Source organism: Plesiomonas sp. ISS29 (assembly GCF_056522795.1).
The window spans coordinates 1-57,671 of the sequence record NZ_JAWRZQ010000001.1; the positions used below are offsets into that span (position 1 = coordinate 1).

At 48.2% G+C, this 57,671-nt stretch carries 40 protein-coding genes, 4 tRNA genes, 3 rRNA genes and 2 pseudogenes (1 of these 49 running past the window's edge); 8 read left to right on the top strand and 41 right to left on the bottom strand.

All coding sequences use genetic code 11. The annotated features are described in order from the left end of the window. Positions 1 to 47: 47 nt before the first annotated feature. The 5 genes from rrf to AC1HDJ_RS00025 all read right to left on the bottom strand — a co-directional run bounded on the left by rrf (position 48) and on the right by AC1HDJ_RS00025 (position 6,091). Positions 48 to 163, bottom strand: a 5S ribosomal RNA gene (gene rrf / locus AC1HDJ_RS00005). A gap of 134 nt (positions 164 to 297) precedes the next feature. Further along, positions 298 to 3,204: ribosomal RNA gene (locus AC1HDJ_RS00010) — 23S ribosomal RNA — on the bottom strand. Positions 3,205 to 3,331: 127 nt separating this feature from the next. After that, positions 3,332 to 3,407, bottom strand: a tRNA-Glu gene (locus AC1HDJ_RS00015). A gap of 51 nt (positions 3,408 to 3,458) precedes the next feature. Next, positions 3,459 to 5,001 (bottom strand): 16S ribosomal RNA (locus tag AC1HDJ_RS00020). The 16S, 23S and 5S rRNA genes sit together here with 1 tRNA gene alongside, the layout of an rRNA operon. A gap of 1,005 nt (positions 5,002 to 6,006) precedes the next feature. After that, positions 6,007 to 6,091, bottom strand: a tRNA-Leu gene (locus tag AC1HDJ_RS00025). Positions 6,092 to 6,240: 149 nt separating this feature from the next. Here AC1HDJ_RS00025 and AC1HDJ_RS00030 point away from each other — a divergent pair. Beyond that, the gene (locus AC1HDJ_RS00030) at positions 6,241 to 6,747 is read left to right on the top strand and encodes an RDD family protein (protein WP_479536218.1); all 507 of its coding nucleotides are present in this window, start codon (positions 6,241 to 6,243) and stop codon (positions 6,745 to 6,747) included. Positions 6,748 to 6,815: 68 nt separating this feature from the next. Here AC1HDJ_RS00030 and lptG read toward each other — a convergent pair whose 3' ends face one another. Both lptG and lptF read right to left on the bottom strand, forming a co-directional pair. After that, positions 6,816 to 7,883 (bottom strand): LPS export ABC transporter permease LptG, encoded by a 1,068-nt coding sequence (gene lptG, locus AC1HDJ_RS00035; protein WP_479536220.1) that lies wholly within the window; start codon positions 7,881 to 7,883, stop codon positions 6,816 to 6,818. After that, positions 7,880 to 8,980: an LPS export ABC transporter permease LptF gene (lptF, locus tag AC1HDJ_RS00040; protein ID WP_479536222.1), complete on the bottom strand. Its 1,101-nt coding sequence runs from the start codon at positions 8,978 to 8,980 to the stop codon at positions 7,880 to 7,882. Before lptF ends, lptG begins: the two co-directional genes overlap by 4 nt. A gap of 216 nt (positions 8,981 to 9,196) precedes the next feature. Here lptF and pepA point away from each other — a divergent pair, with 216 nt between their 5' ends. The 3 genes from pepA (at position 9,197) to AC1HDJ_RS00055 (ending at position 14,150) form a co-directional block, all read left to right on the top strand. Beyond that, a complete protein-coding gene (gene pepA, locus AC1HDJ_RS00045) occupies positions 9,197 to 10,705 on the top strand; it encodes a leucyl aminopeptidase (RefSeq protein WP_438623572.1) in 1,509 nt (502 codons plus the stop codon). 105 nt (positions 10,706 to 10,810) lie between these two features. Further along, entirely contained in the window at positions 10,811 to 11,281 is a 471-nt protein-coding gene (locus tag AC1HDJ_RS00050) for a DNA polymerase III subunit chi (protein WP_479537158.1), read from the top strand. Positions 11,282 to 11,294: 13 nt separating this feature from the next. Further along, on the top strand, positions 11,295 to 14,150 hold the full coding sequence (locus AC1HDJ_RS00055) for a valine--tRNA ligase (protein ID WP_479536225.1): 2,856 nt from the start codon (positions 11,295 to 11,297) through the stop codon (positions 14,148 to 14,150). 487 nt (positions 14,151 to 14,637) lie between these two features. Here the strand turns inward: AC1HDJ_RS00055 and AC1HDJ_RS00060 are convergent, their stop codons facing one another. The 17 genes and pseudogenes from AC1HDJ_RS00060 to rlmE all read right to left on the bottom strand — a co-directional run bounded on the left by AC1HDJ_RS00060 (position 14,638) and on the right by rlmE (position 32,971). Then, positions 14,638 to 16,542 (bottom strand): DEAD/DEAH family ATP-dependent RNA helicase, encoded by a 1,905-nt coding sequence (locus AC1HDJ_RS00060; RefSeq protein ID WP_479536227.1) that lies wholly within the window; start codon positions 16,540 to 16,542, stop codon positions 14,638 to 14,640. A 156-nt stretch (positions 16,543 to 16,698) separates the two neighbouring features. Beyond that, positions 16,699 to 17,577, bottom strand: a complete 879-nt coding sequence (gene nlpI, locus AC1HDJ_RS00065; protein WP_479536229.1) for a lipoprotein NlpI — start codon at positions 17,575 to 17,577, stop codon at positions 16,699 to 16,701. 101 nt (positions 17,578 to 17,678) lie between these two features. Beyond that, positions 17,679 to 19,796, bottom strand: coding sequence for a polyribonucleotide nucleotidyltransferase (gene pnp, locus AC1HDJ_RS00070; protein ID WP_479536231.1), 2,118 nt, complete (start codon positions 19,794 to 19,796; stop codon positions 17,679 to 17,681). Positions 19,797 to 20,162: 366 nt separating this feature from the next. Continuing rightward, complete coding sequence (rpsO, locus tag AC1HDJ_RS00075; RefSeq protein ID WP_438623567.1) at positions 20,163 to 20,432, bottom strand: 30S ribosomal protein S15; 270 nt, start codon at positions 20,430 to 20,432, stop codon at positions 20,163 to 20,165. A gap of 163 nt (positions 20,433 to 20,595) precedes the next feature. After that, positions 20,596 to 21,531, bottom strand: coding sequence for a tRNA pseudouridine(55) synthase TruB (gene truB / locus AC1HDJ_RS00080; RefSeq protein ID WP_479536234.1), 936 nt, complete (start codon positions 21,529 to 21,531; stop codon positions 20,596 to 20,598). Continuing rightward, positions 21,531 to 21,962, bottom strand: a complete 432-nt coding sequence (gene rbfA, locus AC1HDJ_RS00085) for a 30S ribosome-binding factor RbfA (RefSeq protein WP_479536236.1) — start codon at positions 21,960 to 21,962, stop codon at positions 21,531 to 21,533. Before rbfA ends, truB begins: the two co-directional genes overlap by 1 nt. Positions 21,963 to 22,079: 117 nt before the next feature. After that, positions 22,080 to 24,071: pseudogene (gene infB, locus AC1HDJ_RS00090) on the bottom strand (translation initiation factor IF-2); the annotation flags it as partial. A 71-nt stretch (positions 24,072 to 24,142) separates the two neighbouring features. Further along, positions 24,143 to 24,824, bottom strand: a pseudogene (locus AC1HDJ_RS00095) (translation initiation factor IF-2 associated domain-containing protein); the annotation flags it as partial. Positions 24,825 to 24,849: 25 nt separating this feature from the next. Continuing rightward, the gene (gene nusA, locus AC1HDJ_RS00100) at positions 24,850 to 26,343 is read right to left on the bottom strand and encodes a transcription termination factor NusA (protein WP_438623563.1); all 1,494 of its coding nucleotides are present in this window, start codon (positions 26,341 to 26,343) and stop codon (positions 24,850 to 24,852) included. A 21-nt stretch (positions 26,344 to 26,364) separates the two neighbouring features. After that, positions 26,365 to 26,820, bottom strand: coding sequence for a ribosome maturation factor RimP (gene rimP / locus AC1HDJ_RS00105; RefSeq protein ID WP_438623562.1), 456 nt, complete (start codon positions 26,818 to 26,820; stop codon positions 26,365 to 26,367). 194 nt (positions 26,821 to 27,014) lie between these two features. Then, positions 27,015 to 27,090, bottom strand: a tRNA-Met gene (locus AC1HDJ_RS00110). 65 nt (positions 27,091 to 27,155) lie between these two features. Beyond that, positions 27,156 to 27,244, bottom strand: a tRNA-Leu gene (locus AC1HDJ_RS00115). Between the two features lie 21 nt (positions 27,245 to 27,265). Beyond that, the gene (gene secG / locus AC1HDJ_RS00120; protein WP_438623561.1) at positions 27,266 to 27,604 is read right to left on the bottom strand and encodes a preprotein translocase subunit SecG; all 339 of its coding nucleotides are present in this window, start codon (positions 27,602 to 27,604) and stop codon (positions 27,266 to 27,268) included. A 312-nt stretch (positions 27,605 to 27,916) separates the two neighbouring features. After that, positions 27,917 to 29,254, bottom strand: coding sequence for a phosphoglucosamine mutase (glmM, locus tag AC1HDJ_RS00125; protein ID WP_479536239.1), 1,338 nt, complete (start codon positions 29,252 to 29,254; stop codon positions 27,917 to 27,919). Positions 29,255 to 29,266: 12 nt separating this feature from the next. Beyond that, a complete protein-coding gene (gene folP / locus AC1HDJ_RS00130) occupies positions 29,267 to 30,097 on the bottom strand; it encodes a dihydropteroate synthase (RefSeq protein WP_479536241.1) in 831 nt (276 codons plus the stop codon). Between the two features lie 191 nt (positions 30,098 to 30,288). Continuing rightward, complete coding sequence (ftsH, locus tag AC1HDJ_RS00135) at positions 30,289 to 32,286, bottom strand: ATP-dependent zinc metalloprotease FtsH (protein ID WP_479536243.1); 1,998 nt, start codon at positions 32,284 to 32,286, stop codon at positions 30,289 to 30,291. A 55-nt stretch (positions 32,287 to 32,341) separates the two neighbouring features. Next, on the bottom strand, positions 32,342 to 32,971 hold the full coding sequence (rlmE, locus tag AC1HDJ_RS00140; RefSeq protein WP_438623557.1) for a 23S rRNA (uridine(2552)-2'-O)-methyltransferase RlmE: 630 nt from the start codon (positions 32,969 to 32,971) through the stop codon (positions 32,342 to 32,344). 111 nt (positions 32,972 to 33,082) lie between these two features. On the opposite strand from rlmE, the gene yhbY reads away from it, so the two are divergent. Then, a complete protein-coding gene (gene yhbY / locus AC1HDJ_RS00145; protein ID WP_479536245.1) occupies positions 33,083 to 33,376 on the top strand; it encodes a ribosome assembly RNA-binding protein YhbY in 294 nt (97 codons plus the stop codon). An 88-nt stretch (positions 33,377 to 33,464) separates the two neighbouring features. Here yhbY and greA read toward each other — a convergent pair whose 3' ends face one another. Further along, on the bottom strand, positions 33,465 to 33,941 hold the full coding sequence (gene greA, locus AC1HDJ_RS00150) for a transcription elongation factor GreA (protein WP_438623555.1): 477 nt from the start codon (positions 33,939 to 33,941) through the stop codon (positions 33,465 to 33,467). Positions 33,942 to 34,143: 202 nt separating this feature from the next. On the opposite strand from greA, the gene dacB reads away from it, so the two are divergent. Continuing rightward, positions 34,144 to 35,574: a serine-type D-Ala-D-Ala carboxypeptidase gene (gene dacB, locus AC1HDJ_RS00155; protein WP_479536247.1), complete on the top strand. Its 1,431-nt coding sequence runs from the start codon at positions 34,144 to 34,146 to the stop codon at positions 35,572 to 35,574. 202 nt (positions 35,575 to 35,776) lie between these two features. On the opposite strand, the gene carB is transcribed toward dacB, so the two are convergent. From carB to murJ, 9 genes are all read right to left on the bottom strand, one after another. Further along, a complete protein-coding gene (gene carB / locus AC1HDJ_RS00160) occupies positions 35,777 to 38,998 on the bottom strand; it encodes a carbamoyl-phosphate synthase large subunit (RefSeq protein WP_479536249.1) in 3,222 nt (1,073 codons plus the stop codon). Between the two features lie 30 nt (positions 38,999 to 39,028). Then, entirely contained in the window at positions 39,029 to 40,189 is a 1,161-nt protein-coding gene (gene carA, locus AC1HDJ_RS00165; RefSeq protein WP_479536251.1) for a glutamine-hydrolyzing carbamoyl-phosphate synthase small subunit, read from the bottom strand. A gap of 434 nt (positions 40,190 to 40,623) precedes the next feature. Continuing rightward, a complete protein-coding gene (dapB, locus tag AC1HDJ_RS00170; RefSeq protein ID WP_479536253.1) occupies positions 40,624 to 41,433 on the bottom strand; it encodes a 4-hydroxy-tetrahydrodipicolinate reductase in 810 nt (269 codons plus the stop codon). Between the two features lie 151 nt (positions 41,434 to 41,584). Further along, positions 41,585 to 42,529: a 4-hydroxy-3-methylbut-2-enyl diphosphate reductase gene (gene ispH, locus AC1HDJ_RS00175; RefSeq protein ID WP_479536255.1), complete on the bottom strand. Its 945-nt coding sequence runs from the start codon at positions 42,527 to 42,529 to the stop codon at positions 41,585 to 41,587. A gap of 11 nt (positions 42,530 to 42,540) precedes the next feature. Beyond that, complete coding sequence (fkpB, locus tag AC1HDJ_RS00180) at positions 42,541 to 42,987, bottom strand: FKBP-type peptidyl-prolyl cis-trans isomerase (protein ID WP_479537160.1); 447 nt, start codon at positions 42,985 to 42,987, stop codon at positions 42,541 to 42,543. Positions 42,988 to 43,182: 195 nt separating this feature from the next. After that, positions 43,183 to 43,689 (bottom strand): signal peptidase II, encoded by a 507-nt coding sequence (gene lspA / locus AC1HDJ_RS00185; protein ID WP_479536257.1) that lies wholly within the window; start codon positions 43,687 to 43,689, stop codon positions 43,183 to 43,185. After that, positions 43,689 to 46,499, bottom strand: coding sequence for an isoleucine--tRNA ligase (ileS, locus tag AC1HDJ_RS00190; RefSeq protein WP_479536259.1), 2,811 nt, complete (start codon positions 46,497 to 46,499; stop codon positions 43,689 to 43,691). Before ileS ends, lspA begins: the two co-directional genes overlap by 1 nt. Before the next feature lie 35 nt (positions 46,500 to 46,534). Continuing rightward, positions 46,535 to 47,473, bottom strand: coding sequence for a bifunctional riboflavin kinase/FAD synthetase (gene ribF, locus AC1HDJ_RS00195; RefSeq protein ID WP_479536261.1), 939 nt, complete (start codon positions 47,471 to 47,473; stop codon positions 46,535 to 46,537). A gap of 76 nt (positions 47,474 to 47,549) precedes the next feature. After that, positions 47,550 to 49,118, bottom strand: a complete 1,569-nt coding sequence (gene murJ / locus AC1HDJ_RS00200; RefSeq protein ID WP_479536263.1) for a murein biosynthesis integral membrane protein MurJ — start codon at positions 49,116 to 49,118, stop codon at positions 47,550 to 47,552. 212 nt (positions 49,119 to 49,330) lie between these two features. Here murJ and rpsT point away from each other — a divergent pair, with 212 nt between their 5' ends. After that, the gene (rpsT, locus tag AC1HDJ_RS00205) at positions 49,331 to 49,591 is read left to right on the top strand and encodes a 30S ribosomal protein S20 (RefSeq protein ID WP_438623545.1); all 261 of its coding nucleotides are present in this window, start codon (positions 49,331 to 49,333) and stop codon (positions 49,589 to 49,591) included. 183 nt (positions 49,592 to 49,774) lie between these two features. Here the strand turns inward: rpsT and AC1HDJ_RS00210 are convergent, their stop codons facing one another. The 3 genes from AC1HDJ_RS00210 to nhaA all read right to left on the bottom strand — a co-directional run bounded on the left by AC1HDJ_RS00210 (position 49,775) and on the right by nhaA (position 52,359). After that, entirely contained in the window at positions 49,775 to 50,128 is a 354-nt protein-coding gene (locus AC1HDJ_RS00210) for an ArsR/SmtB family transcription factor (protein WP_479536266.1), read from the bottom strand. Between the two features lie 66 nt (positions 50,129 to 50,194). After that, positions 50,195 to 51,103 (bottom strand): transcriptional activator NhaR, encoded by a 909-nt coding sequence (gene nhaR / locus AC1HDJ_RS00215; protein ID WP_479536268.1) that lies wholly within the window; start codon positions 51,101 to 51,103, stop codon positions 50,195 to 50,197. A gap of 89 nt (positions 51,104 to 51,192) precedes the next feature. Continuing rightward, positions 51,193 to 52,359, bottom strand: coding sequence for a Na+/H+ antiporter NhaA (nhaA, locus tag AC1HDJ_RS00220; RefSeq protein ID WP_479536270.1), 1,167 nt, complete (start codon positions 52,357 to 52,359; stop codon positions 51,193 to 51,195). A gap of 327 nt (positions 52,360 to 52,686) precedes the next feature. Here nhaA and AC1HDJ_RS00225 point away from each other — a divergent pair, with 327 nt between their 5' ends. Beyond that, the gene (locus AC1HDJ_RS00225) at positions 52,687 to 53,838 is read left to right on the top strand and encodes a Na/Pi symporter (protein WP_479536272.1); all 1,152 of its coding nucleotides are present in this window, start codon (positions 52,687 to 52,689) and stop codon (positions 53,836 to 53,838) included. A gap of 149 nt (positions 53,839 to 53,987) precedes the next feature. On the opposite strand, the gene thyA is transcribed toward AC1HDJ_RS00225, so the two are convergent. The 4 genes from thyA to ptsP all read right to left on the bottom strand — a co-directional run. Further along, positions 53,988 to 54,782, bottom strand: a complete 795-nt coding sequence (gene thyA / locus AC1HDJ_RS00230) for a thymidylate synthase (RefSeq protein ID WP_479536274.1) — start codon at positions 54,780 to 54,782, stop codon at positions 53,988 to 53,990. A gap of 1 nt (position 54,783) precedes the next feature. Continuing rightward, positions 54,784 to 55,593: a prolipoprotein diacylglyceryl transferase gene (gene lgt, locus AC1HDJ_RS00235; RefSeq protein WP_479537162.1), complete on the bottom strand. Its 810-nt coding sequence runs from the start codon at positions 55,591 to 55,593 to the stop codon at positions 54,784 to 54,786. Positions 55,594 to 55,603: 10 nt separating this feature from the next. Then, entirely contained in the window at positions 55,604 to 56,392 is a 789-nt protein-coding gene (locus AC1HDJ_RS00240; RefSeq protein WP_479536276.1) for a sulfite exporter TauE/SafE family protein, read from the bottom strand. Positions 56,393 to 56,649: 257 nt separating this feature from the next. Next, on the bottom strand, positions 56,650 to 57,671 hold the final stretch of the coding sequence (ptsP, locus tag AC1HDJ_RS00245; RefSeq protein WP_479536278.1) for a phosphoenolpyruvate--protein phosphotransferase. Its footprint extends 1,243 nt past the window's final position; 1,022 of the gene's 2,265 nt are visible here — the last part of the coding sequence; its start codon lies beyond the right edge, outside the window — the gene reads right to left on this strand; it ends in the stop codon at positions 56,650 to 56,652.

A 57,671-nucleotide genomic window follows, 5' to 3' on the forward strand; every position in this document is an offset into this window, starting at 1 on the left:
TATGCCAAAAAGCCCATCCTTTCGGATGGGCTTTTTACTTATTTGATGCCTGGCAGTTCCCTACTCTCGCATGGGGAGACCCCACACTACCATCGGCGCTACGGCGTTTCACTGCTGAGTTCGGCATGGGGTCAGGTGGGACCACCGCGCTATCGCCGCCAGGCAAATTCTTGTATTCTATTTACATAACCGCCATCTCATGGCCATTACGCTAAATCTGAAAACGCACTGATAAATTCTGTTTTGCTCTCAAAAACATCGTCTGAACTTCATCGTCCAACATAACTTTGGCGTTGTATGGTTAAGCCTCACGGGCAATTAGTACAGGTTAGCTCAACGTATCGCTACGCTTACACACCCTGCCTATCTACGTCGTAGTCTCCAACAACCCTTTAGGAGGCTCTAGGCCTCAGGGATGACTCATCTCGGGGCAAGTTTCGCGCTTAGATGCTTTCAGCGCTTATCTCTTCCGTATTTAGCTACCCGGCAATGCCACTGGCGTGACAACCGGAACACCAGAGATACGTCCACTCCGGTCCTCTCGTACTAGGAGCAGCCCCCCTCAATCATCCAACGCCCACGACAGATAGGGACCGAACTGTCTCACGACGTTCTAAACCCAGCTCGCGTACCACTTTAAATGGCGAACAGCCATACCCTTGGGACCAACTTCAGCCCCAGGATGTGATGAGCCGACATCGAGGTGCCAAACACCGCCGTCGATATGAACTCTTGGGCGGTATCAGCCTGTTATCCCCGGAGTACCTTTTATCCGTTGAGCGATGGCCCTTCCATGCAGAACCACCGGATCACTATGACCTACTTTCGTATCTGCTCGACCTGTCCGTCTCGCAGTTAAGCTGGCTTATGCCATTGCACTAACCTCCTGATGTCCGACCAGGATTAGCCAACCTTCGTGCTCCTCCGTTACTCTTTAGGAGGAGACCGCCCCAGTCAAACTACCCACCAGACACTGTCCGCATCCCGGATTACGGGACCACGTTAGAACATCAAACATTAAAGGGTGGTATTTCAAGGTCGGCTCCACGCAAACTGGCGTTCACGTTTCAATGCCTCCCACCTATCCTACACATCAAGGCTCAATATTCAGTGTCAAGCTATAGTAAAGGTTCACGGGGTCTTTCCGTCTTGCCGCGGGTACACTGCATCTTCACAGCGATTTCAATTTCACTGAGTCTCGGGTGGAGACAGCCTGGCCATCATTACGCCATTCGTGCAGGTCGGAACTTACCCGACAAGGAATTTCGCTACCTTAGGACCGTTATAGTTACGGCCGCCGTTTACCGGGGCTTCGATCAAGAGCTTCGCTTGCGCTAACCCCATCAATTAACCTTCCGGCACCGGGCAGGCGTCACACCGTATACGTCCACTTTCGTGTTTGCACAGTGCTGTGTTTTTAATAAACAGTTGCAGCCAGCTGGTATCTTCGACTAACTTCAGCTCCATCCGCAAGGGACTTCACCTACCGTCAGCGTGCCTTCTCCCGAAGTTACGGCACCATTTTGCCTAGTTCCTTCACCCGAGTTCTCTCAAGCGCCTGAGTATTCTCTACCTGACCACCTGTGTCGGTTTGGGGTACGATTTCTGGTGACCTGATGCTTAGAGGCTTTTCCTGGAAGCGTAGTATCAGCTACTTCAGCACCGTAGTGCTTCGTCATCACGCCTCAGTGTTATGCAGAAAACCGGATTTACCTAGTCTTCCCACCTTCACGCTTAAACCGGGACAACCGTCGCCCGGATAGCCTAACTTTCTCCGTCCCCCCTTCGCAGTCACCACAAGTACGGGAATATTAACCCGTTTCCCATCGACTACGCTTTTCAGCCTCGCCTTAGGGGTCGACTCACCCTGCTCCGATTAACGTTGAACAGGAACCCTTGGTCTTCCGGCGGGGGAGTTTTTCACTCCCCTTATCGTTACTTATGTCAGCATTCGCACTTCTGATACGTCCAGCATGCCTCACAGCACACCTTCTACCGCTTACAGAACGCTCCCCTACCCAATAACGCCTAAACGTCATTGCCGCAGCTTCGGTGCATGGTTTAGCCCCGTTAAATCTTCCGCGCAGGCCGACTCGACTAGTGAGCTATTACGCTTTCTTTAAATGATGGCTGCTTCTAAGCCAACATCCTAGCTGTCTGAGCCTTCCCACATCGTTTCCCACTTAACCATGACTTTGGGACCTTAGCTGGCGGTCTGGGTTGTTTCCCTCTTCACGACGGACGTTAGCACCCGCCGTGTGTCTCCCGGATAGTACTCTACGGTATTCGGAGTTTGCATGGGGTTGGTAAGTCGGGATGACCCCCTAGCCCAAACAGTGCTCTACCCCCGTAGGTATTCGTCCGAGGCGCTACCTAAATAGCTTTCGGGGAGAACCAGCTATCTCCCGGTTTGATTGGCCTTTCACCCCCAGCCACAAGTCATCCGCTAATTTTTCAACATTAGTCGGTTCGGTCCTCCAGTTAGTGTTACCCAACCTTCAACCTGCCCATGGCTAGATCACCGGGTTTCGGGTCTATACCCTGCAACTAAAGCGCCCTATTAAGACTCGGTTTCCCTACGGCTCCCCTATTCGGTTAACCTTGCTACAGAATATAAGTCGCTGACCCATTATACAAAAGGTACGCAGTCACACCACGAAGGTGCTCCTACTGCTTGTACGTACACGGTTTCAGGTTCTATTTCACTCCCCTCACAGGGGTTCTTTTCGCCTTTCCCTCACGGTACTGGTTCGCTATCGGTCAGTCAGGAGTATTTAGCCTTGGAGGATGGTCCCCCCATCTTCAAACAGGATACCACGTGTCCCGTCTTACTCATCGAGCTCACAACCAGTGCACTTTCATGTACGGGGCTATCACCCTGTATCGCCGGCCTTTCCAGGCCGTTCCATTAACACACTGGCTGATGTTGACTCTGGGCTGCTCCGCGTTCGCTCGCCGCTACTAACGGAATCTCGGTTGATTTCTTTTCCTCGGGGTACTTAGATGTTTCAGTTCTCCCGGTTCGCCTCGTTAAGCTATGTATTCACTTAACGATACCTAAGTTATCTTAGGTGGGTTTCCCCATTCGGACATGGTTGGTTAATAGCGCTTCATCCCAGCTCACCAACCCTTTTCGCAGGGTAGCACGTCCTTCATCGCCTCTGACTGCCAAGGCATCCACCGTGTACGCTTAGTCACTTAACCATACAACCCAAAATTATTTCAGATTGATGAAAGTACTAAACTGGTCATATGCCAGTTTCTCAAGACGCTTGTTCTTAAGAACTTCAGTTATTTATCAGCTTGTTTCCAAATTTTTAAAGAGCAATTGTGGCGTCCCCTAGGGGGTTCGAACCCCTGTTACCGCCGTGAAAGGGCGGTGTCCTAGGCCTCTAGACGAAGGGGACGCAACTTCAAACAATCTGTGTGAGCACTCAGCCAAAGGCTGGTATCGCAGGTAAGGAGGTGATCCAACCGCAGGTTCCCCTACGGTTACCTTGTTACGACTTCACCCCAGTCATGAATCACAAAGTGGTAAGCGCCCCCCCGAAGGTTAAGCTACCTACTTCTTTTGCAACCCACTCCCATGGTGTGACGGGCGGTGTGTACAAGGCCCGGGAACGTATTCACCGTAGCATTCTGATCTACGATTACTAGCGATTCCGACTTCATGGAGTCGAGTTGCAGACTCCAATCCGGACTACGACATACTTTATGGGATTCGCTCACTATCGCTAGCTTGCCGCCCTTTGTATATGCCATTGTAGCACGTGTGTAGCCCTACTCGTAAGGGCCATGATGACTTGACGTCATCCCCACCTTCCTCCGGTTTATCACCGGCAGTCTCCTTTGAGTTCCCGCCATTACGCGCTGGCAACAAAGGATAAGGGTTGCGCTCGTTGCGGGACTTAACCCAACATTTCACAACACGAGCTGACGACAGCCATGCAGCACCTGTCTCAGAGCTCCCGAAGGCACTCCCGTATCTCTACAGGATTCTCTGGATGTCAAGAGTAGGTAAGGTTCTTCGCGTTGCATCGAATTAAACCACATGCTCCACCGCTTGTGCGGGCCCCCGTCAATTCATTTGAGTTTTAACCTTGCGGCCGTACTCCCCAGGCGGTCGATTTAACGCGTTAGCTCCGGAAGCCACGCCTCAAGGGCACAACCTCCAAATCGACATCGTTTACAGCGTGGACTACCAGGGTATCTAATCCTGTTTGCTCCCCACGCTTTCGCACCTGAGCGTCAGTCTTTGTCCAGGGGGCCGCCTTCGCCACCGGTATTCCTCCAGATCTCTACGCATTTCACCGCTACACCTGGAATTCTACCCCCCTCTACAAGACTCTAGCTTGCCAGTTTCAAATGCAGTTCCCACGTTGAGCGCGGGGATTTCACATCTGACTTAACAAACCGCCTGCGTGCGCTTTACGCCCAGTAATTCCGATTAACGCTTGCACCCTCCGTATTACCGCGGCTGCTGGCACGGAGTTAGCCGGTGCTTCTTCTGCGAGTAACGTCATAGCAACAGCGTATTAAGCTGCTCCCTTTCCTCCTCGCTGAAAGTGCTTTACAACCCGAAGGCCTTCTTCACACACGCGGCATGGCTGCATCAGGGTTTCCCCCATTGTGCAATATTCCCCACTGCTGCCTCCCGTAGGAGTCTGGACCGTGTCTCAGTTCCAGTGTGACTGGTCATTCTCTCAAACCAGTTAGAGATCGTCGCCTTGGTGAGCCATTACCCCACCAACTAGCTAATCCCACCTGGGTTCATCCGATAGCATGAGGTCCGAAGAGCCCCCACTTTGGTCCGTAGACATTATGCGGTATTAGCTACAGTTTCCCGTAGTTATCCCCCTCTATCGGGCAGATCCCCAGGCATTACTCACCCGTCCGCCGCTCGTCACCCAAGAAGCAAGCTTCTTTGTGCTACCGCTCGACTTGCATGTGTTAGGCCTGCCGCCAGCGTTCAATCTGAGCCATGATCAAACTCTTCAATTTAAAGTTTGTCGCTCGAAATAACTAGCAAATAAATTGTCAGTCACTCGTTTAACTAAGTATCTTTTGGATAGTCAGCGTCTTCAACGAGTGCCCACACAGATTGTCTGATTAATTTTTTAAAGAGCAGTGTCAGCGCTTTCACGTTGACAGGGTGCGCATTATTCCGCATTTCCCTTTGGCTGTCAAGGTTTGTTTTTCACATTCCTTAAAAGCGTTTTATTCTTTACTGCTTAGCTTTCAGTGATTTGCATCACAGCTGCCGTGTCAGTGGGGTCGCATTATAGGGAGTTTTGAGTTTGGTGCAAGAGGAAATAACGAAATAAATACCTAAAAACGTAAAAAGATTCAGGCCATTTATTTACACCCAGATTATCAACAAGTAACTCACAACAAGGCTGTTATTTCTGTGCATAAGTTGATTGTGGGCCTCTCCAATATATAGAAGGTTTTGCTTTTATCCCCCATTGAGGTTCTGATTTTCTTTGCCTGTACACGCTAGACTTGCATTATGTTGGGATTTGTATGAAAGGCGCGGCGGATTAGCGGTATATAAAGGAGAGAGCTATATAGAAGAAGGGTTATATACAGTGAAACATAAAAGAACCGGGAACCGGGAAACGGGACCGATAGACTCTGCATAAAACACATATAGTAGGGGTTGCTGCTATTTAGTGTGATGAAGGTGAACGTAAATAGTGTGTGAGTACGCAAATAAAGAGGGTAAATGATCAGAATGATGAAGCAAGTGTGAATGTCAGTGGTATAAGCGTCAATGTAGATAGGTACATAATAAGGATGCACTGCTAAGAGAGCTGCTCACAAAAGAGATGCATGTAGTAAATACCGAAAGGGCTGTCATCCCCCCAGTTGATTTGTTTTGTCTGAAAGGCAGATCGTGTAAAAGAGTTGGCTTGCTATTTCACCTAGCGTAGTGCTCTACATAAGCAATATTTATAGCGCAAAAACAAAAAACCTTCTTAAACATTGCTGCTTAAGAAGGTTTTTTGGTGCCAGTGGACGGACTCGAACCGTCACACCCGAAGGCGGTTGATTTTGAATCAACTGTGTCTACCGATTTCACCACACTGGCTTGTTGGTTGGCATTATACATAGCGGTTTGTGCTCTGCAATCAATTTATGTGTTTTTGTGATTTAATCGATTGAAAAAAATACAATTCCTTTTGCGACACGGTAATTATCGCTACACTTTGGCTTTATTTGATTATCTACAGGATGTATATGGCTGTTATGTCTGCCTCTGGCCACGCGCGTGCGGGCTTTTTTCGACGTGTAGGTGCGTTTATCTATGATTTGTTGCTTTCTCTTGCTGTTGTGATGGTTGCAGGGGCAATTGCAGTGGGTTGTACTGCACTGTTGGCTAAAACAGGCGCAATTCAGATCCCGGTGAATATGGATGTGGCGGCGTATTTAGATTCACAGCCGGTGTATTCATTCTATTTATTGGGTTGTTTCTGCTGGTTCTATGTGGGTTTTTGGCAGCGCAGCGGGCAAACGTTAGGTATGCGAGCCTGGCGTTTAAGGGTTCAACAATTAGATGGTCGTAATCTGACATTTACGCAAGCGACTGTGCGCCTGGTAACAGCAACGGTAGGATTGGGTAATTTGGTGGTGTTGTTTGATCGGGGTAATTTGCGGGCGTTTCAAGATTACATGGCTGATTGCGAGGTTGTTGTGCTGGGTAAAGATGAGAATTTATCGCTGCTCGGGAAGCGTAAAGCACAGTAATCGCTTTGAGTTGTGATAGTGACCGTAAGCCGGAAATAAACAGCTTACGGTCATTTTTTTATTTACTGTCAGCGGCGACGCGTTAATAAGTACCAGCTGAGTGCCAAGAACATGAGGCTTGGGAACGCAGCACCAATAATGGCGGGAACATGGTATACCAAGCTCAATGGGCCAAAAATCTGATCGGCTACATAGAAGACAAAGCCAAAGCAAATACCGGTAAGTACGCGAGCACCCATGGTCACGCTGCGCAGCGGGCCAAAGATGAATGAAAGGGCTAGCAGCATCATGACACCAACAGTGACCGGTTGCAGAACTTTCCGCCATAGGGCCAGTTCATAACGCCCTGTCTCTTGTCCGGTCTGTTTTAAGTAATGTAGGTATTGCCATAAGCCGGTGATAGAGAGCGATTCAGGTTTGATGGTGACTACACTGAGTTTGTCGGGGCTTAAACTGGTTTTCCAGCTCGACGAGAACTGTTGCACGCCTTCTACTGATTTTTCACCAATGACGGATTTATCGATTTGATATAGTGTCCAGCTTCCATCACTGTAATTAGCGCTGTTAGCGTAGGTGACTGACTGCAATTGTTGCTGCGGGTTGAATTGGTAAATGTTGATACCATTGAGCTCTTGCTGGTTAACAATACGCTCGATGTAGATAAAATCATTACCCTCTTTTGCCCACAAGCCGCCAGAATTTGAGAGCAGTGATCCACCATAAATGGCTTTTGCACGTAAATTACGGGCCAGTTGGTCTCCCCACGGCGCACCCCACTCGCCCAACACCATTGTCAGTATGACGAGCGGGATAGCTGTTTTCATTACTGCCATGGCAATTTGCAGGCGGGTAAAGCCAGCAGCTTCCATAACTACCAATTCACTACGGCTGGCCAAAATACCCAACCCTAGCAGTGCGCCCAGCAAGGCGGCCATAGGGAAGAAAATATTAATATCAGACGGTATGGTCAGCAGGGTAAATGTGCCTGCGCTCCAGACGCTATAAGCGCCCTCACCCACTTTTTTTAGCTGCTCGACAAATTTGATGATGCCAGATAGCCCGACCAATGTGGCCAGTGTCATCATGATGGTACTAAAGATGGTGCGGCCAATGTACCAGTCAAAGATTCGCATCATGCTGACGCTCCTTGCCATTTGGCACGTAAACGGCGTATTGGCACGCTATCCCAGATATTCAGTATCACCCCGAGAGCTAAGAAGCCGGCGTTGGTCAGCCACATCCATGCACTGGTATCAATTCGCCCATTATCGAGGGCCGATTTTAGTGAGCTTTGCAGCAGGAAATAAATGAGGTACAGCAGCAAGGCCGGAACAACATTAGCAAAGCGCCCTTGCCGTGGATTGACCGCAGAAAGAGGGATCACCAGCAGCGCTAAAATAGGAACAGCCATAATTAAGGTCAGCCGCCAGTTAAGTTCAGAGCGTGCTTTGATGTTGTCATTGTTCCACAGATCACGGGTAGACATCTGTTCCCAGTCATTGTTATCAACGGTGACATCTTGGTGACCAATCACGGCATTGTAGGTATCAAAATGGGTAATTCGAAAATCGCGTAAAAATGCGGTGCCTTCATAGCGAATTCCGTCATCCAGTATCAGCATTTGATCGCCATTTTTCGCCTTTTCTACTGCACCGGATTTTGATACGACAATCGAGGGTCGGCTACTCTCTCCGCGCGGACGCAGTTGTGCAACAAACACATTATTAAGTTTGTTGTTATCGATGTTGTTGACAAAAATAACCGAACTGCCATCGGGTGAGCTTTGGAATTGCCCAGCCACCAGCGCAGCAAGCCCTGGATTGGCTTTTGCTTCTGAGATAACACGCTCTTCAGTTTGTGCCGAGAGCGGGCTTAACCACAAGACATTCGCTGCGGCCATAATGGCAGTAAACAGTGCCAACCATGCCGCAGCACGGATCAGCATCCGCTTACCCATACCGCAGGCGAACATCACGGTCATTTCACTTTCGGCGTAAAGCCGGCCATAGGTGAACAACAAACCGACAAACAGGCTCAGTGGCAACATCAATTGTGCCATATAAGGTAAGCCTAGGCCTAAAATAGACAGCACTAAATCTGCCGGTAGATCGCCTTCTACAGCAGAGGATAAAACTCGGACTAACTTCTGGCAGAAGAAGATCAACATCAAGACGAACAAGATGGCGATCTGGCTCTTAAGCACTTCCCGTACCAGATATCTAATAATGATCACGCTATTTATGCCTGCGAAAACTTGTTTTTTTAAGTGAATATCTATAGTTTTTGGGTTAACAAGCCATTTTTCAATTCTTTGGCCCTCTAACGAGCAAGGGATAATACCCCTTACGTTGTTCGCTAGATAGGTTAACGTATTAGTCTGGTGAATGCGATGAACTTAACCCGTTCGTCATTATCCCGAAAAGCACATCCTTTGTCTTTAGGAGACTGCATGGAGTTTAGTGTTAAAAGCGGCAGCCCAGAAAAGCAGCGTAGCGCCTGCATTGTTGTCGGTGTCTTCGAACCTCGCCGTCTATCACCGATTGCTGAGCAATTGGATAAGATCAGTGATGGTTATATTAGTTCATTATTACGCCGCGGTGATCTTGAGGGTAAACCCGGTCAGATGCTGCTTTTACATCAAGTTCCCAACATTCTTTCCGAGCGTGTATTGCTAGTTGGCTGCGGTAAAGAGCGTGAGCTTGATGAACGTCAGTATAAGCAAATAATCCAGAAAACCATCAATACGCTCAACGAAACCGGTTCAATGGAAGCGGTTTGCTTTTTAACTGAACTGCATGTGCGTGGCCGCAATACCTACTGGAAAGTGCGTCAGGCTGTTGAGTCAGCAAAAGAGGCGCTCTATACCTTTGATCAAATGAAGAGCATCAAAGTTGAGCCGCGTCGTCCATTACGAAAAATGGTCTTTAATGTACCAACCCGCCGTGAATTAACAGTCGGGGAAAAAGCCATTCAGCATGCACTGGCAGTGGCTTCTGGACTAAAAATTGCCAAAGATTTAGGTAACATGCCACCTAATATCTGTAATCCGGCTTATTTAGCGTCACATGCTCGCCAGTTGGCTGATGAGTTTGCACCAGTAACCACCCGTGTTATTGGCGAACAGCAGATGAAAGAGCTGGGCATGAATGCCTATCTTGCTGTTGGTCAGGGCTCACAAAATGAGTCGTTAATGTCGATTATCGATTATAAAGGTGCAGCCAACCCTGAAGATAAGCCAATTGTGCTGATCGGCAAAGGGCTGACCTTTGATGCCGGTGGTATCTCAATCAAACCCGCTGAGGGGATGGATGAGATGAAATACGACATGTGTGGTGCAGCAACAGTATTCGGTGTGATGCGCGCAATAGCCGAACTGCAACTTCCACTGAATGTTGTGGGTATTTTGGCTGGCTGTGAAAATATGGCTGATGGTAAAGCCTATCGCCCGGGTGATATTCTTACCACTATGTCGGGCCAAACAGTTGAAGTGTTAAACACAGATGCCGAAGGCCGTTTGGTATTGTGTGATACACTTACCTATGCTGAACGATTTGAGCCAGAACTGGTGATTGATGTTGCTACATTAACCGGTGCATGTGTAATTGCATTGGGTCACCATATCAGCGGGTTGCTTTCTAACCATAATCCGCTAGCAAATGATCTGCTCAATGCCTCAGAGCAAGCCGGAGACAAAGCCTGGCGTTTACCGCTAGGTGATGAATATCACGAACAGTTAGAGTCTAACTTTGCGGATATGGCAAATATTGGCGGCCGCCCAGCAGGTGCAATTACTGCAGGTTGTTTCCTCTCACGCTTTACCAAAAAGTACAACTGGGCACATCTTGATATTGCCGGTACAGCATGGCGATCAGGCAAAGCAAAAGGCGCAACCGGACGACCTGTTCCGATGCTGACGCAGTTTTTGCTAAACCGCGCAGGCGTGAATATCGAAGAGTAATGCTGCGCAGTCATGCCGCAACAGATGACATGTGTGGTAGCTGCTTCGGCTGTTTTCCACTGAATCTGAGTACTCTCGGGGGCATTTGCCCCCGTTTATATTATGATAAAGCAAGCAACCTTCTACCTATTACATGCACCGGCAGCAGCAGATGCGCCGTCTGATATCGCAAGCCATGAGCTTCTAGCTTGTCAGTTGGCAGCGGATGCGTGGCGTAACGGGCTGCGAGTACTGCTGGCCTGTGCCTCACAGCAAGATGCGTTTCGCCTTGATGAGGCGTTGTGGCAATTTGATCCACAGCAGTTTGTACCGCATAACCTTGCTGGCGAAGGCCCGCACTATGGCTCACCCGTAGAAATTGCGTGGCCAGAAAAACGTAACGCATCACGACGCGATTTACTGATATCCTTACTACCTCAGGTTGCTGACTTTGCCTCTGCATTTACCCAAGTGGTAGACTTCGTGCCGTATGACGAAACTCTAAAGCAGCTGGCGCGTGAGCGCTACAAAGCATACCGGCAAGCCGGCTTCCAGCTTGCAACCCACGATCTTGGCGTAACGCCTTCAACGAATTAGCCTTAAGATGACCATGGAAAAGACCTATAACCCGAACGCCATCGAACAAGCCTTATATCAAGCTTGGGAAGAGAACGGCTACTTTAAGCCACACGGTGATACCAGCAAAGACAGTTATTGCATCATGATCCCGCCGCCGAATGTCACCGGCAGCCTGCACATGGGGCACGCTTTCCAGCAAACCATGATGGATGCACTTACCCGCTATCAGCGGATGCAGGGCAAAAATACCTTATGGCAGGTTGGTACCGATCACGCGGGTATTGCAACCCAAATGGTCGTAGAGCGTAAAATTGCCGCGGAAGAGAACAAAACCCGCCAAGATTATGGCCGTGAAGCGTTTATCGACAAGATCTGGGAATGGAAAGCCGAGTCTGGCGGTACAATTTGCAAACAAATGCGCCGCTTAGGCGCATCCGTTGACTGGGAACGTGAACGTTTCACCATGGATGACGGCCTGTCTAATGCCGTTAAAGAAGTCTTTGTACGCCTGTACGAAGACGATCTGATCTACCGTGGCAAGCGTCTGGTAAACTGGGATCCCAAACTGCACACCGCAATTTCTGATCTGGAAGTGGAAAACAAAGAGAGTAAAGGCTCGATGTGGCATTTCCGCTACCCGCTGGCAGACGGTGTTAAAACCGCAGACGGTAAAGACTACATCGTAGTCGCGACTACGCGTCCGGAAACCATGCTGGGTGATACCGGCGTTGCTGTAAACCCTGAAGATCCACGCTATAAAAATCTGATTGGTAAAGAGATCACTCTGCCAATTGTTGGACGCCGCATTCCTATTTTGGGCGATGAACACGCCGATATGGAAAAAGGCACCGGTTGCGTGAAGATCACCCCGGCACACGATTTCAATGACTATGAAGTCGGCAAACGCCATAACTTGCCGATGATCAACATTTTGACCTTCAATGCGGATATCCGCGATGAAGCTGAAGTGTTCAATACCAACGGCGAACCAAGCACCGCTTACAGCACCGAGCTGCCAGCTAAGTATCGTGGCATGGAGCGTTTTGCTGCGCGTAAAGCCGTAGTTGCTGAATTTGAAGCTCTTGGCCTGCTCGAAGAGATCAAACCACACGATCTGACCATTCCTTACGGAGATCGCGGTGGCGTGGTGATAGAGCCGATGCTGACCGACCAGTGGTATGTACGCGTAGCGCCACTGGCCAAAACTGCCGTTGAAGCCGTTGAAAACGGGGATATCCAGTTCGTTCCAAAGCAGTACGAAAACATGTACTTCTCTTGGATGCGTGATATTCAAGACTGGTGTATCTCACGTCAGCTCTGGTGGGGTCACCGCATTCCAGCTTGGTACGATAACAACGGTAACGTCTATGTCGGCCGTACCGAAGAAGAAGTGCGCAGCAAATATAACTTAGACAACGTTATTGTACTGCGCCAAGACGATGATGTACTCGACACCTGGTTCTCCTCCGCTCTGTGGACTTTCTCCACCCTCGGCTGGCCGGAAAATACCGATGCACTGAAAACCTTCCATCCGACTGATGTGTTGATGACCGGTTTTGACATCATCTTCTTCTGGGTTGCCCGCATGATCATGATGACCATGCACTTCATCAAAGATGAAGACGGTAAACCGCAAGTTCCATTTAAAACCGTGTATGTCACCGGCCTTATCCGTGATGAACAGGGTCAGAAAATGTCAAAATCCAAGGGTAACGTTATCGACCCACTGGATATGATTGACGGTATTTCGCTGGAAAATCTGCTGGAAAAACGCACCGGTAATATGATGCAACCACAGCTAGCAGAGAAAATCGGCAAGAGTACACAAAAACAGTTCCCAGAAGGCATTGAAGCACATGGCACTGATGCCTTACGTTTCACCCTAGCAGCACTCGCCTCTACCGGCCGAGATATCAACTGGGATATGAAACGTCTGGAAGGTTACCGTAATTTCTGTAATAAATTATGGAACGCCAGCCGCTTTGTATTAATGAATACCGAAGATCAAGATTGCGGCCAACACGGTGGCGAAATGGTACTGTCGCTGGCCGATCGCTGGATTTTAGGTGAATTCAACAACACCGTAAAAGCCTTCCGTGAAGCACTCGACAACTACCGCTTTGATATCGCAGCTGGTATTTTGTACGAATTCACTTGGAATCAGTTCTGCGACTGGTATCTGGAACTGACCAAACCGGTGATGAACAGCGGCTCAGATTCCGAGCTGCGTGGCACACGCCACACCCTGATCCATGTGCTCGAAGGCCTGCTGCGTCTGGCGCACCCGATTATTCCATTTATTACCGAAGAGATCTGGCAGCGGGTTAAAGTGCTGGCCAATGTTGATGCCGCAACCATCATGTTGCAGCCATTCCCAGAATATCAGCCAGAGGCGACCGACGCCGCAGCAATGGAAGATCTCGAGTGGATCAAACAGCTAATCATTGCCGTACGTAATATCCGTGCAGAGATGAATATCGCACCAAGCAAGCCACTCGATATTCTGCTGCGCAACGCCAGTACCGAAGAACAGCGCCGCGTAAACGCCAACCAAACCTTCATTCAAAGTCTGGCGCGTTTAGAGAGCATAACATTGCTGGCTGAAGGGGAAAAAGGCCCTGTTTCCGTGACAAAACTGGTCGGAAACACCGAGGTACTGATCCCAATGGCAGGCCTTATCGATAAAGATGCAGAGCTTGCTCGCCTGCAAAAAGAGATCGAAAAGGTGAATGGTGAAGTTTCGCGTATTGAAAACAAACTGGCCAACGAAGGTTTTGTTGCCCGAGCGCCGGAAGCGGTCATCGCCAAAGAGCGTGAAAAACTCGTAGGTTACGCACAAGCAAAACAAAAACTTGAAGAGCAACACACAGTGATCGCTTCACTGTAATATACTGATTTTTACTGTTGTATAACAACGATACCGGTTAAACCTTACCGTTATCATGTTAAAAATCACACAGAAAATTACCGAGCTCTTCTGATATACAAAGCCCTGTCATTTGACAGGGCTTTTTTTATACTTTTTGACATATTCCATTCCCCACTATAAAAAAACTCACATTTTTAGGGACACACAGCCTCTCAAAAACAATTTTTTATTTGGGATATTTAGAAATAGATAAAACAGAAAAGAGAAAAGAGAAAAGAGAAAAGAGAAAAGGAAATAAACGCGACAGAGGGAAAGAGGACAAAGCAAACAAAAAATCCCATACAAGGGATAAAAAAATACCGGTTTGCGATAAACAAACCGGCACTATGACTATGAATTATCTAGTCTGAATTGCCATTACCTATATCAATAACCTTGTACAGGTAACAGCACTATCATGATGCGCAATATTCAACACACATCATGATATTTTCGCTAGTAATAATTACTCTTTTGGTGCTGCTGGACGCTCGCGACGCTCGCCATTGTGGCTGCGCTCACCGCTACGACGTTCACCGTTACCAAAACCACCACGACGCTCGCCACCTTCACGACGAGGAGGACGATCACCACGTGGACGATCACCTTCACGGCGAGGAGGACGATCACCGCGTGGACGGTCACCTGCCGGACGTGCAGCTGCTTCACCAACCAGTTGCATACGGATTGGTTTGTTCAGAATGCGAGTACGGGTGAAATGATCCAGCAGATCAGTTGGCATACCACGTGGCAATTCAACTGTTGAATGCGAATCAAACAGCTTGATGTTACCGATATAACGGCTGCTCAAATCACCTTCGTTGGCAATTGCACCGACGATATGACGAACTTCAACACCATCTTCACGACCCACTTCGATGCGATAAACATCCATCGGGCCTGCATCACGACGCTCACGACGCTCTGGGCGATCTCCATCACGGGCACCTTCACGACGTGGACGATCATCACGGCGACCGTCACGGCGGTCATCACGACGACCACGATCATCACGATCACGGAATTCACGACGCGGACGGCGATCCATAGCAGGCTCAGGAGGCAGAATCAGTTTACGATCGCCTTGTGCCATCATCAGCAGTGCTGCTGACAAATCAGCCATATCTTGATCTTCGCCCATCAGACCAGTCAGCAGATCACGGTAAGCTGGCAAGTCATGATGCTCAAGCTGCAGAGCAATCTTCGCTTTAAACTGCTCAATACGGCGTTGAGCCAGCAGAGCGTTGGTTGGAAGATCAACTTCTGGAATGCTGACATTCATGGTGCGTTCAACGTTACGCAGCAGACGACGCTCACGCGGTTCAACGAACAACAGTGCGCGGCCACTACGACCAGCACGACCAGTACGGCCGATACGGTGTACGTAAGACTCTGCATCCAATGGAATATCGTAGTTTACAACCAAACTGATACGCTCAACATCTAGACCACGTGCTGCAACATCCGTTGCAATCAGAATGTCTAAACGGCCATTACGCAGGCGATCAAGTGTCTGCTCACGCAGTGGCTGAGTCATATCACCGTTCAATGCCGCACAGCTATAACCATGACGCTCAAGCGCTTCAGCAACATCTAATGTGGCAGTACGAGTACGTACGAAGATGATGGCCGCATCAAAATCTTCTGATTCTAAGAAGCGAACCAGTGCGTCATTCTTGCTCATGCCATACACAGTCCAGTAATTCTGGGCAATGTTTGGTGTAGTACGAACGGCCGCCTGAATTTTCACTTCTTGCGGGTTTTTCATGAAACGGCGCGTAATGCGACGGATCGGATCTGGCATGGTTGCAGAGAACAGCGCCGTTTGGTGCTCTTCTGGCAGCTCAGCCATAATAGTTTCAACATCTTCGATGAAGCCCATACGCAGCATTTCATCGGCTTCATCCAGAACCAGCCCTTTCAGACCAGATAAGTCGAGCGTTCCGCGCTTGATATGATCAAGCAAACGGCCCGGTGTACCCACAACAACTTGTGGGCCTTGACGCAGCGCACGCAACTGAATGTCGTAACGCTGACCACCGTACAGGGCCAACACACGGACACCGCTCATGTTTTTGGAAAATTCACCAAAAGCCTCAGATACCTGTACAGCCAGCTCACGAGTCGGCGCTAGTACCAGTACCTGAGGACGAGCTACTTCAGGCTGAATACGGGATAATAACGGCAACGCAAACGCTGCTGTTTTACCGCTACCGGTTTGAGCCATGCCCAGAACATCACGCCCTTCTAGCAGGTGAGGAATACACGCCGCTTGAATCGGCGACGGCTTTTCATAGCCCATGCTTTCAATGGCGGTCAAGATCGAGGTTGGCAAACCCAGTTCAGCAAAAGTAGTCTCTAATTCAGCCATGACGTAGTCTCAATATAAAAAACGGGCGCCAGTTTACATTAGTTGGCGAGAAAATGCGCGGAGCATTTCAAGCAAAACTGTGAACTGACGCGATCACAATGACAAGACGAGCGCAGTCATCACCGTAAAGTAATGACTGATACTCATAAAATTCAATTAGTTGGCTTCTGACGTATCGCCCTGTCCTAATAAAGACAGTTCAAGCATAGCATAACGATGTTCCACAAAATTATGGACATTGTTAGCCATTGTCAGTTTAAAAAGGGATACCGCACCATTGACATCCCCTTTGCTTAGATAGCGTTTGCCTAAGTAGAAATATGCTTCACTTAGGTGCTCTGCCAGAGACGTGTTATCGGTGGAGTTATCCTGTAATCGACGCATAAACTCGGCATCAGAAATGTCGCCCAAATACAGTGCAACAATATTCCAGCCAGGGTTATCTTGGCTTGCAGCTTCATAACGTTGCCGCAGTGCCTTTAGCGCCTCATCCTTGCTCTGCTCTGATTCTACCAGATAAAGCCACAAAACCCTAAAGGGATCGTCAGGATCATCTTGATAAAAAGCGAGCAAGTCTTCCTGAGCGAGCTTATAACGGCCACCGTAATACAACGCAATACCCCGATTGAGTAAAGCGTAACGGTACTCAGGATCCAATTCCAGTACAGAGTCAAATGCTTCATATGCTGCATCAAACTGGCCTGACTGGGTAAAATACACGCCTAAGTAGTTGAAAACCTCAGGCATATCCTGGCGCAATGCCAGTGCCTGGGTAAAATCATTCCGAGCCAATGCCTGTAGCCCGAGGCTGTCATACAACACGCCACGTTCATACAGTAACTGCGCTCGTTCTCCATCACTCAGTGCCCTGCTGGAGAGTATTTGCTCCATGCGAGCCAGCATGACTTCCTGTTGCAGGCTAGGTTGTAATGGTATAGCCAGTACGGCACTTTGACGCCAGTCAAAGCCAGCGCTGCTACATCCGGTCAGCAACACTACCATTACACCGCATACCCAGCGCGAGAATGGGTTCATTTCCAACTCCTGACCGCAAAAATCGGGGAGGCATCCCGCCCCCCGATATTTTTACGAGATTGGCTTGTGCAATATTGGCCGCAACGCGTCGTCAAACCGATTTATTCAGCCGCAGGTTGTTGCTCTTCTGTCTGCTCAGAAGCCATAGCTTCTTTAATGCTCAGACGGATACGACCTTGACGATCAACTTCCAATACTTTAACACGAACTTCCTGACCCATCTCAAGGTAATCAGAGACTTTCTCTACACGCTTATCGGTGATTTGAGAAATATGAACCAGGCCTTCTTTAGCACCAACAACAGAAACAAAGGCACCAAAGTCAACAATACGTGTCACTTTACCGGTATAAATACGGTTAACTTCCACATCAGCAGTGATCTGCTCAATACGAGCAATTGCACGCTTCGCAGCTTCACCGTCAGCAGAAGCAATCTTCACTGTGCCATCATCTTCAATTTCGATGGTTGTGCCGGTCTCTTCGGTCAGCGCACGGATCACCGCACCACCTTTACCGATAACATCTTTGATCTTCTCAGGACTGATCTTGATGGTATGGATACGTGGTGCAAATTCAGAGATATCATTACGTGGAGTCAGAATCGCTTCTTCCATCACGTTCAGGATGTGCATACGTGCACCCTTCGCCTGATTCAATGCAATTTGCATGATCTCGCGGGTGATACCTTCGATTTTGATATCCATCTGCAGTGCAGTTACACCACCACGGGTACCGGCTACTTTAAAGTCCATGTCACCTAGATGATCTTCATCACCTAGGATGTCAGAAAGAACCACAAAGCGCTCATCTTCTTTCACCAGACCCATTGCAATACCGGCAACAGATGCCTTAACCGGTACGCCTGCATCCATCAGCGCCAAAGAAGCACCGCAGACTGACGCCATAGAAGAAGAGCCGTTAGATTCGGTGATTTCAGAAACCACACGAACGGTATACGGGAATTCAGCCGGTGACGGCATTACAGCGGCAACACCGCGTTTTGCCAAACGACCATGACCGATTTCACGGCGCTTTGGTGAGCCCATCATACCGGTTTCGCCCACAGAGTACGGTGGGAAGTTGTAGTGCAGCATGAAACGATCGGTGCGCTCACCGGTCAACTCATCAATGGTTTGTGCATCACGCTCAGTACCCAGTGTTGCAGTAACCAGAGCCTGCGTTTCACCACGGGTAAACAGTGCAGAACCATGGGTACGTGGCAATACGCCAGTACGAACATCAAGAGCACGAACCATATCTGGCTCACGGCCATCGATGCGTGGTTCACCGTTCAGGATGCTATCACGTACAACACGGTACTCAAGATCGCTCAGCAGGTCACTGATTTCACCGGCATCAAGTGCTTCATCTTCTGCAACTAGCACGGCAGTTACGTCAGCTTTAATTGCTGCAACGTGCTCATAGCGTACTTGTTTTTCTTTGATGCGATAAGCGTCATTGATACGAGCAGTTGCCAGCTCAGCAATACGTGCTTTCAGTGGCGCATTAACTGCCGGCGCATGCCATTCCCACGGAGTGACATTTGCTTCAGCAACGAATGCTTTAATATTTTCAATAACAGTTTGCTGCTGGTCATGACCAAACACAACCGCACCCAGCATCTGATCTTCGCTCAGAATATCGGCTTCTGATTCAACCATCAGCACTGCGTTGTCTGTACCTGCAACAACCAGATCCAAGCGGCTCACAGCCAGCTCATCCATTGTTGGGTTCAGTACATACTGATCATTGATATAACCTACACGAGCTGCACCAATTGGGCCGCTAAACGGAATACCAGACAAGGTCAGTGCAGCTGATGCACCGATCATTGCAACAATATCTGGGCAGATTTGCGGGTTCACTGATACTACAGTTGCTACAACCTGAACTTCGTTCAAGAAACCTTCTGGGAACAGAGGGCGGATTGGGCGGTCAATCAGGCGAGAGGTTAATGTTTCGCCTTCTGATGGGCGGCCTTCACGCTTAAAGAAGCCACCTGGAATACGGCCAGCTGCGTAAGTACGCTCTTGATAATTGACTGTCAGCGGGAAAAAGCTCTGGCCTGGCTTGGCTTCTTTTTTACCGACAACGGTCACGAAAACGCAGGTATCATCCATGCTGACCATAACGGCAGCTGTTGCTTGACGACCCATAACACCGGTTTCCAGTGTAACGGTATGCTGACCATACTTAAATTTACGTACGATAGGATTCACGTGTTTATCCTTAAATAGATGTCAACTGTCTAATGCGCTGTTCAGTATATCGAATATCCTCTGATTGCGCTTAGCCCTATCACCGTCATTGTCGAAAATAACTGCATTCTCGCGACTAACGAGACACGTTTTTGCTGAGTAAAAACGTGTCTCGTTAGTCGCGCGAACTCATGCAGAAGAATTTATTTTTCGATTTGATTGCGGTGTATTAGATGTTCAATGACTCTTTACGGGTAATCGATGCAGTTCACGGCATGTTTGCAAATAACAATACAAATACCGACGGCATTAAATCCCAACTGCGATATGCAGCGAGTTTAATAGAAGAAAGGGGCCGTAAGGCCCCTTTCCCGAATCTTTTCGCAATTAGCGACGCAGACCCAGACGTGCGATCAGCGCAGTGTAACGCTCAACGTCTTTACGCTTCAGGTAATCAAGCAGTTTACGACGCTGAGAAACCATACGCAGCAGACCACGACGACCGTGGTGATCTTTTTTGTGTGCTGCAAAGTGGCCTTGCAGGTGGTTAATCTGTGCAGTCAGCAGAGCAACTTGAACATCGCTAGAACCGGTATCTTTTTCATCGCGACCAAATTCAGCAACAATCTTTGCAACAGCTTCAGTACTTAGAGACATTGTACGCTCCTAAAAGCTTAATAAAGTTTCAATAACATGGCGCCGATCTCTAATTCAGCACCACAATAAGACTCGATATTCTAGCCTGACCACTGGCACAACGCAAGGTGCAAGCTAGGGCTAAGTGGTCAAATTATTATCAAATCACTCAATCAGCAGGCAGTTAACTAACAATCAAACGGCGAGGCGCTACACGGCCTTGATCGTCAATATCTGCCATACCAAAGAACAGGTGTTCATCACCTTCGGTCATCCGCACGAGGCCAGATGTCGGCGCTCCGGCAACTTGTACCGGCTGCCCTTGTTTAGCATATGCTGCAACAATGGTTGGCATATTCACTTCAGGGAAGTCTTGCACTGCGGTATCCATCGGTAACAGCAGCGGATCCAGCGTGATGCTTGGTGATGTTTCGTTTTCTTGGGCTTGCAGCAACAGCGCTTCAAGTTGCTCAAGTGTCACCATGCGATCTTGCGGATATTTAGAGACAGCAAGACGGCGCAGATAAATCACATGTGCGCCACAGCCTAACATTTCACCTAAATCATCCACGATGGTGCGGATATACGTGCCTTTTGAGCAGTGTACTTCTAGCTCAACCTCATCACCTTCAAAACGCACTAATGTGCATTCATAGATAGTGATCGGGCGAGACTCTCGCGGAATATCAATGCCTTGACGCGCATACTCGTACAGCGGTTTACCCTGATACTTGAGCGCCGAGAACATCGATGGCACTTGCTGGATCTCTCCATCAAAGTGCGTCAGTGCCTGTTGCAGTTGAGTAAGCTCAACATTGACTGGACGTTCACAAATCACTTCGCCATCAGCATCAGAGGTATTGGTGCGCTGTCCGAGCTTGGCTATCACACGGTATCGCTTATCGGAATCAAGCAGATACTGAGAGAATTTTGTCGCCTCACCAAAGCAAAGTGGCAACATCCCCGTCGCTAATGGATCGAGCGCACCGGTATGACCTGCTTTATTGGCATTATAAAGACGCTTCACTTTTTGCAGGGCATCGTTCGAGCTGATCCCTTGCGGCTTATCAAGCAACAGGATACCGTTAATATCGCGGCCGCGACGACGTGGACGAGACATCAGATCTGCTCCCCATCCTGTGCAGCGGAGGCATCAGTATCACCGCTTACTTCCGGCTCATCTTGACGGCGACGATCATCTTCTTTGACTACACTGGTAACCAAATTAGACATCCGCATGCCTTCAGTCAGTGATTGATCGTACTCAAAACGCAGGTCTGGCACGATACGCAGACGCATCGCTTTGCCGACTAAGGTACGAATATAACCGGTTGAATCACGAAGTGATTTTAAACCGCTCGCAATCGCTTCGCTATCATCAAACAAGAAGGTTACAAAAACTTTGGCGTATGCCAGATCGCGTGAGACTTCAACGCTAGAGACAGTGACCATACCAATTTGCGGATTTTTAACTTCACGCTGCAAAATGATAGCCACTTCTTTTTGCAATTCTTGAGCGACACGCTTACTACGACCGAACTCTTTTGCCATGGTGTTTTCCCCAGACAGATTGGGGGGCGTAAGCCCCCCAATGGTGTGTATCAATATGACCTGTTAGTGGCCACGCCGTGCAGGATATATCCGCAATATGCGACTCCTGCTCGGGGATTAATCGATAGTACGTTTAACTTCAATAATTTCGTACACTTCGATCATATCGCCAACACGCACGTCGTTATAGTTTTTAACGCCGATACCACATTCCATGCCGTTACGCACTTCTGCCAGGTCATCTTTAAAGCGACGCAGAGATTCCAGCTCGCCTTCATAGATCACCACGTTGTCACGCAGTACACGGATAGGGTTATGACGCTTAACGATACCTTCAGTAACCATACAACCAGCAATAGAGCCGATTTTCGGTGATTTAAAGACATCACGTACTTCTGCCAGACCGATGATCTCTTGCTTGAACTCAGGCGCTAGCATACCGCTCATCGCCTGCTTCACTTCATCAATCAGATGATAGATAACAGAGTAGTAACGTAGATCCAGATTTTCAACTTCAACAACACGGCGTGCAGTTGCATCAGCACGAACGTTAAAGCCAACCAGAATTGCGTTAGATGCTGCAGCCAAGGTTGCATCAGTTTCAGTGATACCACCTACGCCTGAACCGACAATCTTCACTTTTACTTCATCAGTAGACAGTTTAGTCAGTGAATCGCAGATTGCTTCCACAGAACCTTGTACGTCTGCTTTCAGTACGATATTCAGTTCAGAAACATCACCTTCAGCCATGTTCGCAAACATGTTTTCCAGTTTTGCTTTTTGCTGACGAGCAAGTTTCACATCACGGAATTTACCCTGACGGTACAGTGCTACTTCACGGGCCTTTTTCTCATCACGAACAACGGTAACTTCATCACCCGCTGCTGGAACACCTGACAAGCCTAAGATTTCAACCGGAATAGACGGGCCTGCTTCAACAGAGTCACGGCCTAGCTCATCACGCATAGCACGTACACGGCCATACTCGAAACCACACAGAACGATATCGCCTTTGTTCAGTGTACCTTCTTGTACCAGTACCGTTGCTACCGGGCCACGACCCTTATCCAGATAGGATTCGATCACAACACCGCTTGCCATGCCATCACGTACAGCTTTCAGCTCAAGGACTTCAGATTGAAGCAAAATGGCTTCTAGCAGCTCATCGATGCCCTGACCGCTTTTTGCGGAAACATGCACGAACTGGCTCTCACCACCCCAATCTTCAGACATGACGTTGTATTGCGCCAACTCTTGCTTAACACGATCAGGATTTGCTGCATCTTTATCAATTTTGTTTACCGCAACAACAATCGGTACACCGGCAGCTTTCGCATGCTGGATAGCTTCGATAGTTTGTGGCATCACGCCATCATCTGCTGCAACAACCAGTACAACGATATCAGTCGCTTTTGCACCACGAGCACGCATAGAGGTAAATGCGGCGTGACCTGGAGTATCTAAGAAGGTAATCATACCGTTCTCAGTTTCCACATGGTACGCACCAATGTGCTGGGTAATACCACCGGCTTCGCCTGCGGCAACTTTCGCCGAGCGAATGTAGTCAAGCAGTGATGTTTTACCGTGGTCAACGTGGCCCATGATGGTCACAACCGGTGCACGCGGCATGCTCGCAGCATCAGTATCACGATCGCTCATGACGGACTCTTCCAGCTCGTTTTCACGACGCAGGATAACTTTATGGCCCATCTCTTCCGCAACCATTTGTGCGGTTTCTTGATCGATCACTTGGTTAATGGTTGCCATAGCGCCCATTTTCATCATCGCTTTGATGACTTCAGAACCTTTAACAGCCATTTTTGCCGCTAACTCAGCCACAGTGATGGTTTCACCAATGATAACGTCACGGTTTACCGGCTGTGCTGGCTTATTAAAGCCATGCTGCTGCAGTGCGCTCTTACGCTTAAGTTTTCCGCCCTTACCGCGACGTGCTTCTTCACGCTCAGCTTTAGACTCGGAAACTTTTCCTTTTTTAGCCGTTTTCGCTTTAGTGCTGCGAGTGCTACGACCGCGTGATTCCTCACGGCGATCATCTTCATCTTCTGCTTCACGAGCGTAACGAGAGGTGGTGACATGATAATCAGCGCTAGTCTCATCTGGGGTAGCAGGAGCAGCTGGATTTACTGGGGTCTCAGGGGTCACTGGAGTAGTGCTAATTTCTTCGTGTTGTTCTGCCATCTTACGAGCCTCTTCTGCCATACGCTTCGCGTTTTCTTCGGCTTTGCGTCGTGCAGCCTCTTCCGCTTTACATTTCAGTTCTGCGGTATCGGCTTCGCGCTTCGCCTTCTCTTCGGCAGCACGCTTAGCTTTCTCTTCCGCTTCACGTTGGGACGCAATCGTCGCCTCACGTTTCGCCTTTTCCTCTGCGTCTCGTTTAGCTTTTTCTTCCGCTTCGCGTTTAGCTTGTTCTTGTGCCGCACATTTCGCTGATTCTTCAGCTTCCTGGCGAGCTAATTGTTCTGCCTCACGTTTAGCCAATTCCTCTTGTGCTAAACGGGCAGCCTCTTCGGCCGCCATTGCTTCATCGGTCTGAAGCGCTGACGGATCGCGTTTCACGTAAGTACGTGTTTTACGGACTTCAACTTGCACAGATTTACTTTTACCACCTGTGCTCGGTACGCTAAGCGTACTTCGGGTTTTGCGTTGCAATGTCAGTTTGCTTGGCGTAGCACCACTACCACCGTGTTCACGGTTTAAGTGAAGCAGCAGGGTCTCTTTTTCCTGCTGGCTTACGCTATCGGTGGCGCTTTTAGCGATACCCGCATTCGCAAACTGTTGCAGCAAACGATCAACCGGGGTCTGAATTTCTTCGGCCAGAGATTTTACGGTTACTTCAGTCATGCTGCTCCTTCCTGCTGCGGTTTAATTAGGCTTCGTTGCCAAACCAACAAATATTACGTGCGGCCATAATCAGCTCGCCCGCTTTGTTTTCATCAAGACCTTCAATATCGGCTAAATCATCGATACCTTGCTCGGCAAGATCTTCAAGATTGATAATCTTACGCGCTGCCAACTTATAAGCCAGTTGGCGTTCCAGACCTGGTAAATTCAGCAGGTCTTCAGCCGGCTCTACGCCATCTAAAGACTCTTCTTTTGCCAGAGCCAGAGTTGTTAGTGCTGCTTTTGCACGTGAACGCAGTGCATCAACAGTATCTTCATCCAAGCCATCAATGCTTAACAGCTCATTGACTGGGACATAAGCGAGTTGCTCGAGTGAAGAGAAACCTTCTTCAACCAGCACCTGAGCAAAATCTTCATCGATATCAAGATGCTTAGTAAACAAGTCAATCGCTTCAGATGCTTCAGCCTGATGCTTAGCAGCCAAATCAGCTACTGTCATAACGTTCAGTGTCCAGCCGGTAAGCTGGGAAGCTAAACGTACGTTCTGACCATTACGACCAATCGCTTGTGCCAGGTTTGATGCTTCAACGGCGATATCCATGCTGTGAGAATCTTCATCCATCACGATAGATGCAACATCAGCCGGTGCCATTGCATTGATAACAAACTGCGCCGGATTATCATCCCACAGTACGATATCAACACGCTCACCGCCCAATTCGCCGGAAACAGCCTGCACACGTGCGCCACGCATACCCACGCATGCACCAACAGGATCAATACGTTTGTCATTGCTTTTTACAGCAATTTTGGCGCGTGAACCTGGATCGCGGGCTGCCGCTTTAATTTCAATCAGCTCTTCGCCGATTTCAGGCACTTCAATGCGGAACAGTTCAACTAGCATTTCAGACTTGGCACGCGTAACAAATAACTGCGCACCACGTGCTTCAGGTCGCACAGCGTACAGTACACCGCGAATACGGTCACCTGGGCGGAAGTTTTCACGTGGCAACATATCTTCACGAGCCAGCATAGCTTCGGCATTGTTGCCTAAATCTAAGATAATGCTGTCACGGTTTACTTTTTTCGCAACGCCGGTGATGATCTCACCTTCTTGCTCGCGGAATTGATCAACAACCATCGCGCGCTCAGCTTCACGTACTTTTTGTACGATCACTTGTTTTGCGGTTTGGGTAGTGATGCGGTCGAAAGTTACTGACTCAATGTCATCTTCAACGTAATCACCCAGTTGCAGATCCGGGTTCTCTTCCAGCAAGCGAGAGGCTTCAATTTCCATCTCACGGGTCGGTTGAGTCACTTCTTCAACAACCATCCAGCGGCGGAAAGTGTCAAAATCACCAGTACGGCGATCGATACTCACTCGCACTTCAACGTCGTATTCGTATTTTTTCTTGGTTGCCGTGGCAAGCGCAATTTCCAGTGCCTCGAAGATCTTCTCACGTGGAAGAGCTTTCTCGTTGGAAACGGCTTCAACTACCGCCAGAATCTCTTTGTTCATCTCAGGTGCCTCATCCAGACCTTAAAACTTTGGTACCAGGTTCGCTTTCTGGATGTTGCTCAGTGCGAACACTTCATTTTTACCGTCAACTAAAATGGTGATCATTTCGCCTTCGGCGCCAACAATGGAACCTTTCCAGTTACGACGGTTCTGCATTGCCATACGTAACGTCAAAGTTACATCATGGCCAATAAAACGTGCATAGTGTGCAGCGGTAAACAGTGGGCGATCTAATCCAGGCGAAGAAACCTCAAGGTTGTATGCAACAGAGATAGGATCTTCAACATCCAGTACTGCACTTGCCTGATGACTCACTTCAGCGCAGTTTTCAACATAGATACCATTTTCATGGTCAATATAGATACGAAGAGTGGAGTGTTGGCCGGCACGGATAAACTCGACACCTACCAACTCATAGCCCAGAGCCTGTACGGGTGCTTCCAGCATCTGGGTTAATTGCTGTTCTAACGTTGCCAAGATAACCCCCAAGAAATAAAAAAAGGGCCTAAAAGCCCAGTCACATCGTCTAAGACGTCGTATACAGATAACAAAAAACCCCGAAAATCGGGGTTTTTAGCAACTGGACCCTGATTGTCGCAATTGCGACGTGAGAAGAAATGGTGTTCTTCTCTTCTCTGATTAAGTATAGGAGATAACTTAACATCAGAGAATGGTTGCGGGGGCCGGACTTGAACCGACGACCTTCGGGTTATGAGCCCGACGAGCTACCAACTGCTCCACCCCGCGTCCGAAACGTGCAATATACTATCTTGCGACCATCTTTTTTTCAAGATTTATCAGGTCTACAAACTTGGTGCCGAGGGCGGGACTTGAACCCGCACACCACTAAATGGGCACTACCACCTCAAGGTAGCGTGTCTACCAATTCCACCACCACGGCAAATTCTTTACAGCTTACTTATTACTTAGTTGGGATATCGTTATTCTGATCCGCAACTTTAACCGCTGCTGCTTTTTCTTGTGCTGCAGCTGGCTGACTCAGGTTTTCCCACTCGCTGCCTGGTTTAGTTTGATTGTGGGTAATGTTACCCAGCACTAAACTGATCAGGAAAAATAGCGTAGCAAGAATTGCTGTTGTCCGAGTCATGAAGTTACCGGAGCCACCTGATCCGAATACAGTGTTTGAAGCACCTGCACCGAATGAAGCTCCCATGTCCGCGCCTTTGCCCTGCTGGATTAATACCAAGCCGATTAGCCCCAGCGCGATTAACAAATATACTACGAGTAAAATTTCGTACATGGTCTAATCCATTTGTTAACGCTTTGCAGTGTGCTGGACAGTCAAAACCACCAGCGCGACACGATGCTCTCAAACCTAAGAGCGGAGAGAATACTAGCGAAAGTACCCGATACACGCAAGGTAATTTTTTGTTTTCTCTATTAATTGCTGAAAAATCAAGCACACTTGCCGCTAAGCTTTAGTATTCAATAAAAAAGCGGCGCACAGGCCGCTTAATCTTGTTTTTACTGTGACTCAGGCAACGCTTTATCAATCTATTTAAATATATTGATAACTGCTCTGAATCACCTGCTATTACGTGTTGTACTTTGTCTAGCCTTGCGCTTTTACCGCAGCGGCAATATCAAGTGCATACTGACGTACGTTATCCAGATTTTCACCTTCTACCATGACGCGGATTAAAGGCTCAGTACCGGATTTTCGCAGCAAAACGCGACCTCGGCCTTGCATTTTAGCTTCAACAGCCACAACTGCTGCTTTTACCTCATCAGCATCAAGCGGGTTATGCTCACCGGCAAAGCGCACATTTTCAAGTACTTGTGGGAACAGTGTCATACCGCTGCTAAGATCACTGAGGCTCATTTTATTGCCAACCATCGCGGCCAGAACTTGTAAGCCCGCTACAATGCCATCACCTGTTGTTGTCATATCCAATGCGATAACATGGCCTGAGTTTTCAGCGCCTAAACGCCAGCCTTTTTCGAGCATCATTTCAAGCACGTAGCGGTCACCCACTTTTGCACGAGCAAACGGAATGCCCAGTTGCTTAAGAGCAATCTCCAGCCCCATATTGCTCATCAGCGTACCGACTGCACCGCCTTTTAGCTTGCCACTACGCAGCGCTTCACGGGCCATAATGTAGAGGATTTGGTCACCATCAATCAGGTTGCCAAGATGATCGATCATCATGATCCGGTCACCATCACCATCGAGCGCAATACCTACATCAGCCTTTTCAGCCAAAACACGCTTTTTCAGAGCCAGCGTGTCGGTTGCACCGCATTTTTCATTGATGTTCATACCATCAGGCTCACAGCCAATGGTGATCACCTCGGCACCCAGTTCACGCAATACGTTGGGAGCGATATGGTAGGTTGCACCATTAGCACAATCGACCACAATTTTCAGATGACTTAGGCTTAATTCGTTTGGAAAGCAGCTTTTACAGAACTCAATATAGCGGCCAGCAGCATCAGTAATGCGGCTGGCACGCCCTAACTCAGCCGATGTTACACAGGTCAGCGGCTTTTCCATTTCAGCTTCAATGGCTTCTTCTACATCGTCTGGCAGTTTTGTGCCATCAATAGAGAAAAACTTAATTCCATTATCATCATACGGGTTATGAGAAGCGGAGATCACAATACCAGCTTCGGCACGAAAGGTACGTGTGAGGTAGGCAACTGCCGGAGTTGGCATAGGGCCGGTAAAGGCTGCAGAGAGGCCTGCTGCCGCTAAACCGGCTTCAAGCGCAGATTCAAGCATATAACCAGAGATTCGCGTATCTTTACCGATCAGCACCTTACGCGATCCATGACGCGCCAGAACTTTACCTGCAGCCCAGCCGAGTTTGAGTACAAAATCGGGTGTAATAGGCGCTTGCCCAACTGTGCCGCGGATCCCGTCAGTGCCGAAATATTTACGCTTACTCATGGATGACATTCCTTAATTAGTCTTTAGTGCAGCCTGCATAACGTGTAAGACGTCGGCAGTTTCCTGCACGTCGTGTACACGAATGATCTGAGCGCCTTTTTGTGCCGCCAACAGGGCACACGCCAGACTTCCAGCCAAACGTTCTTCTAGTTTATTGTTGAGTAGTTTACCAATCATTGACTTCCTCGACATCCCCACAAGTAACGGATAGTGCAGTACATGCAGTTTTTCGAGCTGATTCAACAATTGATAGTTGTGTTCGAGCGTTTTTCCAAAGCCAAAACCAGGATCGAGCAAAATATTTTCACGCAAAATACCGGCAGCAAGACACTTTTCCGCGCGCTGCTGCAAAAAAGAACTGACTTCACTGATCACATTTTGGTACTGCGGCTGCTGCTGCATAGTATCGGGAGTGCCTTGCATGTGCATCAAGCAAACCGGAACTTGCTCTGCAGCGGCAACGGCCAGTGCACCCTCACTTTGCAGGGCGTTGATATCGTTTATCAAGTGTGCGCCAGCACGGCAAGCTTCACGCATAACCACCGGTTTGTAGGTATCAATCGAGATCCAGATATCAAGCTCACGGCTTAACGCTTCAATAACTGGAATAACACGATCCAGCTCTTGTGCTTCACTGACTATATCAGCACCCGGACGCGTTGATTCGCCCCCGATATCAATAATAGCAGCCCCCGCACGTTGCATAGCGCGTGCATGAGCAATGGCATGAGTTTGCTGGTTAAATTGGCCACCGTCAGAGAACGAGTCGGGCGTGACATTAAGAATACCCATGATTTGTGGCCGAGTCAGATCAAGAGTTCGGTTTTTACTGCGTAAAATCATCTGTGTTTGCACCTTTAAATAACCGCCACACTCATCACCACAGGTTAGGTTTTGGCGTACCCATTGCACTCATCACGTAGCAACCATGTAGCAACAGCCTAGTAACTACTATCAGGTAACGATAGTCACGTAACATAGCGACAGAAATAGAAAAACCCCGAGCAAGCTCGGGGTTTTATTGATAATGCGCGTTAAACCGACGGTTTATCGTCTGATTTATTTTCTGGCTTATCGTTTTCTACAGCAGGTGCAACCTCAGTGGTTGGCTGCGTATGCGTACTTTCTGCTACCGGCACATCAGAAGATGTAGCGGATGACACGCTTGGCTCTGCCACAGCAGGTTCTGCTGCTGGCGCTGTCTGCGGATGATCACTCCAACCAGCTGGCGGGCGAACATCTGTTTTACGCTCCATCAGATCATTAATCTGCGGGGCATCAATGGTTTCATACTTCATCAGCGTGTCTTTCATGCTGTGCAGGATGTCCATATTTTCAGACAGAATTTTGCGTGTACGCTGATAGTTACGGTCAATAATGGCGCGTACTTCAACATCGATAGCACGGGCAGTTTCATCAGACATGTGCTTGGCTTTGGCCATTGAGCGGCCTAAGAACACTTCGCCATCTTCTTCTGCGTACAACAGTGGGCCTAGCTTCTCAGAGAAGCCCCACTGAGTCACCATTTTACGGGCAATGTCGGTAGCGCGTTCAATATCATTAGACGCACCGGTAGAGACTTTATCTGCACCGTAAATCAGCTCTTCAGCAACACGACCACCGTAAAGGCTAGAGATCATGCTTTCAAGATACTGACGGCTGTGGCTCACCCGATCCTGCTCAGGCAGGTACATGGTGACACCCAGTGCACGCCCGCGTGGAATGATGCTGACTTTATAGACAGGATCATGATCCGGCACGGTACGGCCAACAATGGCATGACCGGCTTCGTGGAAGGCGGTGGCTTCTTTCTGGTCTTCAGTCATTACCATAGATCGGCGCTCTGCACCCATCATGATTTTGTCTTTCGCTTTTTCAAACTCGACCATCGAAACTACACGCTGGTTATTACGTGCAGCAAACAGCGCCGCTTCGTTGACTAAGTTAGCCAAGTCAGCACCAGAGAAGCCTGGTGTACCACGAGCAATCAGAGAGGCATTCACATCACTTCCCAAAGGAACGCGACGCATATGAACTTTCAGAATTTGTTCACGGCCACGCACATCTGGCAAGCCAACCACAACCTGACGGTCGAAACGGCCCGGACGCAGTAATGCAGGGTCAAGAACATCAGGGCGGTTAGTTGCGGCGATAACGATAATGCCTTCGTTACCTTCAAAACCATCCATTTCAACCAGCATTTGGTTCAGTGTTTGCTCACGCTCATCGTGACCACCACCTAAACCTGCACCACGCTGACGGCCTACTGCATCAATTTCATCGATAAAGATGATACATGGTGCTGCTTTTTTGGCTTGTTCAAACATATCACGGACACGGGATGCACCCACACCGACAAACATTTCAACAAAGTCAGAACCGGAAATAGTGAAGAACGGAACTTTAGCTTCACCGGCAATGGCTTTTGCCAGCAAGGTTTTACCGGTACCCGGTGGGCCAACCATCAGCACACCTTTTGGGATCTTACCGCCGAGTTTTTGGAAACGGCTTGGATCACGCAGGTACTCAACCAGTTCTGTTACTTCCTCTTTTGCTTCATCGCAACCGGCGACATCAGCAAAGGTTGTTTTTACCTGATCTTCGGTCAGCATACGCGCACGGCTTTTACCAAAGGACATTGCCCCTTTGCCACCGCCGCCTTGCATTTGGCGCATGAAGAAAATCCACACCCCGATCAGCAATAACATTGGGAACCACGAGATGAAGATAGAAGCCAGCAGGCTTGGCTCTTCAGGTGGCTCACCGTAAACTTTAATTTTTTTGTTAATCAGATCATCGAGCAGTTTAGGATCGTTCAGTGGCATATATGTCACTGAACGAACACCATCGCTTTTGGTGAACTGAATTTCACGACCATCAATACGAACTTCGCGGATCTGGTTTTGGCCGACATCATTGACAAACGCGGTGTAATCCACCTGACGGTCATTGGATTTGCTCGGTCCAAAACTCTGAAACACCGACATAAGCACGACGGCAATGACGAGCCAAAGAATTAGATTTTTCGCCATATCACTCAAGGGATTAACCTCGCTTTACAACTGATTGTGAACTTGAGCTAGAGTACTACAGTTTGTACCCTGTAGCCACAATGTAAACTTCGCGCGATCGAGCGCGTGAAGAGTCCGGCTTACGAATTTTTACAGTCGTAAACATTTTCCGTATTTCGTTGAGGTAATCGTCAAACCCATCTCCCTGAAAAACCTTGACTACAAAAGCACCTTTGGCTGCAAGCACCTGACGGCACATATCTAAAGCAAGCTCAACTAAATACATTGCCCGCGGCTGGTCGACTGATGAGTTACCACTCATGTTAGGTGCCATATCTGACATCACAACATCTACCATGTCATTTCCAACACGCTCAAGTAGTGCATTTAGAACGGCTTCTTCGCGAAAATCACCTTGCAAGAAATCAACCCCGACCATCGGGTCCATCGGTAAAATATCACAAGCAATGACGTGCCCTTGATCACCAATTTTATCAACTACATATTGTGACCACCCACCAGGAGCAGCACCAAGGTCAACAATTGTCATGCCTGGTTTAAACAGTTTGTCTGATTGCTGAATCTCTTCCAGTTTAAAATAAGCACGCGAACGTAGTCCCATTTTCTGGGCTTCTTGTACATACTTGTCATGAAAGTGTTCATCTAACCAGCGCGATGAACTGCCTGTGCGTTTTTTCTTAACCATATTTCATCCGATACGCAAACAAACTATGCGGAATTGTCTCTCACGCTTGGTGATAAACACTAGATGGCGGTAGAATGCCGCGTTTTCAACCTTTAGAGTGAAAAAAGCACCATGACTCTCTCCAACAAACAAAAGCAGCACCTAAAAGGTCTTGCTCACCCACTCAAGCCCGTGGTACTGCTTGGCAATAATGGCCTAACCGAAGGTGTGCTTGCTGAAATTGACGGCGCACTCAATCATCATGAGCTGATTAAAGTTAAGGTTGCCGCTGAAGAGCGTGAAACCAAAGCACTGATCGTTGATGCGATTGTACGTGAAACCAAGGCGCACAAAGTTCAGGTGATCGGTAACATTCTTGTACTGTACCGCCCAAGCGAAGATCGTAAAATTTCTCTGCCTCGCTAATTATTAGCAGGGAATTGGCGATTTACATCTTATCAAAGGCCGCTTTTACGGCCTTTTTTTTGCCCTGATATGGATGTTGATGTCTCTTTTAGAGGTATTTTACATCTAAAATTTCAAATTCAACTTCGCCACCCGGTGTACGAATCACTACAACATCATCCTGCTCTTTACCAATCAGGCCACGGGCAATAGGTGAGTTAACCGAAATCAGGTTTTGTTTAAAATCGGCTTCATCATCCCCCACAATGCGGTAGTTTTGCTCTTCATCAGTTTCAATGTTCAGCACTGTCACCGTTGAGCCAAAAATCACCCGGCCATTGTTTGGCATTTTGGTGATATCAATCACCTGTGCATTTGACAGCTTCGCTTCAATTTCTTGAATGCGGCCTTCACAAAAACCCTGCTGCTCACGGGCGGCATGATATTCAGCATTTTCCTTCAGATCGCCGTGCTCACGCGCATCAGCAATGGCATCAATGATCTCTGGGCGACGTACGTTTTTAAGGAAATCAAGCTCTTCGCGCAGTTTCTCAGCACCGCGTACTGTCATTGGGATCTGGTTCATAAAGCGTATTACCCCTTGCAAACGAACTGTTTTTATCAAGTCAGTAAAAACAAAAAAGCAGCGTGGCTTACCAAACAAGGTGAAGCCAATGCCGATAAATTAATATTTCTATTCTAACGTGGAGTTAAGCATGGGTCATCGTTTACTTTTTTCCTACTTTGTTCATAGTATGTGAACACTTCCACTTAATTTGTATTTAGTCATGCGTTTTTTTATCACTACCGCGCTTACCGCCTGCATTCTTTCGGTACAGGCTCATGCCAGCATCATACCTATTAATGATTATGAGCAAGCATTGCCTCCTGGTGCTCAGGCCACGGTATTAGTGCAATCAACGGCCAGCAATCAGCCAATGCTGGCGTATCAACCCGATAAAATGGTGTTACCCGCCAGCACCCAAAAAGTGTTTACTGCGCTAGCAGCGCTGTTAGAGCTTGGGCCAGACTTTCGTTTTAATACCACAGTAGGCACATCAGCGGCGATCCAAGAGGGGGCTGTAAAAGGTGATTTGGTGGTTAAATTCACCGGTGACCCGCGTTTAACTCGTGATCAAGTTCGCAATTTAGCGCTGCAATTATCCAAGCAAAATATTCGCTCTGTCAGCGGGAATTTAGTGATAGATACCTCTGTCTTCGGCAGCCATGATAAAGCACCGGGGTGGTCGTGGAACGATTTAACCCAATGCTTTAATGCCTTGCCAGCCGCCGCCTCTATTGATGGAAACTGTTTTTATGCTGTGCTCAACAGTGCCCCAACGCTGGGCGATTTGGCCACAGCATCAGTTGCTTCACGCTATCCGGTAACGGTTGAAAGTGAAGTCAGAACCGTGAACCGAAAAATGCCTGAAGCCCGCTACTGCGAGCTAGATGTTGAGCCAAAAGATAACAATCGTTATGTATTAACGGGTTGTCTGGTTCAGCAAAAAGAGCCGTTTGGCCTGAGTTTTTCAGTACAAGATCCGGCCAATTACGCAGCCGGTATTGTGCGCCAAGAGTTAACCCGCGCCGGTATTACCATTAACGGTGAAAATAAGATTAGCCGTATTCCGGTTACCATGGACAATATTCTGGCCGAGAATGTTTCAAAGCCAGCCTCTGCGCTGCTTAAAACCATGCTCAAAGAGTCTGATAATCAGATTGCCGATGTCATGTTTCGCACCGTTGGCCAGCACTACTACGGTGTTCCGGGCACATTTCGTTCCGGTTCAAATGCGGTAAGGGCGATTTTATCGAGCAAAGCTGGTGTTCGGTTTGGTAATACGCTGATGGCCGACGGTTCAGGGTTATCACGGCACAATTTAGTATCGGCCCAAACCATGATGGATGCCCTACAGTATATTGCGCGCCATGATGCCGAGCTGGGCATGATTGCTATGCTGCCGGTTTCGGGTACTGACGGTACGCTGCGATACCGTGCCAGTGTGCGTGATACACCGCTTAAAGGGCAGGTTCATGCCAAAACCGGCGCACTGCAAGGGGTCTATAATCTGGCCGGATTTATGCGTAATGCACGGGGTGAACTGGTTGCTTTTGTCCAGTTTGTTTCCGGATATTCAGCCGAAGATCACCGTACCCGCCGCGCAGGTTTAAACAAATTTGAATCTCAACTTTACAAGGCTATTTACAATAATTGATGAGCTGAGTTGCCGATACAGCGGTGTTCTCTGACCCGTTTATGAGCAGAGAGTCGAGCATAAAATTGTAAAGAAAAATTGTCTTGGTTTTTTTACAGACAGGTTTACAGCCTTCGCTGTTTTAAGCATAAAAAAACCGCATCTTTCGATGCGGTTTTATTTTTTCGCAAATAAAAACAATATTTTATGGGGAATTATTCATTTACATGCCGATTTTACGGTGCATCTCCTGAACCGAAATCACATTGGCGGCCGGATCTGCTGCCATTGCCATTGCGGTGGCAAATGCACCATTCAATGTGGTGTCATAATGCACTTTATATTGCAGCGCGCTGCGGCGCAGAAGTTTTGAGTCTTCTATTGCCTGACGGCCTTCGGCGGTATTGATGATATAGGTATATTCACCATTTTTGATACGGTCTTGAATGTGCGGACGGCCTTCGTGCACTTTGTTTACCAAACGCGGGTTTATTCCGGCTTCGCCCAGTACCACTGCCGTACCGTGCGTAGCATCGAGTTCAAAACCGAGCTTGAGCAACTTAGCGGCCAGATCAATCACACGCTGTTTATCACCATGACGCACAGAGAGCAGTGCACGCCCCTGACGAGGCACTTTATAGTTTCCGCCAAGTAGCCCCTTCGAGAAGGCTTCAGCAAAGGTATTACCCACACCCATTACCTCGCCTGTAGAGCGCATTTCCGGCCCTAATAGTGGGTCAACACCTGGGAATTTATTAAACGGCAGCACCACTTCTTTAACAGAGTAGTACGGTGGGATAATTTCTTTCACTGCGCCCTGCTGTGCCAATGTTTTGCCGACCATGACCCGAGCAGCAATTTTTGCCAACGGTACACCAATGGCTTTTGAGACAAACGGTACAGTACGCGCGGCACGCGGGTTAACTTCAATCAGGTAGACATCACTGCCTTTAATCGCAAATTGCGCATTCATCAGACCACGTACGCACAGCTCAAAGGCCAGTTTTTCAATTTGCTGACGAATGACATCCTGAATCTCTTGGCTCAGGGTGTAGGCTGGCAATGAACATGCTGAGTCACCCGAGTGAACACCCGCCTGCTCGATATGTTCCATAATGCCGCCAATCAGTACGCGCTCACCATCACAGATAGCGTCAACATCGACTTCAATAGCGTTATCAAGGAAGCGATCGAGCAGTACTGGGGCATCGTTCGATACACTGACTGCTGTTGTAAAGTAACGGCGCAAATCAATCTCATCCGACACAATTTCCATTGCGCGGCCGCCCAGAACATACGAAGGGCGCACTACCAGCGGATAACCAATCTCTTTGGCTTTTTCGACTGCCTGTTCAAGGGTCGTGACGGTTGCGTTTTCCGGCTGTTTCAGACCTAAACGCTGCACCGCTTGCTGGAAGCGCTCACGATCTTCTGCGCGGTCAATTGCATCAGGGCTAGTACCAATAACAGGAACTCCGGCAGCTTCAAGCGCACGCGCCAGTTTCAATGGTGTCTGACCACCGTACTGCACGATCACTCCTTTAGGCTGCTCAACACGGACAATCTCAAGTACATCTTCGAGTGTTACCGGCTCAAAGTATAGGCGATCTGAGGTGTCATAATCGGTAGATACTGTTTCAGGGTTACAGTTGACCATGATGGTCTCATAACCATCTTCACGCAGTGCAAGTGAAGCATGTACGCAGCAGTAATCAAATTCGATACCCTGACCAATTCGGTTTGGCCCACCGCCCAGCACCATAATTTTGTCATTGCTGCTTGGGTTAGCCTCGCACTCTTCATCATAAGTAGAGAAAAGATACGCGGTATCAGTCGCAAATTCGGCAGCACAGGTATCAACACGCTTATACACTGGGAAGATTTCAAATCGATAACGCAACTTACGTAATTCAGTTTCAGACACACCAATGAGTGTGGCCAAGCGCGCATCAGAGAAACCTTTACGTTTTAGCTTTCTGAGTAAATCGGCATCTAAACCAGCAAAGCCGACTTCGGCTACGTGCTCTTCTAAACGCACCAACTCTTCAATTTGTACCAAGAACCAGCGATCAATATTAGTCAGGTTGTGCACGCCATCAACCGATAAACCGGCACGGAAGGCATCAGCCAGATACCAAATACGGTCAGAGCCAGCCTCTTTCAGCTCGTAGCGAATACGGGTCAATGCATCGGGAGCATCAAGATCTACTTTTGGATCAAAGCCGGTTGCACCGACTTCCAGACCGCGCAGCGCTTTTTGCAGTGACTCTTGCTGATTACGACCAATCGCCATCACCTCGCCCACTGATTTCATCTGAGTGGTCAGGCGATCATTAGCACCGACAAATTTCTCGAAGTTAAAGCGCGGAATTTTGGTGACAACATAATCGATCGAAGGCTCAAAAGAGGCAGGCGTACGGCCACCGGTTATGTCATTCATCAGCTCATCGAGCGTGTAACCTACCGCCAGTTTTGCGGCCACTTTTGCTATCGGAAAACCGGTCGCTTTCGATGCCAGCGCAGAGGAGCGCGACACACGCGGGTTCATTTCAATAACGATCATCCGGCCATCTTTCGGGTTTACCGAGAACTGTACGTTTGAACCACCCGTCTCAACACCGATTTCACGTAATACCGCCATCGAGGCGTTACGCATGATTTGGTACTCTTTATCGGTTAGCGTTTGTGCCGGTGCAACAGTAATTGAGTCTCCGGTGTGGATACCCATTGGGTCAAGGTTTTCAATTGAGCAGACGATGATGCAGTTGTCATTCTTATCACGCACCACTTCCATCTCGTACTCTTTCCAGCCAATCAGAGACTCATCAATCAGCAGCTCATTGGTTGGGGAGAGATCCAGACCACGGGTACAAATCTCATCAAACTCTTCGCGGTTATAAGCGATACCGCCACCGGTTCCGCCCATGGTAAATGAAGGGCGGATAATACACGGAAAGCCCAGATCAGCTTGTACCGCATACGCCTCTTCCATGGTATGTGCGATACCTGAACGCGCGGTATCTAGGCCAATTTTTTTCATTGCCTGATCAAAACGGCGGCGATCTTCGGCTTTATCGATTGCGTCGGCTGTTGCGCCAATCATCTGTACGCCAAATTCAGCCAGCACGCCATGCCGCTCAAGATCCAGCGCACAGTTCAGTGCAGTTTGGCCGCCCATGGTTGGCAATACAGCATCCGGACGCTCTTTTTCGATAATTTTACGCACCACCTGCCACTGTACTGGCTCGATATAGGTTGCATCGGCCATTTCTGGGTCAGTCATGATAGTGGCGGGGTTTGAGTTCACCAGAATAACGCGGTAACCCTCTTCGCGCAGAGCTTTACACGCTTGTGCGCCAGAGTAGTCAAACTCACAGGCTTGACCAATTACAATAGGGCCAGCACCCAGAATAAGAATACTTTGAATATCAGTACGTTTTGGCATGTGTAGCAACTCCTGTCTGTTCTGGCTGCGTTATTTCAGGTTTAGCGTGCGGTTCTGGCGGTACACATTGATGAGATCAATAAAGTGATCAAATAACGGTGCGGCATCATGCGGGCCTGGGCTAGCTTCTGGGTGTCCTTGGAAGCTAAATGCCGGTTTATCCGTACGATGAATGCCTTGTAGTGAGCCATCAAACAGTGATTTATGGGTAGCGCGCAAGGTGGCTGGCAGGCTGCTCTCATCCACAGCAAAACCGTGGTTCTGTGCGGTAATCATCACCACATCACGGTCTAAATCTTTAACTGGATGGTTGCCGCCATGATGGCCAAACTTCATTTTTGTGGTTTTTGCACCCGATGCCAGCGCAAGCAGTTGGTGGCCTAAACAGATCCCGAAAACAGGAACATCCGTGTGTAAAATCTGCTCAATGGCTTCGATAGCGTAATCGCACGGGGCAGGATCGCCTGGGCCGTTGGAAAGAAACACGCCATCAGGGTTTAGTGCCAGCACGTCAGCAGCACTGGTTTTTGCTGGCACAACAGTCAGGCGACAGCCACGATCAACGAGCATCCGTAATATATTGCGCTTTACACCATAATCGTACGCAACCACGTGCAGCGGCAGTTCACTGTCTGATTTTGCGGCCGGCAGACCGCCAGTCAACGTCCAGCTTCCTTGTGTCCAGCTGTAGGTTTCTGCGGTGGTGACCTCTTTGGCCAAATCCAGACCACTTAATCCGGCAAAGGCACGGGCTTTTTCTAGCGCAAACTGGGCATCGGGCTCAATACCGGCAATGATGCAGCCATTTTGAGCGCCTTTTTCACGCAGAATTCGGGTCAGTTTACGGGTATCAATATCGGCGATGCCAACAACATTATGGTGTTTGAGATATTCAGAGAGGGTAGCGGTACTGCGGAAATTACTGGCAACTAACGGTAAATCTCGAATCACTAAACCTTGAGCATGTACATAAGGTGACTCTTCGTCTTCAGGGTTAGTGCCTACATTACCAATATGGGGATAAGTGAGAGTAACAATTTGGCGGGAATAAGAGGGGTCAGTCAGTATTTCTTGATATCCGGTCATCGAGGTATTAAAAACAACTTCCCCAACGGCAGACCCTTCTGCGCCAATGGCGGTACCTTTGAAGACTGTACCGTCTTCGAGAACTAATAGTGCCGTCTTACTCAAAACAACCTCCATGAATATTTAATCTCTTTTGCCGAATTTTCATTCAGATCATACTGAACGATTTGCTACCTAACATCAACTGTTATGGATTTTTGGCAAATTGCGCAAATTTTATAGATAGAGTGATAACCTGTCTATAAAAATGATTGAAAAAACGCACTAAAATAGAGCAAAAAAAGATTAAATGAATCGGGAAATCCAAAATAAGAACAAAAAAGCGAAAAACAACCGTTTGCTAGCAAAGATAATATTTAAGCAATAAAAAAACCGTATGATAAATATCACACAAATAAATAAAGGGGAAATAAGCGAAAAAAACCGCACTAAACTATATAAAATAGCCATCATGCGGAATTATTTGTTCTTTAAGCTTGTTTTTATAAGCTTAATATCAATAAAAATCTGTAATAGCCTAATCGACAACATCAGCACTGTTACAGTGCATGTAGTCCTAAAACATCTTTCATATCATATTGTGCAGGTAACTGATTATTCACCCACTGTGCAGCTTTCACTGCACCGTTAGCAAATGTCATACGGCTGGAGGCTTTGTGTGAAATCTCAACACGCTCACCAATATCGGCAAACATCACGGTATGATCGCCGACAATATCACCTGCCCGCACGGTCGAAAAACCGATAGTGCCCGCTTCACGTTCACCGGTAATACCTTCACGAGCATACACCGCGCACTGGTCAAGCTCACGGCCCAGCGCCTGTGCAATCACTTCACCCATTGAGAGCGCAGTGCCTGACGGTGCATCAATTTTATGCCGATGGTGCGCTTCGATAATTTCAATATCTGTGTAATCACCCATGATAGTGGCGGCTTTTTCCAGCAACTTGAAGACCACATTCACACCTACACTGAAGTTCGAGGCAAACACAATACCGATTTGCTGGGCGGCATCGGTAATCATCTGCTTACCTGCGGCATCAAATCCAGTCGTACCGATGACCATTTTTTTCTGATGCGCCCGGCAAAAGGCCAGATGCGATAAGGTGGCAGCCGGTACAGTAAAATCAATTAAGACATCAAAATCATCAGCTACCGCAGTAAGTGAGTCACTCACTTTCACATCTAACCGCCCGATACCGGCCAATTCACCAGCATCAGCACCAACTAGACTAGAACCTGCCCGCTCAATTGCCGCGCCCAACGTTACGCCTTGTGCTGATTGTATGGCTTGAATCAGCTGACGCCCCATGCGCCCCCCTGCCCCAGCTACTGCAATTTTGATCATGGCTATCCCTTTTAAAATTGAATGTGGTTGCACACGTGAGTGTGTTTTGAATCTGTGATAAAACACTATTACTGATTTGTAAAAAAAGAGGAAGCATTACACTTCCTCTTTTCTATGTTCACGTTTAAGTCTGTATATTTACGTTTGATATTCAATCAATTTGCTGAACACGTAGCTCTTTAGGCACTTCAAAAGTGATATTCTCTTCGCGCCCAGGGCTCTCTATCACGGCAAGGCCACCAAGTTGCTGCAAACGGTCAATCACTGCTTTTACCAAAACTTCCGGTGCTGAAGCGCCTGCGGTTAAGCCCACAGTTTTCACGCCTTGCAACCACTGCTCATTAATATCTTCTGCACCATCAATCAGGTAAGCCGCTTTTCCTGAACGATTAGCCAATTCAGCTAAACGGGTAGAGTTAGAGGAGTTTTTTGAGCCGACCACCAGTACCACATCGGCCTGCTCGGCCAGATCGCGCACCGCCTCTTGGCGGTTAGTGGTGGCATAGCAGATATCATCTTTACGCGGCCCTTCAATTGCTGGAAAGCGCTGGCGTAGTGCGTCAATAACCTCAGAGGTATCATCAATTGAGAGGGTTGTTTGCGTCATAAAACAGAGCTGCTGAGGGTTTTTCACTACCAGTTTTGCCACATCAGCCGGAGACTCCACCAGATACATGCCACCCTGAGCACTATTATACTGCCCCATCGTGCCTTCTACTTCTGGATGACCAGCATGGCCGATTAATATTGCCTCAACGCCTTTCCGGCTTGCCCGTGCTACTTCCATATGCACTTTAGTGACCAGCGGGCAGGTCGCATCAAAGACCGTTAGCTCACGTGATTTTGCCTCGGCACGCACCGCTTGTGATACACCGTGCGCTGAAAAAATCACGATACAGCCATCGGGAACTTCATGCAGCTCTTCGACAAACACCGCACCACGGCTACGTAATTGTTCAACCACGTAACGGTTGTGTACCACTTCATGGCGCACATAAATGGGTGCGCCATACAATTCCAGTGCACGATCAACAATACTGATGGCACGGTCAACACCGGCGCAAAAACCACGGGGGTTGGCTAACAGAATCTGCATGATGTTATCTCTTACTCGTTTTCAGGATCCAGCGCCATGATCTCAATATCAAAGGTCACAGCCTGCCCCGCCAGCGGGTGGTTAAAATCAATGGTGACCGAATCACCGGCAATCGCCCGAACAATACCGGGGATCTCTTGGCCATCAGGCTGAGAAAACAGCATGATCATGCCGTTTTCTAGCTCTGCATCTGCGGCAAAACGGCTTCGGTCAAAGTGGTGCATGTTATCGGGATTTGGTAACCCAAATGCCTGTTCAGGCGCGAGGGTAAAGCGCTTTTTATCACCAACTGATAAACCGAGCAGTTCAGCCTCAAGAGCAGGAGAGAGACTTTGATCGCCAAAGCAAAACAGGGCCGGTTTATTCTCAACGCGTGTTGAATCAGCGGCACTGCCATCACTGAGCAGCAAATCAAAGTGGACCAGAACGCGGCTGTCAGCCTGAATGTGCGGGGTCAGCATACATATCCTTTTTGTAAGCTTAAAAGTCGGTAATCGTGATTTTCATTCAGTATGAATAATATCCTAGTACGTAATGCTAAGTGCGCAATTCAAGATGTACCGTACAATAATCAATGCTGAATGAAAAAACAGGCTGGCAGCTGCCAGCCTGTTGATTGTAACGCAGTAACGCTGTTAAACCGGAGACTATCGTCAGGATTTATGCGCTTGAGTCTTTTCTGACGGCGCTAAAAAACCATCTAAAACCACCAGCCCAGCACCAAGACAAATGGCAATATCGGCAATGTTAAATGCTGGCCAATGTGATGTTCCGATATAAAAATCAAGAAAATCGATCACATAGCCGTGCACTAATCGGTCAAACAGATTCCCCAGTGCACCGCCAATAATCAGCGCGTAAGCGAAATTGGGTAATCGGTGATCGGCCGGCGTTTTGTACATCCACACCATCAATGAAGCTGTCACTAATGAAGCGATGCCGGCAAAAAACCAACGCTGCCAACCACTGTGTTCGGCTAAAAAGCTAAATGCCGCACCCGGATTGTGCACATAAGTCAGGTTGAAAAATGGCAAAACTTTAACGGATTCATACAGTGTAAAACTGTCCATCACCCAAAGTTTGGTGCCGATATCAACTACAAAAATCAGGGCGGCCAGCCATAACCAGCGCAACCCCGTAGACAATAGTGGTTTACTCATTAAGCAAACTTACGTGTTTCACCGTTTCCGGCGATATTGGTTACACAACGGCCACACAGTGTCGGATGCTCAGCAACTGAACCGATGTCGGCAGCATAGTGCCAGCAACGCGGACATTTTGTATTTGCTGAGCGGATCAGTGTAATAGCCAACCCTTTGCTATCAGTTGCCATGGCATCAGCAGGTGCTGAGGTAAAAGGAGCAACAACCGCTTTTGATGTCAGCAGAACAAAACGCAGCTCATCACTTAAAGCAAGCAGCTTGTTGCTCAGCGCATCATCAGCATACAGAGTCACTTCAGCTTCCAGTGCACCACCGACTTTCTTGTCGTTACGTGCCTGCTCAATCACTTTATTCACGTCACCGCGAACTTTCAGTAATTCAGCCCAGTAAGCATCGTTCATCTCTTCGCCTTCGGCTAAACCGAACAGCCCCTGATACCACTCTTCCGTGAACACAAATTCAGAGCGCTCGCCCGGCAAAAAGTTCCAGATCTCATCAGCAGTAAATGACATGATCGGCGCCATCCAGCGGACTAACGCTTCGGCAATGTGATACAGCGCGGTTTGACAGCTGCGGCGGGCGATGCCGTCGGTCTTAGCGGTGTACTGACGATCTTTGATGATGTCCAGATAGAATGAACCCATCTCAACCGAGCAGAACTGCATGAGACGCTGCACTACCATGTGGAAATCATACGCTTCATAAGCTTGCATGATCTCAGTTTGTGCTGCTTGCGCACGGCCAACAGCCCAACGGTCAAGCACCACCATCTCTTCGGGTTGCACGCTGTGCAGCTTAGGATCAAAACCGTTCAGGTTCGCCAGCAAGAAGCGGGCTGTATTGCGGATACGACGGTACGCATCAGCAGAACGCTTGAGGATCTCATCGGACACGGCCATTTCAGCGGTATAATCCGTAGATGCCACCCACAGGCGCAGAATATCGCCACCGAGTTTGTTCATCACATCTTGCGGGCTAACCACGTTGCCGACTGATTTCGACATCTTGCGGCCCTGACCATCCACGGTAAAGCCGTGGGTCAGCACTTCGCGGTATGGCGCTGTGCCTTTCATCGCGGTAGAGATCATCAGTGATGACATGAACCAGCCACGGTGTTGATCCGAACCTTCCAGATACAGATCCGGGGTATGGCCGTTGAACTCAGGGCGCGCATCAACCACAGACGAATGTGTTGAGCCTGAGTCAAACCAGACATCAAGGGTATCTGGCACTTTGACGTAATCAGCAGCATCTGTACCCAGAATTTCACTTGGGTCAAGATCCCACCACGCCTGAATACCTTTCTCAGCGACGCGCTTAGCAACTTCTTCCATCAGTTCAACAGAACGTGGATGCAACACTTCGGTATCTTTGTGTACAAACAGTGCCAAAGGTACGCCCCACGTACGCTGGCGTGAAATACACCAGTCTGGACGGTTGGCAACCATAGTTTCAATACGCGCCTGACCCCAATCCGGGATCCATTTCACGTCTTTAATTTCGCCCAGCGCTTTTTGACGCAGACCCGCTTGTTCCATGCTGATAAACCACTGTGGCGTTGCACGGAAAATGATCGGGGTTTTATGACGCCAGCAGTGCGGGTAGCTGTGCAGGAATTTTTCAAAGTGCAGCAATGCGCCACGCTCACGCAGAACATCAAGCACTGCATCATTGGCTTTAAAGACTGACTGACCAGCAAACAGCGGCGTTTCTGGCAAATACGTACCATCAGGCGCAACCGGATTGGCCACTTCCAGATGGTATTTTTGTCCGACAACGAAGTCTTCCTGACCATGCCCTGGGGCGGTATGTACCGCACCGGTACCGGCATCGGTAGTAACGTGCTCACCCAAAATAATCGGCACATCAAAATCATAGAATGGGTGCTTAACGCGCAGCAGCTCTAAATCTGCACCGACACAGGTGGCCAGAACGGTTGAATCGGTAATGCCGGCACGCTGTAGAACGCTCTCTGCCAGTGCGCTGGCCAGAATCAGGCGTTCATCACCGGCCTGAATCAGTTGGTATTCAAGATCGGCATTAAGTGCAACAGCACGGTTGGCCGGCAGTGTCCACGGGGTGGTTGTCCAGATAACCACGGAGATGGTGCCATTACCAGCCTGCGTGCCGAATTTTGCCAGTACTGCAGCTTCATCAACAGCATGAAAACGCACGTCAATTGACGGTGAAGTTTTGTCGTAATACTCAACTTCCGCTTCTGCCAATGCCGAGCGACATTCGGTACACCAGTGCACCGGTTTTGCACCTTTGTGCAGGTGGCCGTTACCGACAATTTTTGCCATTGAGCGGATGATATTCGCTTCGGTTGCAAAATCCATTGTCAGGTAAGGGTGATCCCAATCGCCCAGTACGCCTAAACGGATAAAATCTTTTTTCTGGCCGGCAACTTGCTCGGCAGCATAATCACGGCACGCCTGACGAAACTCAGCCGCGGTGACTTTCTCACCCGGTTTACCAACCAGTTGTTCTACTTTTAGCTCGATCGGCAAGCCGTGGCAATCCCAGCCCGGAATATACGGCGAGTCAAAACCTGACAGACCTTTAGACTTAATAATAATGTCTTTGAGGATCTTGTTTACTGAGTGACCAATGTGAATGTTACCGTTAGCGTACGGCGGGCCATCATGCAGGATGAAGGATTTTTTGCCCTTCTTCGCCTGACGAATTGCGCCATACAGATTGTTGTCATACCAACGCTGCAACATACCAGGTTCGCGTTTGGCTAAATCGCCACGCATCGGAAACCCTGTATCCGGAAGGTTCAAAGGGTATTTATTGTCACTCATTGATTCTCGATTCCGTATTTTCGGCAAAAAGAAAGTTAGACTCCGATCGGCAGCTGGAAGTAGCGGCGAGCGGTATTCGCATCCTGTGCAATCTGCGCAGTTAGAGCGTCAAATGAAGCAAAACGCATCTCAGGGCGAATTTTTTCCCGCAGCACCACTTCGAGCTGACGACCGTAAAGATTCAGATTAACATCAAATAGATGGACTTCAAGCTGTTGACGCACGCCATCAACCGTTGGACGTGTGCCAATATTTGCAACACCTGGCATAGGTTTCGCACCCAGCCCGAGTACTTCGACTGCATACACACCATTTACTGGTGCTACACGGCGTTTTAACGGGATATTCGCCGTAGGAAAACCGATGGTTCTCCCGAGTTTTTTTCCATGTGAAACACGGCCACTGATGCTGTAAGGGCGGCCAAGCAGACGCTCTGCCAGTGCCAGATCATCATGATACAGGGCCTGACGAATTGCAGTACTGCTGACGCGTTGCTCACCAACGCAATAGCTATGGCTGTTGACAACTTCAAACCCGTACTGGCTACCGGCTGCTTGCAGCATGGTATAGTCACCCTGACGCGCCGCGCCAAAGCGAAAATCATCGCCCACACCCAAAAAAGCCACGCCTAATTTATCCACCAATAAGTGCTGTACAAACGCATGGGCACTCATCTGTGCAAAATGGTGATTAAAGCTAACACAGAGCAGCCTATCAACCCCTGCACGGGCAAGATGCACATACTTATCGCGCAGGCGCATTAAACGAGCCGGGGCAAGCTCCGGTGTAAACAGCTCTTGCGGTTGAGGCTCAAACACCATGACCGTTAACGGTAAATTCAGTGCGCGCGCTTTGGCTTTAACTTGTTGCAAAACCGCCTGATGACCTAGATGTACGCCATCAAAGTTACCAATAGTTAACACACAGCCATGATGCTGAGGTTTAATATTCTGGATACCGCGTATCAGCTCCATGGGTACATCACCCTGTCAGCTCTGCCATTAAAGAGAGAAAATAGCTGCCGATTATACCGCATTCGGGGCATTTGTCTTAGTTGGCAATATCAGTATCTGCACGTAAATGGCGCGGACGCACTCCCAGCAGCAGCAGTAAAACCACATATACCACCGCTGCCAGACCAATCAGGCCCGCTAACCACATCATACGTAACATATTGTGTTGCACTTGCCAAACTGCAATATCCGGCATGACCCAGAACAAAATTCCGGCCATACCTAGACCGGCAATCACCACTTTGCTTATCAGCAACCAGCTTTGGCGGCTAAATTTATAGACATTGGCTGAAGATAAACCGCGATACAACAACCACGCATTTAACGTGCCCGACATCGCTGAGGCAATGGCCAACCCAACATAACTAAAGGGAATCGCCAACAGGTTAAAGCCCATATTGCTGACCATCGAAATTATGCCGTAGCGTACCGGTGTCTTGGTATCCTGACGGGCATAATAACCCGGTGCCAAGACTTTAATCAGCATGAAGCTGACCAAACCGCAGTTAAATGCCAGCAATGAAAGGGAAGCGGCATTGACATCGGCAAAGGTAAACTCTCCACGCATAAAGAGCACCATCATCATCGGCTTGGCCAGCACCGCAATACCGCACATGGCCGGAACGCCGAGCAAAAAGATCATGCGTACGCCCCAATCCATGGTTTTTGCAAAGTGCTCACCCGAGCTTTCGTTATGCCGGCGCGACAAGGCCGGTAAAATGACCGTAGCAATCGCAATACCGAATAACCCGAGCGGAAACTCAAGCAGACGATCAGAATAGTAGAGATAACTGATAGAGCCAGTCATCAGGAAACTGGCAATAAAGGTATCTAGCAGCAGATTAATCTGGCTGACCGATACCCCAAACAGTGCCGGGATCATCAGGGTGCGGATTTTTTTCACTCCCGGATCATTCCATGCCCACTTTGGTTTCACCAGTAAACCGGCTTTTTTCATATACGGAATTTGAAATAAGAACTGGAATAAACCACCCAGAAAAATACCAATCGCCAGACCAATTTCAGGATATTGGGTATGCGGAGCAATCCAGATTGCCGCGCCAATCATGGCAACATTCAGTAAAACCGGTGAAAAAGCCGCCACCCCGAACTGGCCAAGGGTATTTAAGATAGCGCCAGAGAGCGCAACCAGCGTAATAAACCATAGATAAGGAAAGGTGATTTTCAGCAATAATGAGGCTAACTCGTATTTACCGGCATCAGGCCCGCCCTGTAGCCAGTCAATAAACCACCCTGTACCAAACAGGGCAGCAACAACCGGCGAGCCAACCATTGCCAGTACGGTGACTAGGGTGATTAATCCACCCAGCGTACCAGAGACTTTGGCCACAAACTCTTGTGTCTTGGAGAGATCACCCTCTTTTTGGTACTCGGTTAACACTGGCACGAAAGCTTGCGAGAATGCACCCTCGGCAAATAAGCGGCGTAAAAAGTTCGGAATGCGGTTAGCAAACAGGAAAACATCGGCAGCGGCACCGGCACCAATCAGGTTAGCAATGACCACATCACGCACTAACCCCAAGACCCGAGATAAGAGTGTCATCGAGCTGACAATCAGCCCTGATTTCAATAAACGTTTACTCAAGATGGATTCACTCGTTTAAATACGTCTCTGACGCTGTATTCCAGCATTAAAAGCTGTTAAAATTGCTCACCATAATAACCGTCATGCGCTGCTTGTACCAGCCTCGGGAAACCGGCGTTTATTTGCACAAATCCATTGACAAAAGAAGGCGAAAAAGGCATAGTCCTCGGCCTTTGAAATGTCCAAAAAAAGTTATATTTGGGAGTTGGACCTTGGCTAATATCAAGTCTGCTAAGAAGCGCGCTGTCCAAGCTGAGAAGCGTCGTCAGCATAACGCTAGCCGTCGCTCCATGATGCGTACTTTCGTTAAGAAAGTATACGCTGCGATCGCGACTGGCAACAAAGAAACTGCAATGACCGCATTTGCGACCATGCAACCTATTCTGGATCGTATGGCAAGCAAAGGCCTGATCCACAAGAACAAGGCTGCTCGTCATAAAGCGAACCTGGTAGCTCAAATCAAAGCAATGTAATTATTGCCTGATTTAAGATATCGAAAAAAACCGGCATTTATGCCGGTTTTTTTTATCTCAATAATTTTTATTTCGATAATCAGAGAATCTCGTTTATCTAATAGCTCCTCTGTGATTTATTTGCGTTCATGCGTAAACCTACTCACCGTAACCTCATCGCTAAGATTTACTGCTTTAAGCGGCTTACGCATCCACGTATTCAATAACAGTCTCTGTATATTCTGGTTGTTCAGCACAATATAAACGGTGAAGAGTGCTAATAACCTCTTTTACCGCATGGCTACTGAGTGAATAGAATACGGTCTGTGCTTCCTTGCGAGTTTTCACTAATCCGTCACGGCGCAGCCATGCCAAATGTTGTGAAAGTGCTGATTGTGAAAGATTTAATCGTTCACTTAGCACACCAACGGATACCTCTTTATCTTGCAAGTGACAAAGGATGAAAAGCCTTTTTTCATTTGCCATGGCTTTTAACAGCATGACGGCTCTCCCTACGTTTTGTTCCATGCTCTCTATCTCTACTGTATTTTTCATCATTTTCTGATTTCTATTATTTTGTTGATTACATGTTGCATGTATTACTGCAAGCGTACATTAAGCAACTCAGAGCATACAATTGCTACGCGATGAAAACAAATCAGAAAAATCTTCGCTACATACTTGCTGCACTGCCGGATGCTTTATCATACGATCAGCAAAAATAGCAAAGTACTCTTCTGATAGCCCAGTAAGACGCCCTAACTCGACCATATTGTCATCACACACCAGTTCGTTAACGTACAAAGACGGTACAACAAAAATAGCATTATGTGCGTTGCCAAATGCTTTCATGAGCGCAGCATCATCAAACTCACCCAACACCTGGACGTCTAAACCTTGCTGATCAATCCAGGTCAGTATTTTTCTGCCTAAGGCAGAGCGGCGGCCAGGCATGAGCAATTTACGCTCTTGTAAACAGGCAGGAAACGCGGTGGTAGGGGCAGGTTTACTGCACACGAAACTGATCGCGCACTCCCCTAATTTGACTGAAAATAACCCTTCATTCTGTGATGAATCTACTGGGCAATCAGACAGGATCATATCCAGCTTATGCTGGCTTAACTGCTCTAACAGCAGCTCATGTGTTGATTCGAAACAGCGTAAGTGAATCTGTTCATTGGCAGGAATTGCAGCTTGTAATACACGGCTGACTAGGCGTTTAGATAGCGCATCGGCAACACCAACATCAAATAAGATATTGGCTTCTTTGCGGTAGTTGACAATGTCTAGCATCTCTTGACTCAGAGAGAACATTTTTTCGGCATAACGAAAAACCAACTGACCAAGTTCAGTTGGTTCTAATCCGCGCCCGTTACGTTTAAACAATTTCCCGTTAAAACGCAATTCAAGTGCTCGAATTTGGCCAGTTACCGTTTGAGGAGTAATAAACAGCGTTTCGGCTGCTTTAGCAACTGAGCCGTGTTTGCATACGGCCCAAAAATAGTACAGATGATTAAAATTTAAATGCGACATAGCCCCTCTCTATATTGGCTGATGCCGCATCAGTATGCCGCCAGCTCACAGGAATGGCTACCTGCAAATAGCTGACATTTTATGAGAATTTATCTTTTCACAGTCGGCAGAAATATCCGTAATAAACTGTAGCCAATCACGGCGGCCAGTGTTGAACCGATTAAAATGCCCAAGCGTGAATAGACGCCGTATTCCATACCTGCATGCTCAAATGCTAATGAGGCAATAAACATCGACATGGTAAAGCCGATACCACACAACACCGATACCGCAAAGATCTGCCGGAAATTCACGCCATCGGGTAATTTTGCTAAACCAAACTTCACCGATAGGAAACTAAAAGAGAAAATACCCAACGGTTTACCCAAAAATAGGCCGGCAGCAATACCCAGTGGCAGTGCCGATGTCAGAGCATCAACCGATACGCCTTTCAACGAAACCCCTGCATTGGCAAATGCAAACAGCGGTAATATCAGGTAAGCAACCCATGGGTGCAAGCTGTGCTCGATATGCTCAAGTGGCCGCTGACCTTGTGCTTTAAGCGGGATACAAAAGCCCAGTACCACTCCGGCCAGTGTTGCATGCACGCCTGATTTTAACAGGCTTACCCACAGCACTAAGCCCACCACCATATACCAGCTGATTTTGGCTACACCACGCCGATTCATCACAATCAGTAGTACAGTTGAGGCAATGGCAACCGCTAACGCTGCTAGCGATAAGTTGCTGGTATAAAACAGGGCGATGATGACAATAACACCCAAATCATCAATGATTGCCAGTGCTAACAAAAAGACTTTTAGGCTGATAGGAACGCGCTTTCCCAGCAATGCCATAATACCCAGCGCAAAAGCAATATCCGTTGCTGCTGGGATAGCCCAGCCAGCACGCGCAACTTCATGGTCACCATTAAACAGTAGATAAATCAGGGCCGGTGCAAGCATTCCGCCCAATGCGGCAATCGCCGGAAAAACAGCTTTCTCTTTGCTGTTGAGTGCCCCGACGAGCATTTCACGTTTAACTTCCAAACCGACTAACAGGAAGAATACGGCCATCAGACCATCATTTATCCAGAGTAATAACGGTTTATTAATCAGTAAGCTGCCAAATTGTACGACGACAGGGATAGCCAGAAACTGATCATAAATCCCTTCAAGGCTGGTATTGGCAAGCACTAACGCCAGCGCTGAGGCGATAATCAGTAAGATGCCTCCGGCTGACTCCAGCCGTAAAAACTGACGAATCATATCGGTCATTGAGAACTCCAGTACTTCTATTTTTATGCAGTTACACAGCGCAAAATACGCCAGTTGTCTTATTTTCAGTGTAAAACAGAATGCAAACTCGATAAAATCGTTTCTATTGATGATTTTCATCGAAAAAACCGAGTATTAAATCTATCTATTAACAGTTTTATCTACGAAATAGCTCAATTACCGCTTTATTATCTGCCTGCTATCACAAATATGCGCTTAATCTCCTATTCACCATGCTATTTTGAGGGTTTTTTCTGTTTTGAAATATATCTGTAATATTTCAACGTTAGGATTCTCTGCAATAAATCTGACATCAGAGATTCATTAATGCGCAAGATGCCTACTGAACAAAACACAACGACACCTTCGCCTCTGACTACACTATTATCTTGGTCGGCGCTGTTTATTGCTCTCTATTGCTTGCTGCTCGCGGTTGCGATGGTCAGCGATGGTTTTAAATTAGCGGCCGGCGATCACGCCAAAGCTCTGTTTGAATTTGCCGAGCACCCACTGGCCGGTTTAATGGTTGGCTTATTGGCAACCGCCCTAATTCAATCTTCAAGTACCGTGACATCCATCATTGTTGGCTTAGTTGCCGGTGGTTTGCCGATTGCTACCGCTATTCCAATGATCATGGGTGCCAACATTGGCACTACTCTAACAAACACCTTAGTGAGCTTAGGGCATTTACGTTGTAACAACGAGTTTCGCCGAGCCTTTGCCAGTGCCACTATCCACGACTTTTTTAACCTGCTGGCGGTATTTATCTTCTTACCACTTGAGATGGCTTTTGGCATCCTCGATAAGATCAGCAGCTGGTTAGTCACCCCGTTTTCGGCTTCCGGCAACCTAAATTTTGTAGGCTTTGACTTTATCAAACCACTGACCAAGCCGGTTGTTGCAGCAACCAAATCAATGCTAGCTGATTTATCCCCAACACTGGCCGGTACGATTATGGCACTGATGGGTATTGCACTGATTTTCTGTGCTATCACGGGTATGGGTAAATTGTTAAAAGGCCTGATGGTTGGGCGGGCAAAAGATCTGTTAAAGCACGCAATTGGCCGTGGCCCACTGCATGGTATAGCCTCGGGTGCGACCGTTACCGTACTGGTACAATCCTCTTCTACCACCACCAGCCTGATGGTGCCGTTTGTGGGTAACGGGTTACTGACACTGCGTGAAGTCTATCCGTTTACACTGGGTGCAAATATCGGCACCTGCATCACCGCGCTGCTGGCTGCGACCGCAGTATCGGGCAGCAATGCGCTGTTTGCCCTGCAAATTGCACTGGTGCATTTAACCTTTAATGTGCTGGCAGTGGGCCTAATTTATGGTGTGCCGTGGCTACGTAATTTACCGGTTAAAGCCGCTGAAGGGCTGGCAAATCTAGCTATCAAAAACCGTTTAGCGGTGCTCGGGTATCTAGGTGGTGTGTTCTTTGTTTTACCGGGTATTCTGCTCGTTGCAACCCGCTAAATCACAATCGATACATACTCAGCTACACTGAACAATACTGACTAAAAAGGCGCTCTAATGAGCGCCTTTTTTGATCTCTTTATTTTTGAATAACCGATTTTTGAATAGTCGGTAGTACAGAAGATGATTAAACCACTGTAAAAGGAAAATTAAATCGCGATAGGTGCTTTAATTGCCGGATACGGGTCGTAACCTGTGATCTCAAAATCTTCAAACTGATAGTCGAAAATAGAGGCAGGCTTGCGGGTAAGCGTCAGTGTTGGCAATGCTCGTGGCGTACGCGATAACTGCAGTTCTGCCTGCTCAAGGTGATTCATATACAAGTGTGTGTCACCGCCTGTCCAGACAAAATCACCGACCTCTAGATCGCACTGCTGAGCCAGCATATGGGTTAATAGCGCATAACTGGCAATATTAAATGGCAGGCCTAAAAATACATCACAAGAGCGTTGGTAAAGCTGACACGAGAGCTTACCGTTGGCAACATAGAACTGAAACAGTGCATGGCACGGCATCAGAGCCATTTGATCAAGCTCACCAACATTCCATGCCGACACAATAATCCGACGCGAATTGGGATCTTGTTTTAACTGCTCTACTACTGTACTCAGCTGATCCAAGGTACGGCCATCGGCACTGCCCCATGCCCGCCACTGTTTTCCGTAAATCGGCCCTAAGTTGCCTTGTTCATCGGCCCACTCATCCCAGATTTTGACATTATGCTCATGCAGATACGCAACATTGGTATCCCCCTGCAAAAACCATAACAACTCATGGATAATCGAGCGTAAATGACAACGTTTGGTTGTAACCAACGGAAAGCCTTTTGATAGATCAAAGCGCATCTGATGACCAAAAATTGACTTTGTACCGGTTCCGGTACGATCCCCTTTTTCAGCCCCTTCAGCCAACACTTTGCGCATTAGATCATGATACTGTTGCATGTTATCCCCGTACTGCTTGAATCGGATTACGGCGGTAAGCCCAAATAATTAATCCTGCACCTGCCAGCACCATCGGTACCGACAGTAATTGCCCCATGGTCAGCCAGCCATCAAAGAAGCCAAGTTGAGCATCAGGTTCGCGGAAGAATTCGCAGAAAATACGGAACAACCCGTAAAAAACCAAGAACATACCGGAAACACTGCCGGTTGGGCGCGGCTTATTCACAAATAAATTCAAGATAATAAACAGAACCAGACCTTCAAGTAAGGCTTCATAGATCTGAGAAGGATGACGCGGGAATGGGCCACCTTCAGGAAACACCATAGCCCAAGGCACATCAGTTACCCGGCCCCACAACTCACCGTTGATAAAGTTACCAATACGGCCAACCCCCAAACCAAACGGGATCAGCGGCGCAACAAAATCGGCCACAGCAAACATCGGGCGGTGTGTACGGTAAGCAAAAATGCACATGGCGGTGATCACACCAATCAAACCACCGTGGAAGGACATTCCGCCTTCCCAGACTTTAAACAGATACAGGGGGTTGGCCAAAAACAGATCAAAGTTATAAAACAGCACATAACCGATACGGCCACCTAGAAATACACCAAAAAAGCCGGCATACAGCAGGTTTTCAACATCATCTTTGGTCCAGCCGCTGTTTGGCTTAGCGGCACGGCGTGAACCCAGCCACAAAGCAAATACAAACCCCACCAGATACATCAGACCATACCAGCGCAGCGCCAGCGGCCCTATCTGAAAAATAACAGGGTCAATATTCGGAAAAGTCAGATAGCTACTGTTTATCATCGGTCAGTTACCACAACATGTTTAATGCAACAAATATCAGAAGAACGGCAAACCCTTTTTTCAGAGTCGGCACGGGTAAGCGGCTGACTAAATTAGCGCCAACCTTGGATGTTTGTATTGATGTTAGCGTGATACAGAGCAGTGCCGGCAAGTAGACATAGCCTAAACTATACGCCGGTAAATCGCTCTCATGTAATCCACTAAAGATCAGCGTTAGTGATCCGCCGACTCCGAGCATCATGCCGCATACCGCAGAAACACCAATCGCGGTGCGCATCGGTACAGAATGCCAGTTCAGATAAGGCACGGTCAAACTGCCGCCACCAATCCCCGCAAGGCTGGAAAAAATACCAATCAGCGTACCGGCAGTAAACAGTTTTCCCCCTGACGGCAGCGGATGTACTGATTTTGCCTTGACCGACCACGCCATCTGAAGTGCAAGAATGAGAACCAGCACGCCAAAGATTTTGCCTATCATAGCCGAAGGGATCAAGGTGATGGCATGCGCGCCGATCACCGCGCCGATAATACCGCCGGGGATCATCGCTTTTACAATTTTCCAGTCAACATTACCCAGTTGATGATGCCGCCATGACGATGAGACTCCGGTCAGAACAATCGAGGCCAGTGATGTACCCAGTGCTATCGGCATCAGATGCTGGGGTAAGACTCCGGCTTTAGGTAGCAAAAAAGCCAGAGCAGGAACAATGATCAGCCCACCGCCAATGCCCAATAAACCAGCCAGAATGCCGACAACAGCCCCGAGCAACAGGCAGGCAATAACAAACAGCAACATGGATAGCCTCAACTTACACAAAAGTAGCAATGTGTAACAACTTGAGTGCCAACATCATAGCGAAGGGTTACCACAGCAAGAGATCAACACATTGCACTAGAAACAGGGCATATAGCATACCGAGAGATATCGCACAGGCCTATCAATAATCAGCATAACCTGCGTAATTTAAAGGTAACTACAGTGCTATACGCAGGCCGCGTGTGTATAAATAAATTGTTGTATCAGTAAATTGGTAAACCGGTACAAATATGGTATCAGTAAAATGAGTTCCCACCGCGAATAAAGCCGCCCAGCCCACGCCGCTCCATAAATGCGGCCGTTAAATGCCGCACCTCGGTAGTCACTCGGGCACTAAGGGCGCGCTCGGCCAGTGTTTGCAAATCATCGAGTGTCACTGCGCGCAGTAGATATTTAATCCGCGCCACATTACGCCCGTTCATACTTAAGTGTCGATAACCCATGCCAACCAGTAGCAGTGCCCCTACCGGATCGCCGGCCAGCTCACCACACAAACTGACCGGCAGATTAAACTGCTGCCCTTCTGTGCTGATCTGTTTAAGTGCCCGCAATACTGCCGGATGCAGTGAGTCAAAAATATCGGCAACACGGGCATTATTACGGTCAACCGCCAGCAGATATTGGGTGAGATCATTTGATCCTACCGAGATAAAATCAATTTTTCCGGGCAAAAATTGCAACTGATACAACATTGACGGCACTTCAACCATAATGCCGACTTTGGGCATTTTCAGTATCAGCCCCTGAGCTTGCACCTGCTCGGCCACTTCACGAAAGGCGCGATCAATTAGCAATCTGGCTTCATCAACTTCACCGACCCCTGAGATCATCGGCAGCATAATCGAGAGGTTATCGTGCCCGACACTCGCACGCAGCATCGCCCTGATTTGGGCAATAAAGATATCGGGGTGATCGAGTGTCAGACGGATCCCACGCCAGCCCAAAAACGGGTTATCCTCATGAATCGGTAGATAAGGTAGCGGTTTGTCGCCCCCAACATCTAGAGTACGCATAACAACCGGCTTGTTCGGGTAGCTTTGTAAAATCAGCTGATACAGGGCAACTTGTTCATCTTCTGAGGGAAAACTGCCATGTAACAGAAACGGGACTTCAGTACGGTATAACCCGACACCGTCTACCCCTTGATTCACGGCAATATGGCAGTCAGCACTTAAACCTGCATTGAGTAAAATATCAACCTGCTGGCCGCATGCCGTTTGCGCGTGTTTATCCAGATCAACGGCAACGCGTTCATCAA

Bases quoted from the DNA above. Each gene is read 5' to 3' on its own strand.
- AC1HDJ_RS00030 (WP_479536218.1), top strand. From the start codon at position 6,241: ATGGCTGTTATGTCTGCCTCTGGCCACGCGCGTGCGGGCTTTTTTCGA.
- lptG (WP_479536220.1), bottom strand. From the start codon at position 7,883: ATGATGCGAATCTTTGACTGGTACATTGGCCGCACCATCTTTAGTACC.
- pepA (WP_438623572.1), top strand. From the start codon at position 9,197: ATGGAGTTTAGTGTTAAAAGCGGCAGCCCAGAAAAGCAGCGTAGCGCC.
- AC1HDJ_RS00055 (WP_479536225.1), top strand. From the start codon at position 11,295: ATGGAAAAGACCTATAACCCGAACGCCATCGAACAAGCCTTATATCAA.
- AC1HDJ_RS00060 (WP_479536227.1), bottom strand. From the start codon at position 16,542: ATGGCTGAATTAGAGACTACTTTTGCTGAACTGGGTTTGCCAACCTCG.
- nlpI (WP_479536229.1), bottom strand. From the start codon at position 17,577: ATGAACCCATTCTCGCGCTGGGTATGCGGTGTAATGGTAGTGTTGCTG.
- rpsO (WP_438623567.1), bottom strand. From the start codon at position 20,432: ATGTCTCTAAGTACTGAAGCTGTTGCAAAGATTGTTGCTGAATTTGGT.
- truB (WP_479536234.1), bottom strand. From the start codon at position 21,531: ATGTCTCGTCCACGTCGTCGCGGCCGCGATATTAACGGTATCCTGTTG.
- rbfA (WP_479536236.1), bottom strand. From the start codon at position 21,962: ATGGCAAAAGAGTTCGGTCGTAGTAAGCGTGTCGCTCAAGAATTGCAA.
- nusA (WP_438623563.1), bottom strand. From the start codon at position 26,343: ATGAACAAAGAGATTCTGGCGGTAGTTGAAGCCGTTTCCAACGAGAAA.
- secG (WP_438623561.1), bottom strand. From the start codon at position 27,604: ATGTACGAAATTTTACTCGTAGTATATTTGTTAATCGCGCTGGGGCTA.
- glmM (WP_479536239.1), bottom strand. From the start codon at position 29,254: ATGAGTAAGCGTAAATATTTCGGCACTGACGGGATCCGCGGCACAGTT.
- folP (WP_479536241.1), bottom strand. From the start codon at position 30,097: ATGATTTTACGCAGTAAAAACCGAACTCTTGATCTGACTCGGCCACAA.
- ftsH (WP_479536243.1), bottom strand. From the start codon at position 32,286: ATGGCGAAAAATCTAATTCTTTGGCTCGTCATTGCCGTCGTGCTTATG.
- rlmE (WP_438623557.1), bottom strand. From the start codon at position 32,971: ATGGTTAAGAAAAAACGCACAGGCAGTTCATCGCGCTGGTTAGATGAA.
- yhbY (WP_479536245.1), top strand. From the start codon at position 33,083: ATGACTCTCTCCAACAAACAAAAGCAGCACCTAAAAGGTCTTGCTCAC.
- greA (WP_438623555.1), bottom strand. From the start codon at position 33,941: ATGAACCAGATCCCAATGACAGTACGCGGTGCTGAGAAACTGCGCGAA.
- dacB (WP_479536247.1), top strand. From the start codon at position 34,144: ATGCGTTTTTTTATCACTACCGCGCTTACCGCCTGCATTCTTTCGGTA.
- carB (WP_479536249.1), bottom strand. From the start codon at position 38,998: ATGCCAAAACGTACTGATATTCAAAGTATTCTTATTCTGGGTGCTGGC.
- dapB (WP_479536253.1), bottom strand. From the start codon at position 41,433: ATGATCAAAATTGCAGTAGCTGGGGCAGGGGGGCGCATGGGGCGTCAG.
- ispH (WP_479536255.1), bottom strand. From the start codon at position 42,529: ATGCAGATTCTGTTAGCCAACCCCCGTGGTTTTTGCGCCGGTGTTGAC.
- lspA (WP_479536257.1), bottom strand. From the start codon at position 43,689: ATGAGTAAACCACTATTGTCTACGGGGTTGCGCTGGTTATGGCTGGCC.
- ileS (WP_479536259.1), bottom strand. From the start codon at position 46,499: ATGAGTGACAATAAATACCCTTTGAACCTTCCGGATACAGGGTTTCCG.
- ribF (WP_479536261.1), bottom strand. From the start codon at position 47,473: ATGGAGCTGATACGCGGTATCCAGAATATTAAACCTCAGCATCATGGC.
- AC1HDJ_RS00210 (WP_479536266.1), bottom strand. From the start codon at position 50,128: ATGATGAAAAATACAGTAGAGATAGAGAGCATGGAACAAAACGTAGGG.
- nhaR (WP_479536268.1), bottom strand. From the start codon at position 51,103: ATGTCGCATTTAAATTTTAATCATCTGTACTATTTTTGGGCCGTATGC.
- nhaA (WP_479536270.1), bottom strand. From the start codon at position 52,359: ATGACCGATATGATTCGTCAGTTTTTACGGCTGGAGTCAGCCGGAGGC.
- AC1HDJ_RS00225 (WP_479536272.1), top strand. From the start codon at position 52,687: ATGCGCAAGATGCCTACTGAACAAAACACAACGACACCTTCGCCTCTG.
- thyA (WP_479536274.1), bottom strand. From the start codon at position 54,782: ATGCAACAGTATCATGATCTAATGCGCAAAGTGTTGGCTGAAGGGGCT.
- AC1HDJ_RS00240 (WP_479536276.1), bottom strand. From the start codon at position 56,392: ATGTTGCTGTTTGTTATTGCCTGCCTGTTGCTCGGGGCTGTTGTCGGC.